48 protein-coding genes (1 of these 48 running past the window's edge) are annotated in these 57671 nt (G+C 66.7%); 36 read left to right on the top strand and 12 right to left on the bottom strand.

Features of this window, described 5'->3' with window-relative positions; all coding sequences use genetic code 11:
• Positions 1–80 precede the first annotated feature (80 nt).
• Positions 81–1778, bottom strand: a complete 1698-nt coding sequence (gene kstD / locus EV191_RS25100; protein ID WP_132879989.1) for a 3-oxosteroid 1-dehydrogenase — start codon at positions 1776–1778, stop codon at positions 81–83.
• 146 nt (positions 1779–1924) lie between these two features.
• Here kstD and EV191_RS25105 point away from each other — a divergent pair, with 146 nt between their 5' ends.
• The 8 genes from EV191_RS25105 to EV191_RS25140 all read left to right on the top strand — a co-directional run bounded on the left by EV191_RS25105 (position 1925) and on the right by EV191_RS25140 (position 11053).
• Positions 1925–3547, top strand: coding sequence for an FAD-binding protein (locus EV191_RS25105; protein ID WP_132879990.1), 1623 nt, complete (start codon positions 1925–1927; stop codon positions 3545–3547).
• A 99-nt stretch (positions 3548–3646) separates the two neighbouring features.
• Positions 3647–4822, top strand: coding sequence for a 3-hydroxy-9,10-secoandrosta-1,3,5(10)-triene-9,17-dione monooxygenase oxygenase subunit (gene hsaA / locus EV191_RS25110; protein WP_132879992.1), 1176 nt, complete (start codon positions 3647–3649; stop codon positions 4820–4822).
• Between the two features lie 54 nt (positions 4823–4876).
• Positions 4877–5737: a 4,5:9,10-diseco-3-hydroxy-5,9,17-trioxoandrosta-1(10),2-diene-4-oate hydrolase gene (gene hsaD / locus EV191_RS25115; protein WP_207894688.1), complete on the top strand. Its 861-nt coding sequence runs from the start codon at positions 4877–4879 to the stop codon at positions 5735–5737.
• Positions 5737–6663, top strand: coding sequence for an iron-dependent extradiol dioxygenase HsaC (gene hsaC / locus EV191_RS25120; RefSeq protein WP_132879995.1), 927 nt, complete (start codon positions 5737–5739; stop codon positions 6661–6663). Before hsaD ends, hsaC begins: the two co-directional genes overlap by 1 nt.
• Complete coding sequence (hsaB, locus tag EV191_RS25125; protein WP_132879997.1) at positions 6660–7217, top strand: 3-hydroxy-9,10-secoandrosta-1,3,5(10)-triene-9,17-dione monooxygenase reductase subunit; 558 nt, start codon at positions 6660–6662, stop codon at positions 7215–7217. Before hsaC ends, hsaB begins: the two co-directional genes overlap by 4 nt.
• Before the next feature lie 250 nt (positions 7218–7467).
• A complete protein-coding gene (locus tag EV191_RS25130; protein WP_207894690.1) occupies positions 7468–8931 on the top strand; it encodes a serine/threonine-protein kinase in 1464 nt (487 codons plus the stop codon).
• A gap of 58 nt (positions 8932–8989) precedes the next feature.
• Entirely contained in the window at positions 8990–9637 is a 648-nt protein-coding gene (locus tag EV191_RS25135; RefSeq protein WP_132879998.1) for a TetR/AcrR family transcriptional regulator, read from the top strand.
• Positions 9638–9826: 189 nt separating this feature from the next.
• Positions 9827–11053, top strand: coding sequence for a cytochrome P450 (locus EV191_RS25140; RefSeq protein WP_132880000.1), 1227 nt, complete (start codon positions 9827–9829; stop codon positions 11051–11053).
• Positions 11054–11104: 51 nt separating this feature from the next.
• Here the strand turns inward: EV191_RS25140 and EV191_RS25145 are convergent, their stop codons facing one another.
• The 5 genes from EV191_RS25145 to EV191_RS25165 are packed head-to-tail and all read right to left on the bottom strand — an operon-like array spanning position 11105 to position 15630.
• Positions 11105–11545 carry a nuclear transport factor 2 family protein gene (locus EV191_RS25145; protein ID WP_165913092.1) on the bottom strand — a complete coding sequence of 147 codons (441 nt, stop codon included), beginning with the start codon at positions 11543–11545 and terminating at the stop codon, positions 11105–11107.
• Between the two features lie 12 nt (positions 11546–11557).
• Positions 11558–12427, bottom strand: a complete 870-nt coding sequence (locus EV191_RS25150; RefSeq protein ID WP_132880002.1) for a TIGR03619 family F420-dependent LLM class oxidoreductase — start codon at positions 12425–12427, stop codon at positions 11558–11560.
• Between the two features lie 2 nt (positions 12428–12429).
• Complete coding sequence (locus EV191_RS25155; RefSeq protein ID WP_132880004.1) at positions 12430–13593, bottom strand: thiolase domain-containing protein; 1164 nt, start codon at positions 13591–13593, stop codon at positions 12430–12432.
• Entirely contained in the window at positions 13590–14657 is a 1068-nt protein-coding gene (locus EV191_RS25160) for a thiolase domain-containing protein (protein ID WP_207894692.1), read from the bottom strand. The genes EV191_RS25155 and EV191_RS25160 overlap by 4 nt, the downstream gene beginning before the upstream one ends.
• Positions 14658–14667: 10 nt before the next feature.
• Positions 14668–15630 (bottom strand): Zn-ribbon domain-containing OB-fold protein, encoded by a 963-nt coding sequence (locus EV191_RS25165; RefSeq protein WP_132880005.1) that lies wholly within the window; start codon positions 15628–15630, stop codon positions 14668–14670.
• Between the two features lie 76 nt (positions 15631–15706).
• Here EV191_RS25165 and EV191_RS25170 point away from each other — a divergent pair, with 76 nt between their 5' ends.
• Positions 15707–16768: an LLM class F420-dependent oxidoreductase gene (locus EV191_RS25170; RefSeq protein ID WP_132880007.1), complete on the top strand. Its 1062-nt coding sequence runs from the start codon at positions 15707–15709 to the stop codon at positions 16766–16768.
• 38 nt (positions 16769–16806) lie between these two features.
• Positions 16807–18381 (top strand): acyl-CoA synthetase, encoded by a 1575-nt coding sequence (locus EV191_RS25175; protein WP_243659224.1) that lies wholly within the window; start codon positions 16807–16809, stop codon positions 18379–18381.
• A 56-nt stretch (positions 18382–18437) separates the two neighbouring features.
• Here the strand turns inward: EV191_RS25175 and EV191_RS25180 are convergent, their stop codons facing one another.
• Positions 18438–19244 (bottom strand): crotonase/enoyl-CoA hydratase family protein, encoded by an 807-nt coding sequence (locus tag EV191_RS25180; RefSeq protein WP_132880010.1) that lies wholly within the window; start codon positions 19242–19244, stop codon positions 18438–18440.
• A gap of 65 nt (positions 19245–19309) precedes the next feature.
• Between EV191_RS25180 and EV191_RS25185 the strand changes: the two genes are divergently transcribed.
• Positions 19310–20944 carry an acyl-CoA synthetase gene (locus tag EV191_RS25185; RefSeq protein ID WP_132880011.1) on the top strand — a complete coding sequence of 545 codons (1635 nt, stop codon included), beginning with the start codon at positions 19310–19312 and terminating at the stop codon, positions 20942–20944.
• Between the two features lie 51 nt (positions 20945–20995).
• Positions 20996–22099 carry an NAD(P)H-dependent flavin oxidoreductase gene (locus EV191_RS25190; RefSeq protein WP_132880013.1) on the top strand — a complete coding sequence of 368 codons (1104 nt, stop codon included), beginning with the start codon at positions 20996–20998 and terminating at the stop codon, positions 22097–22099.
• A gap of 46 nt (positions 22100–22145) precedes the next feature.
• On the opposite strand, the gene EV191_RS25195 is transcribed toward EV191_RS25190, so the two are convergent.
• A complete protein-coding gene (locus tag EV191_RS25195; RefSeq protein WP_132880014.1) occupies positions 22146–23273 on the bottom strand; it encodes an acyl-CoA dehydrogenase family protein in 1128 nt (375 codons plus the stop codon).
• Positions 23274–23282: 9 nt separating this feature from the next.
• A complete protein-coding gene (locus tag EV191_RS25200) occupies positions 23283–24467 on the bottom strand; it encodes an acyl-CoA dehydrogenase family protein (protein WP_132880132.1) in 1185 nt (394 codons plus the stop codon).
• 390 nt (positions 24468–24857) lie between these two features.
• Here EV191_RS25200 and EV191_RS25205 point away from each other — a divergent pair, with 390 nt between their 5' ends.
• The 13 genes from EV191_RS25205 (at position 24858) to EV191_RS25265 (ending at position 38537) form a co-directional block, all read left to right on the top strand.
• The gene (locus EV191_RS25205) at positions 24858–25940 is read left to right on the top strand and encodes a Zn-dependent alcohol dehydrogenase (protein ID WP_132880016.1); all 1083 of its coding nucleotides are present in this window, start codon (positions 24858–24860) and stop codon (positions 25938–25940) included.
• A 10-nt stretch (positions 25941–25950) separates the two neighbouring features.
• Entirely contained in the window at positions 25951–26871 is a 921-nt protein-coding gene (locus EV191_RS25210) for a 3-oxoacyl-ACP reductase (protein WP_132880017.1), read from the top strand.
• Positions 26872–26897: 26 nt separating this feature from the next.
• The gene (locus tag EV191_RS25215) at positions 26898–28409 is read left to right on the top strand and encodes an aldehyde dehydrogenase family protein (RefSeq protein WP_132880019.1); all 1512 of its coding nucleotides are present in this window, start codon (positions 26898–26900) and stop codon (positions 28407–28409) included.
• A gap of 18 nt (positions 28410–28427) precedes the next feature.
• A complete protein-coding gene (locus EV191_RS25220; protein WP_132880020.1) occupies positions 28428–29192 on the top strand; it encodes a glucose 1-dehydrogenase in 765 nt (254 codons plus the stop codon).
• An 89-nt stretch (positions 29193–29281) separates the two neighbouring features.
• Positions 29282–30073 carry an MlaE family ABC transporter permease gene (locus EV191_RS25225; RefSeq protein WP_132880022.1) on the top strand — a complete coding sequence of 264 codons (792 nt, stop codon included), beginning with the start codon at positions 29282–29284 and terminating at the stop codon, positions 30071–30073.
• Positions 30074–30131: 58 nt separating this feature from the next.
• On the top strand, positions 30132–30938 hold the full coding sequence (locus EV191_RS25230) for an MlaE family ABC transporter permease (RefSeq protein ID WP_424565503.1): 807 nt from the start codon (positions 30132–30134) through the stop codon (positions 30936–30938).
• On the top strand, positions 30935–32272 hold the full coding sequence (locus EV191_RS25235) for an MCE family protein (RefSeq protein ID WP_132880025.1): 1338 nt from the start codon (positions 30935–30937) through the stop codon (positions 32270–32272). Before EV191_RS25230 ends, EV191_RS25235 begins: the two co-directional genes overlap by 4 nt.
• The gene (locus tag EV191_RS25240) at positions 32269–33309 is read left to right on the top strand and encodes an MCE family protein (RefSeq protein ID WP_132880027.1); all 1041 of its coding nucleotides are present in this window, start codon (positions 32269–32271) and stop codon (positions 33307–33309) included. The genes EV191_RS25235 and EV191_RS25240 overlap by 4 nt, the downstream gene beginning before the upstream one ends.
• Positions 33306–34328 (top strand): MCE family protein, encoded by a 1023-nt coding sequence (locus EV191_RS25245; RefSeq protein ID WP_207894694.1) that lies wholly within the window; start codon positions 33306–33308, stop codon positions 34326–34328. Before EV191_RS25240 ends, EV191_RS25245 begins: the two co-directional genes overlap by 4 nt.
• Complete coding sequence (locus EV191_RS25250; RefSeq protein WP_132880030.1) at positions 34328–35539, top strand: MCE family protein; 1212 nt, start codon at positions 34328–34330, stop codon at positions 35537–35539. The genes EV191_RS25245 and EV191_RS25250 overlap by 1 nt, the downstream gene beginning before the upstream one ends.
• Positions 35536–36747 (top strand): MCE family protein, encoded by a 1212-nt coding sequence (locus EV191_RS25255; RefSeq protein WP_132880031.1) that lies wholly within the window; start codon positions 35536–35538, stop codon positions 36745–36747. The genes EV191_RS25250 and EV191_RS25255 overlap by 4 nt, the downstream gene beginning before the upstream one ends.
• The gene (locus EV191_RS25260; RefSeq protein WP_132880033.1) at positions 36747–37853 is read left to right on the top strand and encodes an MCE family protein; all 1107 of its coding nucleotides are present in this window, start codon (positions 36747–36749) and stop codon (positions 37851–37853) included. The genes EV191_RS25255 and EV191_RS25260 overlap by 1 nt, the downstream gene beginning before the upstream one ends.
• Before the next feature lie 273 nt (positions 37854–38126).
• Positions 38127–38537 (top strand): DUF3040 domain-containing protein, encoded by a 411-nt coding sequence (locus EV191_RS25265; RefSeq protein WP_132880035.1) that lies wholly within the window; start codon positions 38127–38129, stop codon positions 38535–38537.
• Between the two features lie 126 nt (positions 38538–38663).
• Here the strand turns inward: EV191_RS25265 and EV191_RS25270 are convergent, their stop codons facing one another.
• Genes EV191_RS25270 through EV191_RS25280 form a run of 3 tightly spaced genes read right to left on the bottom strand, consistent with a single transcriptional unit; the run spans position 38664 to position 43472 of the window.
• A complete protein-coding gene (locus EV191_RS25270) occupies positions 38664–41141 on the bottom strand; it encodes a transglutaminaseTgpA domain-containing protein (RefSeq protein ID WP_132880036.1) in 2478 nt (825 codons plus the stop codon).
• On the bottom strand, positions 41138–42457 hold the full coding sequence (locus EV191_RS25275; protein ID WP_132880038.1) for a DUF58 domain-containing protein: 1320 nt from the start codon (positions 42455–42457) through the stop codon (positions 41138–41140). Before EV191_RS25275 ends, EV191_RS25270 begins: the two co-directional genes overlap by 4 nt.
• A 7-nt stretch (positions 42458–42464) precedes the next feature.
• On the bottom strand, positions 42465–43472 hold the full coding sequence (locus tag EV191_RS25280) for an AAA family ATPase (RefSeq protein WP_132880134.1): 1008 nt from the start codon (positions 43470–43472) through the stop codon (positions 42465–42467).
• Between the two features lie 918 nt (positions 43473–44390).
• On the opposite strand from EV191_RS25280, the gene mraZ reads away from it, so the two are divergent.
• The 11 genes from mraZ to murC all read left to right on the top strand — a co-directional run.
• Positions 44391–44822 (top strand): division/cell wall cluster transcriptional repressor MraZ, encoded by a 432-nt coding sequence (gene mraZ / locus EV191_RS25285; protein WP_132880039.1) that lies wholly within the window; start codon positions 44391–44393, stop codon positions 44820–44822.
• A gap of 285 nt (positions 44823–45107) precedes the next feature.
• Entirely contained in the window at positions 45108–46100 is a 993-nt protein-coding gene (gene rsmH / locus EV191_RS25290) for a 16S rRNA (cytosine(1402)-N(4))-methyltransferase RsmH (protein WP_243659230.1), read from the top strand.
• 6 nt (positions 46101–46106) lie between these two features.
• Positions 46107–46787, top strand: coding sequence for a cell division protein FtsL (ftsL, locus tag EV191_RS25295; RefSeq protein ID WP_132880042.1), 681 nt, complete (start codon positions 46107–46109; stop codon positions 46785–46787).
• A 24-nt stretch (positions 46788–46811) separates the two neighbouring features.
• Positions 46812–48734 carry a peptidoglycan D,D-transpeptidase FtsI family protein gene (locus tag EV191_RS25300; RefSeq protein WP_132880044.1) on the top strand — a complete coding sequence of 641 codons (1923 nt, stop codon included), beginning with the start codon at positions 46812–46814 and terminating at the stop codon, positions 48732–48734.
• Between the two features lie 91 nt (positions 48735–48825).
• On the top strand, positions 48826–50427 hold the full coding sequence (locus EV191_RS25305; protein WP_132880046.1) for a UDP-N-acetylmuramoyl-L-alanyl-D-glutamate--2,6-diaminopimelate ligase: 1602 nt from the start codon (positions 48826–48828) through the stop codon (positions 50425–50427).
• The gene (locus EV191_RS25310; protein WP_132880047.1) at positions 50424–51923 is read left to right on the top strand and encodes a UDP-N-acetylmuramoyl-tripeptide--D-alanyl-D-alanine ligase; all 1500 of its coding nucleotides are present in this window, start codon (positions 50424–50426) and stop codon (positions 51921–51923) included. The genes EV191_RS25305 and EV191_RS25310 overlap by 4 nt, the downstream gene beginning before the upstream one ends.
• Positions 51920–53011 (top strand): phospho-N-acetylmuramoyl-pentapeptide-transferase, encoded by a 1092-nt coding sequence (gene mraY, locus EV191_RS25315; RefSeq protein WP_132880049.1) that lies wholly within the window; start codon positions 51920–51922, stop codon positions 53009–53011. The genes EV191_RS25310 and mraY overlap by 4 nt, the downstream gene beginning before the upstream one ends.
• A gap of 2 nt (positions 53012–53013) precedes the next feature.
• Complete coding sequence (gene murD, locus EV191_RS25320) at positions 53014–54471, top strand: UDP-N-acetylmuramoyl-L-alanine--D-glutamate ligase (RefSeq protein ID WP_132880051.1); 1458 nt, start codon at positions 53014–53016, stop codon at positions 54469–54471.
• Positions 54472–54473: 2 nt separating this feature from the next.
• Entirely contained in the window at positions 54474–55898 is a 1425-nt protein-coding gene (gene ftsW / locus EV191_RS25325; RefSeq protein WP_424565504.1) for a putative lipid II flippase FtsW, read from the top strand.
• Positions 55899–55922: 24 nt separating this feature from the next.
• Entirely contained in the window at positions 55923–57038 is a 1116-nt protein-coding gene (gene murG, locus EV191_RS25330) for an undecaprenyldiphospho-muramoylpentapeptide beta-N-acetylglucosaminyltransferase (RefSeq protein WP_132880053.1), read from the top strand.
• Positions 57035–57671, top strand: partial view of a UDP-N-acetylmuramate--L-alanine ligase gene (murC, locus tag EV191_RS25335; protein ID WP_132880054.1) — the 5' portion only. It continues 836 nt past the right edge of the window; only the first 637 of its 1473 coding nucleotides appear in the window; the start codon lies at positions 57035–57037; its stop codon lies beyond the right edge, outside the window. Before murG ends, murC begins: the two co-directional genes overlap by 4 nt.

Here is a 57671-nt window from a genome sequence, read left to right on the forward strand (position 1 = left end):
GTCGACGTCCTCTGGGCACTGCTGCGCGACAACCGTCCCTGGCAAACCAGCACACCCGCAGCCATCAACGCTTGACACGATCATTGAGATCCTCCACTGTGCTCCTCGCTGATCACCCCAGACGTCGTCGCGGCTTGCCCGCCCGCGATATCCAGTGCGGCCAGATAGCCGAAGGCCATGGCTGGCCCGATCGTGGCGCCCGGGCCGGCATAGGTATGTCCCATCACCGCCGCGCTGGCGTTACCCGCCGCGTACAGTCCAGGGATTGCCGTGTCGTCGGCGCGTAGTACGCGGCCACGGGTATCGGTGCGCAGCCCACCCTTCGTACCGAGGTCACCGGGGACGATCCGGACGGCGTAGAACGGAGCGCGCCGCACCTCGGCAAGGCTTGGGTTCGGCTGGCGGCGCGGATCGCCGTAGTAGCGGTCATAGTGCGAGTTTCCGCGACCGAAGTCCTCATCGACGCCGTCCCGTGCGAAGCCGTTGAACCGGGTGACCGTGTTCCGCAACGCTTCCGCGGGTACGTCGATTTGCTCGGCAAGCCCTGCGATGGAGTCGGCCCGCCGCACGACACCAGATGCCAGCCACCGTTTCGGGAACGCTTGGCGAGGGCCGAGCCCGGCGAAGATGTACCGGTTGCGGTAGGTCTTGTCGGCGATCAGCCACGTTGGCATGTTCTGGCCGGGTCCGTTTCCTGTCCCGTACATCGCGTGCACCGCGTCCACATAGGGGGCTGCCTCGTTCACGAACCGCTCGCCGCGCGCGTTCACCAGGAGACAGCCGGGCAGCGTTCGTTCGGCCAGGCAGAAGTAGGGTCGACGCGGCAGTGGGATCGAGGGACCCCACCAGGCATCGTCCATCAGTTCCACAGCCGCGCCCAACCGTTGTCCCGCTTCGATGCCGTCGCCGGTATTCCCGCTCGCGCCAACCGTCCACTCGCTACCGATGGGCTGGCGCTGGTGTTCGTTGCGCATCTGGTCGTTGTGCTCGAAACCGCCGGTGGTCAGGATTACCCCGGCCGGGGCGGTCATGGTGTAGGGCTCGTCATCGCGCTGTACGACGACGCCGGTAACCCTGCCCTCGGTGGTGTGCAGGTCGACGGCGCGGTGGTTGAGCAGGACGGGTACCGAAGCGGCCGCGAGGCCACACCGTAGGCCGGCGGCCAGCGCTTGACCCATGGACACGAGTTCCTTGCCGCGGATCCGGGAGAGCAGATGCCGGATGCCCACTCGCGCCGCCGCGCCGATACCCCGTGGGTGTCGGGCGATCAGGTTCAGCCAGCGGTACTCGGCCTGGGTAATGGCCATCCCCGCTGGCCCCGCCGCATACGGCGGTTCGAGCTCCGACCGCAGGTTGCCGAGCAGTTTGGCATCCAGCGGGCGCGGTTCCACGGATCGTCCCAGCGATGCGCCACCGGGAGCTTCCGGGTAGTAGTCGGGATAACCACGAACCCACTGAAAGTGCAGCGGGGTGTGTTGCGTAACGAAGGCGAGCATCGCGGGACCGGTTGCCAGGAACGCCTCGATCCGTGCCGAGGGGACCACCGGGCCGACGATATGCCGGAGGTATTCGCGAGCTCGTTCGGGCGGTTCCGCGGGAAGCGCGGCGTTGTTCGGTACCCACACGCCACCACCTGAGCGCGCCGTGGAACCACCGAACCGGGCGGTTTTCTCGAGCACGACGGGGCGTAGCCCGTGGTGGGCCGCGGTCAACGCCGCCGTCATTCCAGCGGCGCCACTGCCGACCACGACGACGTCGTAGTCATGGGGGTCGGCCATGGTCGATCTCCTCATCCGGCTGCTCCGATTTGGTTACTGAAACAGGTTATAGTCCGGGCTGCTTCTGGCGCTACAGTGTGGATATCAGAGCGCTGGATTTATTGTAGAACATGTTTCACTATTGCGCCGAGATCCTAGGAGGCCGCATGCGGTCGGATACGGATGAGCTCGATGCGGACCTGGTCGTTGTCGGATTCGGCGCGGCGGGTGCCTGTGCGGCGATCGAAGCGGCCGATGCCGGCGCGGCGGTGCTGGTCCTCGACCGTTTCGGCGGCGGTGGCACCAGCGCGGTCAGCGGGGGAGTGGTCTACGCCGGCGGCGGTACCGCGATCCAGCACGGTGCCGGCGTGCGGGACAGTCCGGAAGCGATGTACCAGTACCTGCGGATGGAGGTTGGCGACGCCGTCAGTTCGGCGACGTTGCGCCGGTTCTGTGCCGAATCGTCAGGGATGATGGACTGGCTGAGTGGACTTGGCGTGCCGTTCGCGAGCAGCCTGTGTCCGGACAAGACGTCCTATCCGAGCAATCGGCATTACCTGTACTACTCGGGCAGTGAACGTAGTGAGCCGTTCGCGAGCGCGGCCGAGCCCGCGCCGCGCGGGCACCGGGCGCACGGTCGGGGGACGTCCGGAGCCACGCTGTTCACCGCGCTGGCCAGGGCCGTGCGCGCTCGCGGAGTGGCTGTGTACCGGCAGACCACGGTGACGAGTCTGACGCGGGACGAGGCGGGGCGGGTGACCGGCGTCCTCGCCCGCACCCTGCGCGATGCGCCAGGCTGGGCGCGACTGGCGCATCGGCTGCTGTCCCGGTACGCGGCCAAGCCGGGGCTCTACGTTCCGGCGCTCGGCAGGGCGTTACGCCGTCGCGCTGCCCGACTCGATCAGCGATTCGGGCGCGCGCTGCGGGTGCGTGCGCGTAGCGGGGTCGTGCTTGCCGCCGGCGGTTTCGTGGCGAACCGGGAGATGATGCGCCAGCATGCTCCCGCCTACCGGGGTTGCCTGCCGTTGGGAACACCCGGCGATGATGGCGGCGGTCTCTGGTTGGGGATTCGCGCGGGCGGTGCTACGGCGAAACTCGATCGGCTGTCCGCATGGCGCTTCGTCACGCCACCGACGGCCCTGGTCGAGGGCCTGCTGGTGGATCGGGCGGGACAACGGATCTGCGACGAGTCCCGGTACGGCGCCGCGATCGGCGCGGCGATCCTGGAACGCACCGATGCGGCCGCCTGGTTGCTGATCGACCGGCGAATCCGTGCGGCCGCGCTGCGCCAGTTGCGCGGACCGATGCTCTGGTTTCAACGGTTGCAGGGCTGGTACCTGCTGCGCGCTGGCGCGCATACCGCCTGGAGTCTCGACGAGCTGGCCGAACGAGTCGGTATCGAGGCTGACGGGCTGCGCGAGACGGTGCGTGGATATCACCGCGCGCTCGCCGATGGCGAACCTGATCCGGCGGGCAAACGCGGCGCCACGCCGCTCGATTCACCGCCGTACACCCTGCTGGACGTGTCCATCCGACCGAATCCCGGCTACCCGTGCCCGGTGCTCACGCTCGGCGGGCTGGTGGTCAACGAGCGTACCGGCGCGGTGCGTGCCGAGGACGGCACCGACATCCCCGGGTTGTACGCCGCGGGCCGGGTAGCGGTGGGACTCTGCGCCAACTCGTACGTGAGTGGACTCTCGCTGGCCGACTGCGTGTTTTCCGGGCGAAGAGCGGGCGTTGCCGCGATCGCCGCCGCACGAGGCGTCGACACAAATAAGAACATGTTCTAGTATTGGTCGGACGATTGAGCCCGGAACGATGCTCACCGGTACGGCGGCTGGTGCCGCGCATGGTCGGTGATCGCCAACCGAGCAGAACGGGAGTCGTTGATGAGCGAGGACGTCGAGCACCGGGTGATCGCCGGAATTCGGGAGATACTGCCGGTAATCGCGGAACGAGCGCAGGAGGCCGAGGAGCAGCGCCGGATACCGCCGGAGTCCATCAAGGCGCTTCAGGAGCTTGGCCTGTTCCGGCTGCTGCAGCCGAAGCGATTCGGCGGTTTCGAGGAAGACCCGAACACGTTCTACTCCGCGATTCGATTGTTGGCGAGTGCCTGCGGGTCAACCGGCTGGGTTGGAGCCGTACTGGGGGTACATCCATGGCAGCTCGGGCTTTTCGATGCCAAGGCACAGGAGGAGGTGTGGGGCGCGGACACCGATACCCGGATCTCGTCGTCCTACGCGCCGATGGGTCGGGCCACTCCGGTGGACGGCGGTTTCCGGTTCACCGGCCGGTGGAGTTTCTCCTCCGGTTGTGACTACGCGAGCTGGGTGTTCCTTGGTGGTCTGGTGCTCGACGAATCCGGCTCACCCACGGATTTCCGTACGTTCCTGTTGCCTGCCACGGACTACGCGATCGATGACGTATGGGACACGATCGGCCTGCGCGGCACCGGAAGCAACGACATCATCGTGGAGGACGTGTTCGTTCCCGACTACCGGACACTGAGCTTTGTGGACACCGGGAAATGCCGTTGTCCGGGCCAGGAAGTGAATCCCGGTCCGCTGTACCGTCTGCCGTTCGCTTCGGTGTTCTCCTGCTCGATCGCGGTACCGGTCGTCGGCATGGCCACCGGCGCCTACCGGGCCTATGTCGAGCACACCAGGGAGCGGGTGCGCGCCTCCACGCGCGGTAAGGCGGCCGACGACACCTTCAACCAGCTGCGCATCGCTGAAGCGGCCAGCGAGATCGATACCGCGATGCACGGGATCGAGCGCGGTATCGGCGAAGAACTCGAGCTGGCGCACCGGGCGGAGAAGATCCCGCTGCCACTGCGCCTGCGGCTACGCAGGGACCAGGTGAACGCCACCGGTGCCGCGATTCGGGCGGTTGACCGGCTGTTCGAAAGCGCCGGCGGCCGAGCTCTGAAAGTAGGCACGCCGATCCAACGGTTCTGGCGGGACGCGCACGCCGGACGGGTGCACGCGATCAACGACCCGGAGAAAGTACTGGCGATGTTCGGCCAGCACGAACTCGGTATGCCGGTACAGGACGCCTGGCTGTAGGGCTACCGCACGCGACCGATGGAGGTGCCGATGTCGGCGACGGCCGGAGCAACCATGGACTTCGCATCCACCAGCAACTACGCGGATGTCGGCGGGTTGCGGCTGCACTATCACGAAGCTGGCCCCGCGCAGGCGTCGCCGGTGGTGTTACTGCACGGCGGCGGCCCCGGTGCCTCCGGGTGGAGTAACTTCGGGCCGAACTTGCCGGTGTTCGCGAACGCCTACCGGACCCTGCTCGTCGACCAGCCGGGTTTCGGGCTCTCGGACAAGCCCGAGTTCACCGAGCAGTTCTTCACTTTCAGTGCCGATGCGTTATGCGCCCTGCTTGACCATCTCGGTATCGAACGCACTGCGCTGGTCGGCAACTCGCTCGGCGGCGGGACCGCGGTGCGCTTCGCGCTGCGGTATCCGGATCGGGCTGGTCGGCTGGTGCTGATGGCGCCCGGCGGGCTCGGTCTCAATGTCTTCGCGCCGGATCCCACCGAAGGCATCAAGAAGCTCTACCAGTTCGCCGCGCCACCGGGACCGAGTAAGGCCAAGCTGGCGGAGTTCCTGCGCACGCTGGTGTACGACCAGAGCCTGGTGACCGAGGAGCTCGTCGAGGAGCGGTTCGCGGCGGCCAGCAACCCGGAGTCCCTGCGGGCGATGAAATCCATGGGTGCCTCGTTCACCGATCCGGCGAAGTACGAGGAGGGGCTGCTCTGGCGGGAGGCCTACCGGTTGCGGCAGCGCGTGCTGCTGGTCTGGGGACGGGAGGACCGCACCAATCCGCTGGATGGCGCACTGGCCGCACTGAAGCTGATTCCCCGCGCGCAGCTGCACGTTTTCGGTCGCTGCGGGCACTGGGCACAACTCGAACGCTTTGCCGAGTTCAATCGGCTGGCGATGAATTTCCTCGACGAAGGGCAAGACTGATGGGTATCCGCTCGTTGGGCTACCTGCGTATCACGGCGACGGATGTCCCGGCATGGCGCGAGTTCGGCCTCAAGGTACTCGGCATGGTCGAAGGGAAGGGCGCTGACCCTGAGGCGCTGTACCTACGGATGGACGAGTTCCCAGCCAGGCTGGTGATCGTGCCGGGGGAGACCGATCAGCTGGCCGTCGCAGGCTGGGAGGTGGCCAATGCCGCGGAGCTGGACGAGATCCGGGCGAGGCTGGACGAGGAGGAGGTGGCCTACAAAGCCGCGACCGCCGCCGAACTCGCCGAGCGCAGGGTGCAGGACCTGATCCGGTTCGACGATCCCTCCGGCAATTCGCTCGAGGTGTTCCACGGCGCCGCGCTGGAACACCGCCGCGTGGTGAGCCCGTACGGACACACCTTCGTTACCGAGGAGCAGGGCCTCGGGCATGTGGTGCTGTCCACCCACGATGATGCCGCCGCGCTACGGTTCTACCGCGATGTACTCGGCTTCCGGCTGCGTGATTCGATGCGCCTTGCTCCGCAGCTGGTCGGCAGGTCCGCCGAGGAACCGCCAGCCTGGCTGCGCTTTTTCGGCTGCAACCCTCGGCATCACAGCCTTGCCTTTCTGCCCATGCCGACACCGAGCGGAATCGTGCACCTGATGATCGAGGTGGCCAATACCGACGACGTCGGTTTGTGCCTGGACCGCGCCTACCGACGCAAGGTCCCGATGTCGGCAACGCTCGGCCGGCACGTGAACGACCTGATGCTGTCCTTCTACATGCGCACGCCCGGTGGTTTCGACGTCGAGTTCGGCTGTGAGGGCCGGCAGGTGGACGACGAGGACTGGATCGCGCGGGAAAGCACCGCGGTGAGCCTGTGGGGGCACGACTTCAGCGTCGGCGCCCAGCAGCGGACCGAGCGCGGAGACCAGCGGTGAGCTCGGCCGTGACCGCCGTCGACACGGCGGACTTTCGTGCCGTGCTTGGGCACTTCTGCACTGGCGTGACCGTCGTGACCGGGCACGACGAGCAGCCCTTCGGCTTCGCCTGCCAGGCATTCGCCGCGCTGTCCCTCGCGCCACCGCTGGTGCTGTGTTGTCCACGGCGGAACTCCCGTAGCTGGCAGGCGATCGCCGAGACGGGCCGGTTCGGCGTGAACGTGCTCACCGAGGACCAGCGGTCGGTGTCCGAAGCCTTCGGCAGTCCCGATGGTGATCGGTTCGCCAGCGTTGACTGGCACCTTTCGCCAGGCGGTTCGCCGATCCTGCGGGATGCGCTCACCTGGGTGGACTGCGCCATCCGCACGGTGCTGGACGGGGGTGATCACCTGGTGGTGGTCGGTACGGTCACGCAACTGGGACCGGTGCGGGACGCGAAACCCCTGCTGTTCTACCGAGGCGGATACACCGGCATGGATGCCTCAGCCGAGTCCGTGCCCGCCGCCTGGTTGGCCGATCTGCTCACCTGGCAGGGCAGTGGCGACTGGTTGTAGTTTATCCACTACGTTCTGCCATGTTCGACCAGGTACGTTATCCTGGCGTAATGTCCGTACCGGCTGGTAACCCGCGTTGTCAGCCGCACCGTACGGAGAACGGTTTCACCACGTCATCGCCTGAATATTCAGCGCGCTAAGGTTGTCCCTGGGGTTCGCGCGTAGTCAGGTCAGTTCAGGAAACCGTTACACGTCCGAGGAGCGTGCCGTCATCGACACAGGTCAGCTGATCGCGGAGCGTTACCGCCTGATGGAGACCATCGGCACCGGCTCGATGGGCGTCGTCTGGCAGGCACGCGACGAGCGACTTGGCCGCGTGGTCGCCGTCAAGCAGCTGCTCATCCAGCCGGGGCGCAGTCCAGAGCAGGCCGAGGAGGCCAGGCGAAGGGCGATGCGCGAGGCGCGGATCGCGGCACGGCTGCAGCACAACAACGCGATCTCGGTCTATGACGTCGTCGAGCACCACGGCGAGCCGTGCATGGTGATGGAGTACCTGCCCTCACGCAGCCTTGCGACGATGCTCACCGAGCGTGGCGCGTTACCGCCGCGCGAGGTCGCCGAGATCGGTAGTCAGGTGGCCACCGCGCTCGCCGCGGCGCATGCCGCGGGAATCGTGCACCGGGACATCAAGCCGGCCAATATCCTGATCGATTACTCGGGCACGGTGAAGCTCACCGATTTCGGGATCTCGCGAGCCACCGATGACGGCACGCTGACACAGACCGCCGGGATGGTCGCCGGCACGCCGGCCTACCTCGCCCCGGAGGTGGCCCAGGGCAAGGACCACACGCAGTCCTCCGATGTCTTCTCGCTCGGCTCGACGTTGTTTCACGCGGTGGAAGGCGAACCGCCGTACGGCTTCAAGGACAATCCGCTCGCCCAGTTGTACGCCGTCGCGATGGGCGGCGAACCCGAGCTGCGTTTCGCGGGAGCCTTGCGTCCGGTGCTGAGCCGGCTACTGAGCAGGGACCCGCAGGTACGGCCGAGCGTGCAGCAGGTCCGGCATGAGCTGAACACCATCGCCTCGGTTGGCGACGGAGCCCGGCTCGCCGAAGTCGTGCAGTCCGGGCAGGCGGCGGCGCCAGGCCCGGCGCCGACCGCGGTGCAACCAGCCGTCGGCGGCGGCACCATGGTGGGTGCCCAGGCGCAGGGCCCGCCACCCACACCGCCGCCGGCCAAGGCCACGCAGCGGACGTCCGGCCGGTCGCGGCGCAAGGTCTGGCTGGCGCTGCTCGCCGCGGTGTTGCTGCTCGCCGCCGGTACCGCGACGCTGATCCTGGTCAACTCCTCAGGCGACCCCGCTTCGCCAACACCGCCAGCCGCCTCCGAGCCCGCGGAGCCCGAACCGAGCGAGTCCAGCGCGCCGCCGAGCGAACCGGAAACGCCACCCGAGGGGGAACCGGTGAACGACTGGGGGGCCGCTGGACGGTTGGTGATCGCCTATTACGGGGGCGACGCGGCCGCTGCTTGGGGAATGCTGACGCCGAACGCGCAGCAGGCCTTTGGCGGCCGACAGGCGTTCAACGAGTACTGGGCGCAGTACGACGCCGTGTGGTCCTGTTGCGCCGATGGGGTGTCGAACAACCCCGATGGTTCGGCGAACGTGCCGGTGCGGGTGACCTACCAGTCCGACTCGGGTACCGACGAGCAGGCCCGCCAGGTGCGAGTGACCAGGCTGAACGGTGAGTTGCGGATCGATTCGGCGGCCAAGTAGCGCATAATGCGCGCGGTAACGAAGCGTTTCCGAGGACTACCGAAAGGACAGTTGGTCGATGAGCCCCCGAGGTCGTAAGCAGGCCGCTGAGCTCGGCGCGTCGAGCCGGCGCGCGGAGCTACTCGCGCACGCCGCCGAGATGTTCGCCGAGCGGGGCTTTCGGGCAACCACCGTGCGGGATATCGCCGATGCCGCCGGCATGCTCTCCGGCAGCCTCTACCACCACTTCGACTCCAAAGAGTCCATGGTGGACGAGATCCTGCGCGGCTTCCTCGACGAGTTGTTCGGTCGCTACCAGGAGATTCTGGCCCGTGAACTCGGTCCTCGACAGAGCCTTGAAGCGATCGTGATCGCCTCCTTCGAATGCATCGAAGCGCGTAGGGCCGAGGTCGCGGTGTATCAGAGCGAGGCCAAGTACCTGATGCGGTTCGAGCGCTTCAGCTACCTCGGTGAGCGCAACGTCGAGTTCCGCAAGATGTGGATCGGGTTGTTCGAGGACGGCGTTCGGCAGGGCGTGTTCCGCCAGGGGATGGATCTCGAACTGGTGTACCGGTTCGTCCGGGACACCGTGTGGGTGGCCGTGCACTGGTACCGGCCGGAAGGCGGCGAGCTGTCCGCGCGGGCCATCGCCGAGCAGTACCTGGAGATCCTGCTGGACGGGATCGGGGTCGGCCGGCGCAATACCGTGGCCAAATCGAACGGCTGAGCGTCTCGCCAGGAATAACCTGGCCACTTTTCTAGAACGCGTTACAGGTGTTCTGTCGCGCGCGTTGTCGCCTGCCATTGTAGGTGATCATGGGCTAAATCTTCTCTTAGTTAACACCGTATGCTTCAATGTTAGGTAGAACGTGTTGCAAGTTTCTTGGTAGCAACGAGCTCCCCGCAGGAGGCAGTCGTGACCGTGCCCAAGATCCCCGAAGGTTTCGACTTCACGGACCCTGAGCTGTACGCCAACCGGTTGCCCATCGAGGAGTGGGCCGAACTCCGTCGAACCGCGCCCGTGTGGTGGAACGCCCAGCGGCGCGGGATCTCGGGCTTCGATGACGAGGGCTTCTGGGTGGTCAGCAAGCACGAACACGTCAAGGAGGTCTCCCGCAACACGGATGTGTACTCGACCTGGGAGAACACCGCGATCATCCGGTTCGCCGAGGGAATGCCGCGAGAGAACGTGGAGCTACAGCGCTTCATTCTGATCAATATCGACCCACCGCAGCACACCAAGCTGCGCGGCATCATCTCCCGTGGGTTCACCCCCAAGGCGATCAACGGCTTGCGTGATGCCCTCGCCGAGCGAGCCGATCGCATCGCCCGCACCGCCCTCGAGTCCGGAACCGGGGACTTCGTCACCGATATCGCGTGTGAACTGCCCCTACAGGCGATCGCCGAACTGCTCGGGGTACCGCAGGAGGACCGGCACAAGATCTTCGACTGGTCCAACGAGATGATTGGTTACGACGATCCGGAATACGATATCGACCCCGCGGCTTCGGCCGCGGAACTGCTTGGCTACTCGATGAACATGGCCGAGAAGCGTAAGAGCTGCCCTGCCGACGATATCGTGACCAAACTGGTTACCGCCGATGTGGACGGCTCCGAGCTGACGCCAGACGAGTTCGGGTTCTTTGTCGTCCTGCTTGCCGTGGCTGGCAACGAGACCACGCGCAATGCCATCACGCACGGCATGCGCGCGTTCCTGGATCACCCGGAGCAGTGGGAGCGGTATCGCGCGGAGCGCCCCGCGACGGCGCCGGACGAGATCATCCGCTGGGCGACCCCGGTGACGGTTTTTCAACGCACCGCGACGGCGGACACCGAACTCGGCGGTGTGCCGATCCAGAAAGGACAGCGAGTCGGCCTGTTCTACGGCTCGGCCAACTTCGACACCGATGTGTTCGACGCGCCGGAACGGTTCGACATCACCCGGGACCCGAACCCGCATCTCGCCTTCGGTGGTACCGGCGCGCACTACTGTGTTGGCGCGAACCTTGCCCGGTTGGAGATTGATCTGATCTTCAACGCGATCGCCGACCATATCCCCAATATCCGCCAAGCTGGCGAACCGCGCAGGTTGCGTTCTGGCTGGCTGAACGGGATCAAGGAATTCCCCGTGCGTTATCAGTGACTGGAGGCCAGGTGCCCCGCGCGCCGTGTAGGGGCACCCGCGTCGAACCAGTCAGCTGGGACGGGCGGTCGCCATGGCGCGCTCGAACTCCCAGAATGCGCGAAGCGAGCGGATCTTTCCCGCGTCGTTCACCCGGTAGACGAACACGCCTTCGGCGTCCATCCGCATATCGCCGGGGAGAAAGGTGACGATCGTCCCGACGTTGGCGACCTCGTCGCCGGCGGCGAAGGAATCGGTGATGTGGAACTCGAGCCGTTCGGCATTGGCCACCGTCTTGTCCCAGAAGGCCGCGATCTCCTCGGTGCCATGTTGCCCGCGTCCATCCGGGTCGAGCGGCGAGCAGCCGACCGGATCTTCCACGATGGCATCCTCGGCGAACAGTGCGAGCCAGTCCTGTCTGGCCTTGCGGGTGACCGCGTCCATGGACCGGCGCGCGGCATCCCGAGCTGGGTGGGCATCCTCGGCGGCCCTCCAGGTAATTGCCTGTGCCACGGTGATCCTTTCTCAGAGCTTCGTGATTACCTCGTCCGCGAATCGCTTGATCCCATCCTTTTTGGACTCAATATCGGCGTCGAAACCGGCGCCGTAGTTGAGCCATGGGACGACGATGGCATCGGTCACGCCGATCTCCGCTTGCTCCCGGTAGCCAGCCAGGCCGAACCGGTCGATACATACGGCCTGTATCTCGAACGGCTCGCTGTCCCTGCCGTGCTCCGCGCGCAGGGTGTGCAGCGCCTCGATGGCCTCGCGGAGCTCATCGAAGCGCATCATCGCCGAGCTCCAGCCGTCGCCGAGGCGTGCCGCCCTGCGCAGGCCGGGCGTACTGTGCCCCCCGACATAGATCGGAACCGGTTCGGTTGGCGCCGGACTCATCCGCAACTGGTCGAAGCCGTAGTGCTTTCCGTGGTACTCGACCATCCCGCCACCGAGAATGCGCCGCAGAATCTCGATGGTCTCATCGGCACGCGCGCCACGGTGTTCGAAGAAACCACCGCACCACTCGCTTTCCTCGCGGTTCCAACCGAGTCCGACACCAAGGCCGAAGCGGTTTCCGGTCAGCGTGGCCAGCGTGCCTACCTGCCTGGCGAGTAGTACCGGATTGCGCGGGTTGAGTTTGAGCACCTGCGTGTAGAAGCGCAGCCGACTGGTGACCGCGCCCATCGTGGCGGCGGCGATCAGTGGATCGGGCCATGGGGTGTGTTCATCCCAGAACCGTGCCCCATTGGGAGTGTACGGGTAGGAATCGGAGACCTGCTCGGAGTAGAAGATCGAGTCAGGCAGTGCGATCGAGGCGAAGCCGTGTTCCTCGGCCGTGGTGGCCAACTCGGTTAATTGATCAAGCGGACTCATCGCGATACCCAGGGTGAAGCGCATCCCTACCACTCCTTAGTGGCGCTGGTGACCCACATTGCGAAATACTGCGAACCGCCGCCATAAGCGTGCCCGAGCGCGGTGCGCGCACCGTCCACTTGGCAGTCGCCGGCCCTGCCCATGACCTGACTGGCCGCTTCGGCGAAACGAAGCAACCCGGAGGCGCCGATCGGATTCGAGGAGAGCACCCCGCCGCTGGGGTTGACCGGAAGCCGGCCGCCGAGCTCGGTATCGCCGGACTCGGTGATCCGCCAGCCGTTACCCTGTTCCGTGAAGCCCAGGTTCTCCAGCCACATCGGTTCGAACCAGGAGAACGGAACGTAGATCTCCGCGACATCGACCTCCGCGAGTGGGTCGCGGATTCCGGCGCTCGTCCAGAGTGCGGCCGCGGCGTCGCGCCCGGCTTGCGGGTTGACCTGATCACGACCGGCGAAAGTGGTTGGTTCGGTACGCATCGCCGTCGCCCTGAGCCAGGCCACCGGTTGCCGCGCCGCGTCCGCCGCGGCCTCGTCGGCGAGAACCAGTGCGGCGGCGCCGTCCGAGGATGGGCAGGTCTCGTCGTAGCGGATCGGGTCCCACAGCATGGTCGACGAGAGCACGGAGTCGACGGTGATGTCCGGCTGATGCAGGTGCGCGTACGGATTCCGGGCACCGTTGCGCCGATCCTTCACCGCGACGAGCGCGCCGATATGGTCCGGGGCGCCACTGCGCCGGATATAGGAGCGAACATGTGGTGCGAAGTAGCCACCCGCGCCCGCGCCGACCGGCATGGTGAACGGGGGTGCGATGGACAGTGCCCACATCGCGTTGGACTCGGACTGTTTCTCGAACGCCACTGCGAGCACCCTGCGGTGCACTCCGGCCTGAACCAGGCTTGCCGCCACGTTGGCCGTGGAACCGCCGACCGAACCGGCGGTGTGCACGCGTAGCAGCGGTTTACCCGGAGCGCCAAGCGCGTCGGCCAGTGCCAGTTCGGGCATCATCACGCCCTCGAACAGGTCGGGAGCCTTGCCCAGTACCACCGCGTCGATGTCCGGCCAGTCCACACCGGCGTCGGCGAGCGCGCGATCGATCGCTTCCCGGCATAACCCTGCCATGGACACGTCGAGCCGTTTGGTGGTGTGCTTGGTCTGACCGGTGCCGATCACGGCCGCGCGCTGCTTGCTCACGAGTCTCTGCCTTCCATCACGCACACCAGGTTCTGCTGCAGCACCGGACCGCTGGTGGCATGCGCGAGCACCCGGTCAGCCGCGCCGGAATGCACCCTGGCTGCCGCCTGGCCGATCCGTTCCAGACCGGCGGAGAACATCGGATTACCGCATAACGCCCCGCCTGAGGGATTCACCGTGACCCGTTCGGACAACCCGATTGCTTGGCGGAGCAGCAGTTCCTGATGGCTGAACGGTGCGTGCAGTTCGGCCATGTCCACTCCGGAGCGGCCGCCGAGCGCCACCTCGGCCGCCGTGGCGGTACTCGGCGAGCGGGCTAGCTCGCGGGCTCCCAGCTGGCCCGATTCCACCCGGTGAGCCATTCCGGTGATCCATGCTGGCCTGGCACACAGCTCCGGTGCCCTGGATGCGGAGGCAAGGACGATCGCGGCGGCGCCATCGGTGATCGGGGCACAGTCGTGTTTACGCAACGGGTCCGCGAGATGAGGCTCAGCGAGCAGTTCCGCGACGGTGTACTCGCCGGCGAGCTGGGCATAGGGGTTGTGCTTGGCCGCGGCTCTGCCTCTGGCGACAACCGAGGCCATCTCGGCCTGGCTCCACGCCCCGGATTCGATACCCAACCGTGCCTGTAGCCCGGCGATACTGACCGAATCCGGCCACAGTGGAGCGACGGTGTACGGGTCGAGTTGCAGCGAAAGTATCCGGCGAAGCTCACTTGCCGATGACTTACCGAACCCGTAAACCAGTGCGGTGTCGACCTCGCCGGTGCGGATCTTCACCCAGGCCTCGTACAGTGCCCACGCCGCATCGGCTTCCACATGCGACTCGTTGATCGGCGGGAAAGCGCCGATGGCGTCGACCGCCGCGATGAACGAGAACGCCCTGCCGGCCAGATAGTCCGAGGACCCAGAGCACCAGAAGCCGATATCCGCCACGGATAACCCAGTCCCATCGAGGAGTTCCTTGAAGACCGGCACGAGCATCTCGACACCGTTCGTCGTGCCGTGCGTGCGCCGCACGTTCGGTGCCTGCGCGAAGCCAACCACGGCGATGTCGTCGGTCACGATGGTCCCCTCACAGATGCCGGGCGTAGGACTCGAACGGCGCGTCCGCCTCGCCGGTCGGTTCGAAGTGGTCGATGTTGTGCAAGGTGGTTCCCCACTGTTCGCGGGGTTGCCAGACCGCTCTGACCCGCATGCCCATCCGTACCTGCTCGGCCCGACAGCCGAGCACCAGGTGTAGGAACGGGATGTCCGCGCCATCAAGCAGTACATATGCGGCGACGTACGGCGGGGTGATCCGCTGGCCGAGGAACGGCACGTTCACGATGCAGAATGTGGTGATCACGCCGTGGTCGGGGAGTTCGACCTCGCCGACCGTCGGGACACCGTCGGTGGGACAGGCGCCGCGTGGCGGGATGTACACCTTGCCGCAGCGCGGGCAGCGCCCACCGAGCAGTCGCCCTTCGGCGAGCCCACGCAGATAGTGACTTTCCTCAGGGGACACGGTATGCGTGTAGCGCAGCTGTACCGGCGCGGTCATCATCGTCACCGGTTCGCCGATCTCGCCTGGAGCCGGCGAGCCGCCAGGCTTATCGATGGCTTCGAAGCATTCGATGTCGGTGATCCGGCCAGCGGGTTCCGGAGCCCACCTCGCCCGCACCCGCATTCCCGTGGATACTCGGTCTTCCGGGCCGGCGTCGACAGCGTGCAGCATCGGGGTATCCGCGCCGTCCAGCCGGATCAGTGCCCAGGCAAAGGGGCGTGCCAGTGGCTGATCAGCCAGTGGCTCGGACACCCAGGTCCACGAGACCACCGTCCCCTCGTTGGCCACCTCGACGAGCTCGGTCAGTGGGGCGGCCGTGCTGGGGTCGTACTCCACGGGTGGAACCAGTACGCGACCGTCGGAACCGCGCACACCGTGGATGCGGCGTGCGGCCAAGCCTGCCATGAACCGCCCGAGGACTGGACCGAGTGATCGGGTGTAGTCGAAGCCGATGTCGAGCGGTGCCTGCAACGGTGCTGGACCAGCGGTCATAATTGTGAGTGAAACATGTTCTCGATTTTCCGGCAAGATGATGGCAGGTTTGAGGTGTGCTGATGGAGGTGCCGGAATGAGACTGGGACTGCAGCTCGGCTACTGGGGTGCCGGTCCGCCGACGAACGCCGCCGAACTGGTCAGCGCGGCCGAACGGCACGGGTTCGCGGCGGTGTTCGCCGCGGAATCCTGGGGATCGGACGCGTTCACCCCGCTTGCCTGGTGGGGCTCGGCCACACGCCGGGTCGCGCTCGGCACGTCGGTGGCGCAGCTGTCCGCGCGTTCCCCGACGGCCTGCGCGATGCACGCCCTCACCTTGGATCACCTCAGTGGCGGCCGCGCGATTCTCGGCCTTGGCGTGTCCGGGCCGCAGGTGGTGGAAGGCTGGTACGGGGCGCCGTTCACCCGTCCGTTGGCGCGTACCAGGGAGTACATCTCGATCGTGCGCCAGGTGCTGGCTCGCCAGGAGCCGGTGCGCGCGGATGGTCCGCACTATCCGCTGCCATATCGGGGTCCTGGTGCGGAAGGGCTGGGCAAGTCGCTCCGATCGATCACCCATCCACTGCGCGCTGATCTACCGATCTGGCTAGGCGCGGAGGGGCCGCGCAACGTGGCCCTTGCCGCGGAACTCGCGGATGGCTGGTTGGCGGTGTACTTCTCGGCGTCGCTGGCGCGGCAGTACAACGAATGGCTGGACGAGGGATTCGCGCGGCCATCCGCGCGGCGGGATCGGGCTGATTTCGAGATCGCGGCTGGCTGTCAGGTGGTGATCACCGAGGACGCCGAGGAGATCGCTGCCGCCTACACCGCGATGAAACCGATCCTCGCCCTCTACATCGGTGGGATGGGTGCTCCGGAGAAGAACTTCCATGCGAGCTTGTTCAGCCGGATGGGCTTCGCCGCGGAGGTTGCCGATGTCTCCCGCTATTTCCTGGCTGGCAAGCGAGCGGAGGCGGCCGCGGCCGTGCCCGACGAGTTGGTACGAGAGGTGGCCTTCATCGGCTCGGCCAACTATGTGCGCGAGCGCGCGGTCGAATGGGCTGCCTACGGGGTCACCATGCTGCAGATCGGCTGCCGGGATATCGCGCAGGTGGCGCGCGTAGCTGAGGTGCTTGGCGAGGTGCCAACCCTTGCTTGATGTGTGAAACACGTTCTAAATTCGAGGTGCTTGGTCCGGTGACGAAGGACGGGAGCGATGTGGTGAGTGAGCCTGGGCTGTGGAACATCGCGCGAGACGAGCCAGACCGGATCGCGATCGTCGATCCCGCTGAGCGGCAGGTGAGCTACGGCGAGCTCGCCGCCGCCGCGGACCGGTATGCGCGCGGACTGCGGTCCATCGGGCTACGGCAGGGCGATGTGCTCGTGGTGATGCTGCCCAACGGCGCGGATCTGCTCGCGACGTACTTCGCGGCGCTGCAAACGGGTTTGTACGTCGTTCTGGTCAACTGGCACCTGGTCGGCGCGGAGGTGGCGTACCTGATCACCGACAGCGAAGCCAAGGCCTTCGTGGCCGGGGAGCGTTTCGCCGAGGCGGCGACCGTGGCTGCGACGGAGGCCGGTCTCGCGGGCGAGGCCTGTTTCGCGGTCGGCGAGATTCCCGGGTTCCGCCCGCTGGCGGAGCTGGGTGCCGATCAGCCAGCCGGCCGCCCGGAGCAGCGCAGCCAGGGCTCACCGATGCTCTACACCTCCGGTACGACGGGGCGCCCGAAAGGGGTGCGGCGCCCGTTGACCGGCGCCGATCCAGACACCGTACCGGCGGCATCCACCTGGTTCTTCGGCATATTCGGCATTGCGCCGTTCGCGGACCATGTCCACCTGTGTGGTTCCCCGCTTTACCACACGGCGGTACTGAACTTCGCCACCATATCAATCCAATTAGGACACACTGCGGTGCTGATGGATGGCTGGGACGCCGCGGAGATGCTTCGGCTGATCGAGCGGTACCGGGTGACGCACAGCCATATGGTGCCGACCCAGTTCCATCGACTCCTGGCGTTGCCGGAGCGGGTACGTGCGACCTATGACGTGTCCTCGCTACGCGCGATGGTGCACGGCGCCGCGCCCTGCCCGCTGGAGACCAAGCGGCAGATGCTCGATTGGTGGGGGCCCGTGGTCATCGAGTACTACGCGGCCACCGAGGGCGGTGGCACCGCGATCAATGGCCGGGACTGGCCGGACAAACCTGGCTCGGTTGGCTTGCCGTGGCCGGGTTCCGAAGTTCGAGTCCTCGATGAGGACGGTCAGGAGCTGCCTGCCGGCGAGGTCGGCACCGTGTATATGCGGATGGCCGGGTCCACGTTCGAGTATCACCGGGACCCGGACAAAACCCAGAGCTCGCGGATCGGCGAGCTGTTCACCCTTGGCGATATGGGATATCTGGACGAGGACGGTTACCTGTTCCTTCGCGACCGGCGCAACGACATGATCATCTCCGGTGGGGTGAACATCTATCCAGCCGAGATCGAGGCCGCACTGGTCGTCCATCCCAAGGTGGCTGACGTGGCGGTGTTCGGCATCCCGCACCCCGACTGGGGTGAGGAGGTCAAGGCGGTGGTACAACCCATGGTTGGCGTGGTACCGGATAGCGAGCTCAGCGGGGAACTGATCGAGTTCGCGCGCGGTCGGCTCGCGAAGTTCAAACTGCCGCGCAGTATCGACTACACGACCGAACTGCCACGGGACCCGAACGGCAAGTTGTACAAGCGGCGGCTGCGGGACCCGTACTGGGCTGGGCAGGAACGCGCGATCTGATCGCGCGCCACATGCCCAGTGCCCGCGATCTCTAGGGGTTCGAGTCGAGGTGGATATCAGGCGTCGCGGAACTGGGGGCTGCGTTTCTCCGCGAAGGCGCGTGGGCCCTCCTTCGCATCGTCGCTGCGGAACACGGCGCTGCCGAGCTTGGCTTCCAGCGTGAATGCCTCGGCTTCCGGCATCCCTTCGGTCTCGCGGATGGTTCGCAGGATCGCGCGCACCGCGACGGGGCCGTTCGCCGCGACACGCTCCGCGAGCTCCATGGCCCGTGGCAGGGCTTCGCCGTCTGGCACCACGTGCCCGATCAGCCCGTACCGTTCGGCTTCGGTCGCGGACAGATGCCGGCCGGTGAGCAGGATATCCGCGGCGAGTGTGTACGGGATCTGCCGAGGCAGCCGTACGGCGGAGCCGCCGAGGGGAAACAGGCCCCACCGTGCCTCGGACACGCCAAACCTCGCGCTCTCGCCGGCGACCCGAATATCGGTTGCCTGCAGGATCTCGGTACCGCCGGCGATCGCTGGGCCTTCGACCGCGGCGATCAGTGGTTTACTGAGCCGGCGCCCTTTGAGCAGCGGCTCGATTACCGACATATCCGAGTTCTCCGCGCGGAACGAGTCACCAGGATGGCTCGTGGTCATCGCCTTGAGATCCGCGCCGGCGCAGAAGGCGCCGCCCGCGCCAGTCAACACGCAGGCACGGATATCCGGATCAGTGTCGACCCTGTCCCACGCCTCGCGCATGATCGCCATCATCGGACCGGACAAGGCATTGCGTGCTTTTGGCCGGTTCATCGTGACGACGAGTACCTGCCCATGCCGCTCGACAAGGCAGTGCGCCTCCGCCGGCTGCTCGGCGTGGTTCATCGATCGCCTCCCGCGCGTCGGATTGGGGGATTGTCTCGAATAGTAACATGTTCTAGTTTCTTCATGTGGCACTCAATATCGCGGATCTTGTGGAGCATGCCGTTGATCTCATGCCGGATCGTCTCGCCACACGCTGTGGTGAGGCCAGCACTACCTTCGCCGAATTCGACGAGCGCGCCAATCGACTAGCGCATTACCTTGCCGCGCAGGGAGTCGGCCCGGGCGAGCATGTCGGCGTCTACGCGCGCAACCGGATCGAGGCGGTTGAAGCGATGCTCGCCGCGTACAAACTGCGTGCGGTCGCGATCAATATCAACTACCGGTACACCGCGAACGAGTTACGGTATATCTTCGACAACGCCGATCTGGTCGCGCTGGTACATGAGCGGCGCTATGCCGACAAGGTCGCCGCGGTGTTACCCGAGGTGCCCCGGCTGCGCACGGTGCTGGTGTTGGACGATGACGCAGAACCCGAGTATGCGCGGTACGGCGCGGTGGACTACGAAACCGCGCTTGCCGACAGCCGGCCGGACCGAGATTTCCCGGAGCGTAGTGCCGACGACCGCTACATCCTCTACACCGGAGGAACCACTGGATATCCCAAAGGGGTGGTGTGGCGGCACGAGGACGTATGGCGAGTACTCGGCGGCGGTATTGACTTCGTTACCGGGGAGAAGGTCGTCGACGAATGGCAGCAGTCCCAGAGTGGGGCACAGGCGCCAGGTCTGGTGCGGTTTCCGGTCCCGCCACTCATCCACGGTGCCGCGCAGTGGGCGGCACTGCAAAGCCTGTTTACCGGGGGTACGGTCGTTTTCCTGCCGCGGTTCGACGCGCATGAGGTATGGCGGACGGTTCAGCGGTATCGCGTACAGGTGATGCTCATCGTCGGGGACGCGATGGCTCGACCGATGATCGAGGCGCTCGCCGAGGGTGGCTATGACGCCTCCTCGTTGCTCGCGATCGCCAGCAGCGCCGCGCTCTTCTCGCCTTCAGTGAAGGAACAGTATCTGTCTACATTGGAAAATGTGGTGCTCACCGATTCCATCGGGTCCTCGGAGACAGGGTTCTCCGGGCTCGGAATGGCGCAGCGTGGTGCCGCCTTCACCGGTGGTCCCCGGGTGCGGATCGATCCGGACAACATCGTGATCGACGAGCGGAACCGGCCGATCGCCGCTGGCTCGGACACGATCGGCCGGATCGCCCGCGGTGGGAATATCCCACTCGGCTACTACAAGGATCCGGCGAAGACCGCCGAGTTGTTCACCGAGATCGAGGGTAAGCGTTACGCGGTGCCCGGCGACTTCGCCAAAGTGGAGGACGACGGCACGGTGACCATGCTCGGCAGGGGCAGTACCTGTGTGAACACCGGCGGCGAGAAGGTGTTCGTGGAAGAAGTGGAGAGCGCGTTGAAGGCACACCCCGATGTGTTCGACGCGCTGGTGATCGGGATTTCCGACGAGCTACTCGGCCAGCGGGTAGCCGCCGTCGTGCAGCCGCGCCCCGGCGCGCGTCCCGCATTGGACACGCTGGACACGCATACCCGCTCGCGGATCGCCGGCTACAAGGTGCCCAGGACGTACTGGTTCACCGATGCGGTCTCTCGATCGCCCAGTGGCAAGCCGGACTATGCCTGGGCACAGGAATACGCGCGGAACAACCCCGAGGTGTCCTGGACCGAGCAGGCTGGAACCACGGGCTGAGAGCGGCGGCTTCAGCCGAGAAAAAGCAGGAACGCGGCAGGAAGGAGCGTCGTGCGGACCGGACTGTGTGACACGCTGGGAATTGACTACCCGATTGTTGGCTTCACGCCATCCGAGCATGCCGCGGCCGCGATCAGCAGGGCGGGCGGCTTGGGTGTGCTCGGCTGCGTGCGGTTCAATGACGCCGCCGAACTGGAGACCGTGCTTGACTGGATGGACCACAACACGGACGGTAAACCGTACGGTGTGGACATCGTCATGCCGGCGAAGGTGCCCACCGAAGGCATACCGGACGACCTCAACTCGCTGGTGCCCCCGGAACATCGGGCTTTCGTGGAACGAACGCTCAGCGAGCTCGGCGTACCACCACTCGCGGAGGACGTCGAGACAGGTGTGGGCGTCCTCGGCTGGCTGCATTCCGTGGCGCGCTCGCACGTCGAGGTTGCCCTGCGCCACCCCATTCGGCTGATCGCCAACGCACTTGGCTCGCCACCTACGGACGTGTTGACCACGGCACACGAGCACGGCGTGCTGGTTGCTGCCCTTGCTGGCAAAGCCGAGCATGCCCGGCGGCATGTGGACTCCGGTGTGGACATCGTCGTCGCGCAGGGTTACGAGGCGGGCGGACATACCGGGGAGATCGCGAGTATGGTGCTGATCCCGGAGATCGTCGCGGCGCTCGGTGGCCGTGCGCCGGTGCTCGCGGCTGGCGGGATTGGTAGTGGGCGACAGGCGGCCGCGGCGCTCGCGCTCGGCGCGCAGGGGGTGTGGACCGGCTCGTGCTGGTTGACCACCCGCGAGTACGCCGAAACGATGGGGGAGTCCGCGATGCAGCGCGCGTTGCTCGGCGCGAGTTCCAGCGATACCGTGCGCAGTCGGATCTACACAGGGAAACCGGCGCGGCTACTCAAAACGCGGTGGACCGAAGCGTGGGAGCAACCAGGCGCGCCTGAGCCGCTACCTATGCCGTTGCAGAACTTGCTGGTGAGCCCGGCGCACCAGCGAATGCACGCCGCCGACGACCCAAGCGCCGTGGCGATGCCGGTCGGCCAGATCGTTGGCAGTCTCACCGAGATCCGACCGGTAGCCGACGTGCTGGACGAGTTCGTTCGTGGCTACGCCGATACGGTACGCGGCCTTGCGGAGACCAGCTAACCAGCGGTCCGGGCACCGTTGCTACCCGTAGCTGTCGGTGCGATCGCTAGCAGTCCAGTGGAGGTTCGGCGAGGATCCGGCCGAGTGCCCGCAGCTGCGCGGTGGCCGCGCCGAGGGTGAACTCATTGCGCTTGCCGGCGACGAAGTAGCCGCTCAGTGGGTAGTCGAGGTCGATACCGACACCACCGTGGATATGTACCGCGGTATGCAGGACGCGATGGCCACCCTCGGCAGCCCAGAACTTGGCGGTGGCGATCTCGCCGCCGTCCGGTAGCTCTTCGGCAAGCCGCCAGGCGGCCTGCCACATGGTCAGCCGGATCGCCTCGACATCGATGTAGGCATCCGCCAGTCGCTGGGTTACGGCCTGGAACGTTCCGATTGGACGGTCAAACTGGACCCGGTTGGTGGCGTACTCGGCGGTGTAGGCAAGCGCACGCTCGGTGACGCCGAGTTGGTGGGCGCATACCCCGACCGTTCCGCGAGCGAGCAGCCAGGCGATGATTCGCTCGGCCTCGCCCGGATCACCGAGCACCCGTTCGGTACCGAGCGGCACTCCCGCGAAGCTTACCGTTGGTTCGTCATCGCCGTCCACGATCCGCTGTTCCGTGCGCGTGACGCCGGGGTCATCCGCGCTGACCAGGAACACCGTAGGTCCGTGCGGTGTGCTGGCGGCCAGCAGCAGGTAGTCCGCGATCGCGCCAGCGGGCACCAACGCGACGCTGCCGTCCAGTCGCCAACCATCCGCGAGGCGTTCGGCGTCGAGCGGTGGCGCGGTTCGGTCCGGATCGGCGTCGGCGGCGAGCGCGGCGGTGCCGATCAGTTGCCCGCTGGCGGTCGGTCGACCCCAGTGTCGCCACTGCTCAGCGGTCCCGAACTGGCCCAGTGCCGATGCGGCGAGCACGATCGAGGACAGATACGGTGCCGGCGCGATCGCGCGACCAAGCTCGATGAGCACCGAACAGGTTTCGAGGAAGCCACAGCCAGAACCGCCCAGCTCGGTTGGGAACGCTGCGTCGAGGACACCGCTCGAACCGAGAAGCGTCCAGAGTTCCCGGTCGAATCGGGTCGGCGGTGTGTCCGGTTCTCGCCGCCGGTGCGGCTCGCGACGCTTGGTCAACAGCTGATTGGTCAGCTCGCCGAGGTCGCGTTGCTCCTGGGTGAGTAGGAAATCCATGAGGTCCCTTCAACGCTTCGTGGCGGGGATACCGAGTCCGGTGGTGGCGATGATGTCGCGCTGAACCTCGTTCGTGCCGCCGCCGAAGGTCAGGATCAGCGCGGAACGGTGCATCCGCTCGATCCGACCGTGCAACAGTGCCGAGGGCGCTCCCGCCCGCACATAGCCGGGCTGGCCAAGTACCTCCATCAGCAGCCGGTAGGCCTCGATCGCGAACTCCGTGCCGAAAACCTTGTTGGCTGAAGCGTCCGCGGGGCTCGGTGCCTGCTCGGCGGTACAGGCGACCCGCCAGTTGAGTAGTTTGAGAAACTCCGCCTTGGCATGCACCCGAGCGAGGTGCGTGCGAACCCATTCCTGGTCGATCACCCTGCTGCCGTCGGCAAGTGGCGTGCGCTGGGCCCATGCACGCACTTGGCGCAGTGCCAGCAGAACTGGTGCGCTCGAGGTCAGTGCGACCCGCTCGTGGTTCAGCTGGTTGGTAATCAGCGGCCAGCCGCGGTCCTCGGTACCGACCAGCTCGGTCGCGGGCACCCGTACGTCCTCGAAGTAGGTCGCACTGGTCGTGGTTCCGGACACGGTGTGCACCGGTGTCCAGGAGAATCCGGGTGCCTCCGTCGGCACGATGAGCACGCTCAGTCCTTTGTGCTTTGGCGCCTCGGGATTGGTCCGGCAGGCCAACCATACGTAATCGGCGTACTGGATCAGACTCGTCCACATCTTCTGGCCGTTCACCACGAACTCGTCGCCGGATTCGGTGCGGGTCGCCGTGGTGCGCAAGGCGGCGAGGTCGGTTCCCGCCTCTGGCTCGGAGTAGCCAATGGCGAAGTGGATCTCGCCTGCCGCGATCCTCGGCAGGTAGTAGGCACGCTGTTCCGGAGTGCCGAACCGCATGATGGTCGGACCGATCGAGTTCAGGGTCAGAAACGGCACCGGTACCCCAGCGATCGCCGCTTCATCGGTGAAGATCAGTTGCTCGAGCATGGGCCTGTTCGACCCGCCGTACTCTTCGGGCCACCCGAGGGTCAACCAGCCGTCCTTGCCGAGCTGGCGGACGATGTCCCGGTATACGGTGCCGTCGCCGTAATCCGCACCGGTGGTGAGCGCGGCCTGGCGTTCCGGAGTCAGCAGGGTCGCGAAGTAGTCGCGAAGCCGCTGCCGTAGTGCCTGATGTTCGTCGGAGTAGGCGAGGCGCATGGGATGCCTTTCCTGGCCCATCGTGAACCGTTAGTGAAACACGTTCTAGTTGGAAGCTACTACGCGAGTCGCGTGCCCGTCGAGAGGGCTTGCCCGGTCGGGTGGGCGTTACTTGAGCGCCATCCGCTCGTTGTGTCGGTATCGCGTCCGGCTGGCTGGGTTTCGCGAGACACCGGACGACACGGGCTTGCTCTTATGTGAAACATGTTATCGATGTATATGGCCCAGATTCGGATAACACCTGGTTATAACCGTATCGTTCGAACTGTCTAGGGTTGTGAATAACAAGAACAGATTCTAGTCTGTAGCTGAAGCGAGCCGACGCGGCGCGTTGTCGCCGCGGTCCAGCGCGATGGCCGACACCGGGTGTGCTCAGTGAGGAGACGACACGTGCAGGCAGCCGTACTGAACCAGGTCGGCGATTCCGATCTCGAACTACGCGAGGACGTTGGCACCACCCGGCCGGGCCCCGATGAGGTCCGGGTACGCATCCGGGCGGCCGGCATCTGCCATAGCGATCTGTCCGCGATGGACGGTACGCTGCCGGCCCTGGCACCGGGCATCATCGGCCACGAGGGGTCCGGAGACGTCGTGGAGATTGGCGCGGCGGTCACCGATCTCGCCGTGGGTGACCAGGTGATCATCTCCTTCGTGCCGCCCTGCGGAAAATGCGCGAGCTGCCTTCGCGGTGAGGCGAACCTATGTTCGGTGCACGCGATCGCGGCGTTCAGCTCGCCCCGCTTCGTGGTTGGCGACCAGCCGGTCTTCGGCTTCGCGGGTTGTGGCACCTTCGCCGAGGAACTCGTCGTGCCCAGTGCCGGCGCGGTGCGGGTAGACGGCGACGTGCCATACGAGATCGCCGCGCTGATCGGCTGCGGAGTGCTCACCGGAGTTGGCGCGGTGCTGAATACGGCCAAGGTCGAGCCTGGGGCGAGTGTCGTCATCATCGGAGCTGGCGGCGTCGGGATAGCCGCCATCCAGGGCGCGCGGCTCTCCGGTGCGACCCAGATCGTGGCCGTCGATCCGGTCACCGACAAACATGACCTCGCCCGCGGTTTCGGCGCTACACACGCCTGTACGCCAGAAGCCCTGCCTGAGCTCATCGAGAAACTGACCGGGAACCAGGGGTTCGACTATGCCTTCGAAGTCGTCGGGCAACCGGCGACGATCCGCGCGGCATGGGACGCCACCCGCCGCGGCGGCACCACGGTCGTCGTGGGTGCGGGTCGTGCCGACGCAACCGTCGAGTTCAGCGCCCAAGAGCTGTTCCTGCACGAGAAAAAGCTCCTCGGTTCATTCTATGGTTCGGCTGACGTACGCCGGGATTATCGCCGCATGATCGAGCTGTGGCAGGCCGGCCTGCTCGATCTTGCCGGCATGATCAGCAGACGGATCACCCTTTCCGAGATCAACGATGGTCTCGCTGGGATCCGTTCCGGCAAGTTCATCCGCCAGATCGTGACCGTGGACTAGGGGGACAGTGGTGCCAGCAGCGCGTGCCACGGAGGAGAACCTCGTGGACAAGGTCGCCATCGTGACCGGCGCGGGTGCGGGATTGGGTAGGGCCGAAGCGCTCGCGCTCGCCGGCGCGGGAGCGAACGTGGTACTTGGCGATATCGATCCCGACGCGTTGGACGCGGTCGTCGCCGAGGCATCCGCGCTCGGGGTCGAGGCGATCGGCCGTCCCGGCGATGTCGCACTCCGGGAAACGGCCGACGCGTTGACGGCCGCCGCGGTCGAGACGTTCGGTGGGCTGCACGTGCTGGTGAACAACGCGGGCATGGTGCGCGATCGGATGTTGTTCAACATGTCCGATGCGGAATGGGACGACGTCGTCCGGGTACATCTGCGCGGCCATTTTCTGCTGTCCCGAAACGCCGCCGGGCACTGGCGGAGCGCGGCAAAGGATCGTGGCGAGCCGGTCTATGGCCGGATCGTGAACACGGCCTCGGAGGCGTTTCTGCTCGGTTCGGAGGGACAACCGAACTACGCGGCCGCCAAAGCCGGCATCGTGGCCCTCACGTTGTCCAGCGCACGCGGGCTGGCCCGCTATGGCGTACGGGCCAACGCGATCTGCCCGCGCGCCAGGACCGCGATGACCGAGCACGTGTTCGGACCAGCGCCGGGTACGGATGATGATGCGCTCGATCCGGAGAATGTCGCGCGGTTCGTCAGCTATCTCGCCGCGCCGGCGGCCGAAGTGATCAACGGTCAGGTGTTCGTGATCTACGGCGGCATGGTCGCGCTGCTCGCGGCCCCCTCGGTCGAGCAACGCTTCGATGCCGCCGACGGCCGCTGGAACACGGAGACTCTGGCCGCGGCACTCGGTCCATACTTCGCCCGGCGCGACCCCGAGCGTACGTTCGCCTGCACCGAGGTGATGTCGCTTTCCGAACCGCCATAACCGTTCTGCCCGAGAAAGGGACCAGTATGACGCTCACACTGCAGCCACACCGGGACGTGGTTGGCCTTTCCGACGGTTCGCTGCTCGTGGACGGCCAATGGCGAGCGGCAAGCTCCGGTCGCAGCTGGACGCACCAGCACCCGGCAAGCGGTGAGTCGCTCGCCAGCTTCCCGATCGCCGAACAGGTCGATGTGGACGCCGCGGTTGGCGCGGCACGCAAGGCTTTCGATGACGGTTCCTGGCCACATATGCGCGCGGGAGAGCGGATCCGGCTGCTGCACAGGTACGGCCAGCTGTTGCGGGACAACGCCGATCAGTTACGTGGCCTTCAGGCAATGGACAATGGCGTGCCGCTTTCCTTTGCCGGCGTGTATGCCACCTCGGTAGGCGCGGCGGCCGACGTCTTCGATCACCACGCCGGATGGGTGGACAAGCTGGGCGGCCAGACACTGCCCGGCTACCAGGGCGGCGAGCATCTGGCGATGACGCTTCGCGAGCCGATCGGCGTGGTCGCGGCGATCCTGCCGTGGAACGCGCCCTTCCTGCTCTTCGCGCAGAAACTGGCTCCGGCGCTCGCCGCCGGCTGCACGGTCGTGGTGAAACCCTCCGAGTTCGCGACCTTCAGCGTGCTACGGATGGTGGAACTGCTCGGCGAGGCCGGGGTTCCGGACGGCGTGGTGAACGTCGTGACGGGCCCAGGCGAACCAACCGGGGAAGCCCTGATCAACCACCCGCAGGTGGACAAGGTCAGCTTTACCGGGAGCAGGGAGATCGGCAAGCATATCGTCCGGGCATCCGCGGGGACACTGAAACGCGTATCGCTCGAGCTTGGCGGAAAGAGCCCCACGATCGTCTTTCCGGACGCGCCGGATGTCGGCCTCGCCGCGATGACCACGATGGGCACCGTGACCATGGGCGTCTCCGGGCAGGCCTGTGTGGCGCACACCAGGGCACTCGTCCACCGGGATGTCTATGACCAGTTCATCGCCGCGGCACAGGGCATGGCCGCGGCGGTCACCTACGGTGACCCGTTCGATGCCGGCGTACTCGCCAGTCCGCTGATCAACGAGAAGCAGCTGAACAAGGTACTCGGCTACATCGACAAGGGACGTGCGGAAGGCGCCCGGCTGGTGTGTGGAGGTGAACGCCCGGATGGTGAGCTCAGTGCCGGCAACTTCGTGCGACCAGCGATCTTCGCCGAGGTGGACAACTCGATGACCATCGCACGCGAGGAGATCTTTGGCCCGGTCCTCTCCGTCATCGCCTTCGACGACGAGGATGAGGCGGTACGGCTGGCGAACGACACCGAGTACGGCCTCGGCGCTGGTCTGTACACATCGGACGTCAAGCGGGTGTTCCGGCTGTCCCGCGCGCTGCGTGCCGGCACGATCGGGGTGAACGGGTTTCAGATCGAACCGCATGTCCCGTTCGGCGGGTACAAGCAATCCGGCATCGGCAGGGAAGGTGGCCAGAGCGCCTTCGAGTCCTATACCGAGTTGAAAACGGTCATGCTGCCGGTCACCGATGAGCTCATGTAGCGGAGGGAAAGCGGCCAGATGGGCAAGCTAGATGGCAAGGTCGTACTGATCACCGGCGCGGCACGCGGGCAGGGCGCCGCGGCGGCACGCCAGTGTGTCGCGGATGGCGCCCGGGTGGTGATCGCCGACATCCTTGACGCGGAAGGCAAGCAGCTCGCGACCGAACTGGGCGAGCGGGCCTGGTACCACCGGCTTGACGTGTCCGTCGAGGACGATTGGACCGCCGCGATAGCCGATATCGAGACCAGGCATGGTGGTCTGGATGTGCTGGTGAACAACGCGGGAATCCTGCACTTCAGCACGATCGAAGAAACCACACTCGCCGATTACGAACGCGTGCTGCGCGTGAATCAGCTCGGCACCTTCCTCGGGATCCGATCGGTAGTGGCGCCGATGTCGGCACGAGGCGGTGGTTCCATCGTGAATATCTCATCGATCGAGGGCATCGGAGGGATGCCGTATCTGGTTGCCTACTCATCAACCAAGTTCGCGATCCGCGGTATGACCAAAGTCGCGGCGATGGAGCTGGGCAACCGCAATATCCGGGTCAACTCGGTACATCCCGGCATGATCGACACCGATATGATCCGCACCGCGGCGGGCACCGGTTCGGTGGATCTCAGCCCGGTAGGGAAGAAGGTGGCGCTCGGTCGGGTGGGCACCCCGGCGGATGTGGCGAACCTGGTCGCGTTTCTGGCCAGCGCGGAGAGCGCGTACTGCACCGGTGCCGAGTTCGTCGTGGACGGTGGCGCCACCGCGACACATGCGCTGGCGATCGAGTAGGCAGCGATGGCCAGCATGCGGGCGATAGCGATGCGGGAGCACCCGCGATACCCGCCGGACACGGGCCGCGCTCGCGGAGGGTGAGCGATATGGCGATCGGCGGGCGAGACGAGTTCATCGGAACCTCCGGGCTACGGCATGTGGGCCGGATGGCCTCGCTTGCCTGGGATGTGGCGCGATACCTGCCCCGCAAGCCGTTCCAGTTCCGCGAGTTCATCCAGCAGGCGTGGATGTTCGCCAGTGTCACCATCCTGCCGACCGCGTTGATCTCCATCCCGTTCGGCGCGGTGATCGCGCTGCAACTGGGCTCGCTCACCCAGCAGATTGGCGCGCAGTCCTTTGTCGGTGCGGCGAGCGCACTGGCGATCGTGCAGCAGGCCAGTCCACTGATCACCGCGCTACTGGTGGCCGGTGCCGGCGGCTCGGCCATGTGCGCCGATCTGGGAGCCCGCACCATTCGCGACGAGATCGATGCGATGCGGGTGCTCGGCATCTCCCCGGTACACCGGCTGATCGTGCCGAGGGTACTCGCCGCGATGCTGGTCGCGGTGTTGCTCAACGGGCTGGTGAGCGTCGTGGGCGTCGCCGGCGGATACTTCTTCAACATCGTGCTGCAGGGCGGAACTCCCGGTGCCTACCTGGCCAGTTTCAACGCACTGGCACAGTTACCGGACCTGTGGGTCAGCGAGTTCAAGGCGTTGCTCTACGGATTCGTCGCCGGGATCGTCGCCGCCTACCGGGGATTGCACCCGCCGCCCGGCCCGAAAGGGGTCGGCGATGCGGTGAACCAGACCGTGGTCATCACCTTCCTGTTGCTGTTCCTGATCAATGTGGTGATCACCGGGATATACCTGCAACTCGTGCCGCCGAAGGGAACCTGAGATGGCGGCAACCGAGCGTGCTTCCGGGACACCGCGAATTCGGACCACATTGGACACAGTGAGCAAACCACTGGACGGGCTCGGCGGGCTCGGCTATCAGCTTGCGTTCTACGGGCGTGCGCTTGCCTGGCTGCCGCGGGCGATCGTGCGATACCCGAGGGAAATACTGCGCCTGCTGAGCGAGGTCTTCTTCGGTAGCGGCGCGCTCGCGGTGATCGGCGGCACGCTCGGGGTGATGGTCGGGATGACCATCTTCACTGGGCTGATCGTTGGCTTGCAAGGGTACTCCGCGCTGGATCAGATCGGTACCTCGGCGTTGACCGGGTTCATCGCGGCCTACTTCAACACGAGGGAAGTCGCGCCGCTCGCCGCGGGGCTCGCCCTTTCCGCGACCGTCGGCTGTGGATTCACCGCGCAACTGGGTGCGATGCGGATCTCCGAGGAGATCGACGCGCTCGAGGTGATGGCGGTGCCGAGTGTGCCGTACCTGGTTACCACCCGGATCATCGCCGGGATCGGTGCGGTGATCCCGCTGTACGTGGTGGGGTTGCTGTGCTCCTACCTTGCCTCGCGCCAGGTGACGGTGTGGCTCTACGGGCAGTCGGCAGGCACCTACGACCACTACTTCTATCTGTTCTTACCGCCAGAGGACGTGTTGTGGTCGTTCCTGAAGGTCATGGTGTTCAGCCTGGTGGTGATCATGGTGCATTGCTACTACGGATTCACCGCCAGCGGTGGTCCCGCCGGTGTCGGGGTCGCCGTGGGTCGGGCGGTACGTGCCGCGCTCGTGTTGCAGATCCTGCTCGACTTCTTCCTCAGCTTGGCGATCTGGGGCGCGAGCACGACCGTTCGGATCGCCGGATGACTCAGCGACCCGTGGTCAAACGCCTCCGTTACCGCTTGTACGGGCTTGTCTTCCTGATGGTGGCATCCCTGTTCGTCGCGCTGTGTGTTGGTTTCTACAACAAGGCCTTCACCCCGGTCACCACCGTGGACCTACGCACCGACCACATTGGCAACCAGCTCTCCGCGGGCGCGGATGTCAAGGTGCGCGGCATGATCGTGGGCGATGTGCGAGCGATCAGCGCCGAGCGGGACGGCGCGGTACTCCAGCTCGCGCTTGACCCCGAGCAAGCCGAAACCTTGCCCGCCAACGTCTCCGCGCGGCTGCTGCCAAAGACGTTGTTCGGCGAACGGTATGTCGAGCTGCGCCTGCCGGAAACCGGAACCGGCGAGACGCTCAGCGCGGGCGCGGTGATCGAGCAGGATCGCAGTAGCGCGGCGATCGAAGTGCAGCGCGTGCTCGACAATCTGATGCCCGTGCTGCGGGCCGTACAACCGGAGAAGCTGTCCACCACGTTGCACGCGATCTCCAGTTCGCTGGCTGGCCGAGGCGAACAGCTTGGCGACACGCTTGTCGAGCTGAACACGTACCTGGAAGGGGTGCTGCCGGCCATGCCGGACCTGCGCGCCAATATCGACCAGCTCGCCGAGGTGTCTGATGTGTACACCGAAGCCGCGCCTGATCTGTTGCGTGCCATGCGGGATCTGTCCACGACGACGCGTACGGTCGAGGAACGACAGGACCAGCTACGTGGTCTGTTCGATACGCTCACCACGGCATCGGGCAACCTTGATGCGTTCCTGCGCGCGAACAAGGACAACCTCATCGCGCTGTCCGCGAACGTCCAGTCGACGCTGGGCGTGCTGGCGAAGTACGCGCCACAGTATCCCTGCCTGCTGGAGTCCATCGTGAACCAGATTCCCGCGGCCGATCGCGCGTTTGGTAAAGGTACGGCCCATCCCGAGGTCGGCCAGGTGACCCTGAAGATCACCTCATCGCGCGGAAAGTACCGGCCTGGGGTCGACGAACCGGAGAACCTGGACAAGCGGGGGCCACGCTGCTACCCGAGCGGTGAACGACCAGACCGGATGCCGCAGTATCCGGCCGAGGGGCCGATCCAGGACGGGGCAAGCAAACCGCCGCCCGGCCGTACGGAGAACCCAGAGAGGTTCCAACCGACCATTCCGCAGTCTGCGACTGGTTCAGGATCGAGCGTGGCGAACACACCAGCGGAGCGCGAACTGATCTCCGCGCTGGTCGCGCCGGAACTCGAGGTCATGCCGGACGAGGCACCGACATGGGCGAGCTTGCTCGTGGGACCGGTCTACCGGGGCACGGAGGTGTCCTTGCGATGAGACAGTTGGTCGCGCCGCTGACGAAACTCAGCATCTTCATCGTCGTCACCGTGCTGTTGACCGGTGTGCTTGGCTTCACCATCGCCAATACACACTCCGGTGACTCGAGCAACTACGTCGCCCAGTTCACGGATGTGACCGGGCTGAACGCCGGCGATGACATCCGGATGTCCGGTGTCCGGATCGGTCGGGTATCGACGATCGAGACGGCGCGCGATCAGTACGCCGAAGTGCGCTTCGAGGTCGAGGCGAACCGGGAACTGCCGGCCAACGTCACGGCTCGGATCAAGTACCGCGATCTGGTTGGCAACCGGTACATCGCGCTGGCCACAGGCGACCGCGACGTCGCAGAGGTGCTGCGCCCAGGGGAGCGTATCCCGCTCGAACGCACCCGGCCAGCCCTGAACCTGACCGCGCTGTTCAACGGATTCAAACCGTTGTTCCAGGCGATTGAGCCGGCCGAGGTGAACAAGCTGTCCGCGCAGTTGATCCAGTTGCTACAGGGCGAAGGCAGCACCATGCAAGGCGTCCTTGGTCATATCGGCTCGCTGACATCGACACTCGCCAACCGGGACGCGGTGATCGGCGAGGTCATCACGAACCTCAATGAGGTACTTGGCACCCTGCACGGCCGCCGCACCGAGGTCGGTGAGCTGATCAATCAGGTCGAGCAACTCAGCACTGGACTCGCGGAACAACGGGAACCCATCGGTACAGCCATCGAATCGCTCGGTGAGCTCACGGACAGCACGGCGGGCTTGTTGACCGAAGCCCGACCGCCGTTGACATCGAATATCGAGCAGCTTGGCAGATTGACCGAAACACTCGTCGCGCATGAAGGCGAGGTGGAGAAGTTCGTTTCCGGGCTTTCCGACAAGGTCAGCACGATCGCGCGGGTGGCCAGCCACGGCGGCTGGTTCAACTACTACATGTGCAGCATGTCGGGAAAGGTGGGCATCTCCGATCTGGGGATCGAGGTCGAACTACCGCTGCTGCCCCTTCCGGGGACGAACCGCCCGGAGAGGTGCGGACCGTGAAGCCGCTCAGCCAGTACAACCAGGCCAGGGTCGGGGCGGTGACCCTGGTGCTGATCGCGCTGTGCGCGGTAGCCGCCTTCTACGCGAAGGATCTGCCGATCATCGGCGGTGGAACGACCTTTACCGCGAAGTTCGCCGAGTCCGCCGGGCTGCGGTCCGGAAACGAGGTTCGGCTCGCGGGCGTGAAGGTGGGCGAGGTGACCGCGGTCGAGCTCGACGGCGCTCAGGTCAGCGTTGACTTCCGGGTCAGCGACATGCGGATGGGCGACCAAAGCAGACTGTCCATAGAGATCAAAACCCTGCTGGGGGACAAGTATCTCGCGGTCGAATCGACCGGCGCCGGAGAGCAGAACCCGAACGAACCGATACCGAAGGCGCGCACCGTCACGCCCTTCGACATCGTGGACGCGTTCAGCGAGACCTCCCGGCTGGTCGGCGAGGTGGACACCGAGCAGCTCGCGGGCAGCTTCCGGACACTTTCCGAAACCTTCGAGAACACGCCCGGCGAGATGAGCAACGCGTTCAACGGTCTCTCCGCGTTGTCCCGAACCATCTCAGCACGGGACAAGGAGCTCGCCACACTGCTCCGCAACGCCTCCTCGGTCAGCGAGATTGTCGCTGATCGGGACGAACAGTTGCGGGCGATCATCACGAACGGTGGTGAGCTGCTGGGAGAGCTTGAGCGACGCAGGGAAGCCGTCGGTCGCTTGCTTACCGGTACGCGCGAGCTCGCGGAACAGCTGTCCGGACTTGTCGCGGACAGCCAGCGGGAGCTGCAACCGGCGTTGCGGCAGCTGGAGCAGGTCACCGCCGTGCTGGAACGCAACCAGCAGAACCTCAGCAACGGCATTCGGGACCTTGCCCCGTTCGCCCGACTGTTCAACAACGTGGTCGGCAACGGCAGATGGTTCGAGGGCTATATCTGTGGGCTGATTCCGCCGCGGGTGAGCACCGGAATACTGGACATCAACCCAGAGGGCTGCGACGGAGCACGGCCGCCAGAACGGGGGAACAACTGATGCCCGCCGCGTATCCCGGTAGCCGCCTCGCCACGATAGTCTCCACCTGCTGTGTTCTGGTGCTGCTGCTCACCGGTGCGCTGTGGTGGGTCACATTGGACAGGACGGGCACCGTCCTCATCGCACACTTCAGTCGTACGGTCGGGGTTTACCCCGGATCGGACGTGCGGATACTCGGCATCAAGGTCGGCTCGGTGGAATCGGTGCGGCCGCATGGATCCGAGGTCGTGGTCGAACTCTCCGTGCAGCGCACCGTGCCGGTGCCGGATGATGTCCGCGCCGCCGTGGTCAGTCCCACCATGGTCAGTGATCGGTACGTCCAGCTCACCCCGGCTTATGAATCGGGACCGAAAGTGGCCAGCGGCACGGTGCTGCGCGGCGATCGCACCGCGGTGCCGATGGAACTGGATGATCTGTACGACAGTGTGGACCAGCTGTCGACCACACTTGGTCCGGAGGGCGCCAATGCCGATGGCGCGCTCGCCGACGCGATCGATACGGCCGCGCGGAACCTGTCTGGCAACGGCGAACAACTCGGTACGACGATCCGGGAGCTTGGTAAGGCGGCGAACACCCTGTCCAACTCGCGGGGTGACCTGTTCGCCACCGTGGAGAACCTGAATGAGTTCGCGGAAACCCTGGTGCGCAGTGACGGGGAACTACGCACCTTCAGCAACCGGTTGGACAGCGTCAGCGGATATCTCGCCGAGGACTCCGGAAAACTCGGCGCCGCGCTGCGTTCGCTCGGCGTGGCGATGAGCGATGTGCAGGGCTTCCTGGCGGACAACAAGGATCTGATCAAGTCCAATATCGACAAGCTTGCGCCGGTTACCGAGGTGCTCGTCGAGCAACGTGCGGCGATCGCCGAGATCCTCGAGGTGGCACCGGTCGGTGCGACCAACTTCCTGAATACCTACGATGCGGCTTCTGGCTCGTTCTCGGTGCGCGGTGCGCTGAACGATCTCGCCTACCCGCCGGTGCTGATGGTGTGCCGGCTGATCAAGGCAGGAACCCCGAGGCAGCTGCCGCAGGTTCTCGGCGATATCTGCGAACAGCTGGCGCCCCTTGTCGATGACCTCACTGGGTTGCCCTCGGCCGCGGAGGTTCTCGGCGCGATCCAGCAGGGCGAGCTTCCGCCGCTGCCGCTGCCGCTGGCGGACCAGCTGCTTGGCGGCCTGCCGATGCCCACTGGACAGGGTGGTGGCGGATGATTCGACGGACGCGACGTGGGCCGCTGGCCAGTGTCGGGCTGGCACTGGTCGCCTTGCTGCTCGCCGGTTGTGGCTTCACCGGGCTCTACCAGGTTCCGCTGCCCGGTGGTGCCGATCTTGGCGATCGGCCGTTTCGGGTAACGGCGAACTTCGCGGATGTACTCGATCTGGTGCCGCAGGCGGCGGTCAAGGTGAACGATGTGGCAGTCGGCAAGGTGGAGCGGATCGAGCTCGCCGAGGACAACGAGACCGCCGTGGTCAACATGGTGGTCAATGGTGAGGTACGGCTCCCGGGCAACGCCGGTGCGGCGCTGCGCCAGTCCAGCCTGCTCGGCGAGAAGTACGTGCTGCTCACCGCGCCGCCCACGGGACAGGAACGCGGTCGACTGACCGAGGGCGCGCGGATCCCCGTCGAACGGACGAATCGCAGTCCGGAGATAGAGGAGGTGCTCGGTGCGCTGTCCCTGCTGCTCAACGGCGGCGGTATCGAGCAGGTGCGGACGATCGTCCGCGAGGTCAATGCCGGGCTGGACGGTAATGTGCCGGAGCTGCGCGCATTGTTGTCCAATGTGCACACCCTGGTCGGTGACTTGGACAGCCAACGCGGCAACATCGTGCGGGCGATCGAATCGTTGAACCGGTTCGCCGGCACCGTGCGTGCGCAGACGGCCGACCTCACGACCGCGTTGGATGACCTGGCGCCGGGATTGCGCGTGGTCAACCAGCAGCGGGACCAGCTGGTTGGCATGCTCACGGCGCTGAACCGGCTGTCCGAGACGGCCGTCGACACCGTGCACAGGACGAGGGAAGATCTGGTAACTGACCTGCGGCTGCTGGAACCGACCCTGCGCAAGCTCGCGGACGCCGGAAGCGATCTGCCGAAATCCCTGCAGATGCTGGTGACCTTCCCGTTTACCGACTACTTCGTGAACACGGTGAAGGGCGATTTCACCAATGTCCACGTGAACTTCGACCTGGATCTCAGTGAGACGCTACGCAGTATTACCAATCAGCGGACGCCGCTGATCGAGCTGCCGGATTCGCTACGGCAGGACGGGGCGAGCACCGGTGAACCCGCCGCGCCACCGGCCCTTCCGCTGCCCGGAACGGCGGAACCGAGGCCCGCGCCAGCTACCGCCGGTGAGCCAGCGCCGGCGGTGCCGGGCTCACTCGGCGAACTGGTGGGCAACCTGCTGGGAGGTGGCTGATGCTGCTGCGCCGGGTGAAGGTGCAACTCGTGGTGTTCGTGGTGATCGCCGTGGTTGGGGTGGGTTATGTCGGTGGCCAGTACGCCGGGCTCGATCGGCTGTTCGGCAGCCGCGGTTATGTGGTCAGCGTGCAACTGTCCGAATCGGGCGGAATATTCACCAATGCCGAGGTGACCTACCGGGGCGTGCCGGTAGGGCGGGTCGGCGAGTTGGCGCTGACCGATACGGGACTCGAGGTCGAACTCGAGATCGAGGATTCCGCCCCGCCGATTCCCGCGGATACCCGCGCGGTGGTCGCGAATCGTTCGGCGATCGGCGAGCAGTACGTTGACCTGCAGCCGGAACACCAGCGTGGCCCGTATCTCGCGGACGGTTCGGAGGTACCCGCGCAGCGCACCAGCACCCCGATCCGGCCGGACGATCTGCTGGCGAACCTCAACTCACTTGTCGCCAGCGTGCCTACCGAGTCACTGCGAGTGAGTGTGGACGAGTTGGACAAGGCATTTCGGGACAGCGGTCCGGCGCTGCAGAACCTGTTGGACAGCTCGAGCGAGCTGACCGCCACGGCGACCAGCTATCTCCCGCAGACCACCGCGCTGCTCAGTAACGGGCGCGACGTGCTGCGTACCCAGCGCGACCTCGCGGAGCAGATCACCTCGTACAGTTCCGGCCTACGGGAGATCAGCGCACAGCTGAAGAAATCCGACCCGGATCTGCGGGCGCTACTGGACACCGCGCCAGGCGTCGCCGGTCAGGTGGATGAGGTCGTCCGGGAGTCCGGTGGAGATCTCGGTGTGGTTTTCGCCAACCTGCTGACCACCGCGAAGATCACCGAGTCCCGTACCGACTCGCTCGAGACACTGTTGGTCGCGTTGCCGCTGGCCAGCGCGACCGCGCCGAGTGCCAACCCGGACGGAACCGGACATCTCGGTCTGGTGCTGAACTTCTTCAATCCGATGCCCTGCACCAAGGGCTATGAGGGCACCGTCCAGCGCCCCGGTAACGACACCACGCCCGGCGAGCTGAACCGGAACGCCTACTGTGCGGAGCCGCCGGGCAGTGAGATCGGTGTGCGTGGCTCACAGAATGCCCCGCACGGAAAGTGATCTGGTCGACACGTAGTGGGTAGAATGGTCCTGCCGATCGCCCGATCGGCGGCTGGTGGCGAATCTTGTTGGGCCTCGTATGGGGATCGGGTAGTCGCACGCGCGAAGGCCTCGTATCCTGGACATGACAGACTCGTACCAGCCGACAGAATCAGCCAAGACACCAGTAGCCAGCCAGGTAAACACAGGCAAGTAAACAGGGTGCCCGCCGGGTTTCGGCGGCAGCCATGAGTGACCCGGCGCCCGTGACCGAGCTGTGCCGGAGGAGGAACGATGCCACTCTCCGAGCACGAGCAGCGAATGCTCGAGCAGATCGAGCGCGCGCTCTACGCAGAGGACCCCAAATTCGCCTCAAACGTGCGCGGGGCGCGGATGCGCCGCCCGGCACGCCGGCGACGTATGCAAGGCGCCATCGTGTTCGTCGTCGGTATCGCGCTGCTGGTGGTGGGCGTGATCATCGACTTCAAGCCGGCGGACATCCCGGTAGTGAGCGTGCTCGGCTTTTTGATCATGTTCGGCGGTGCGTTGCTCGCGGTATCCGCCATCCGCCAGGGTGGGGAACCGGAGCAGGAAGAGGGCACCGATGATGGCGGCGGTGGTAAACGCAAGTCGAGCCCGCCGCGTAAGAGCTCGTTCTCGCAGCGGATGGAAGAGCGGTTCCGCCGCCGGTTCGACGGCCCGTAACACCCGAGATGGCAACTGACGAGAAACGTTGGTGAGGGGTGCGGTAGCCGGCGTCGGTTGAGCCGCGCGATCGCGCTCTTTAAGGCCAGCGCCTCTTCGGGGCTGTGCCTTTCGGGGCTGGGTAGGTTACGAGCTGGGGGTGGGCGCGTACTCGCCAGCATCCTTCGTGCGGTTCGCCCTCAGCATCGATAGCACCGATTTGGGCAGCAGCCGAGCCGACAGCGGCAGCGGTTCGGCCCGGTGCAAGGCGGCCAGCACACCCGTCAGTGTCTCGGCAAGGTCCGGCCCGGGTTGCCGATCTGCCGCGTACCACGCGCGCTCCACCGAGGTCACGAGCTGGCGCAGGCTTTCCTTGCCAGCGTCATCGAGGTGATAACGCGTGCTCAGCCGGCGAGCCGCGGTGCGTACGGATACCCCGTCCGCGATTGGTGTCCCGCGATCCATGCATTCCGCGAGCAGTTCGGACCACGCTGCCGCTGCCGCCTGCTCGGATGCTGGCCGCGCGGTCAGCGCCACGAGCCTGCGTTGCCGGATAAACCGGCGAATCGCCCACGGTGCCGCGGCGATGCCAAGCAACACCAGCGGGACCGTGAGCCACCAGGAGATCAGCGCGCTGCCGAGTAGGGCGAGCACGATCCAGGCGAGGCCAGCGAGTAGCGGCAGGTACCCGCGCAGCCCGGCGCGCCCTGCCTCGGGGTTGCGTCGCCAGAACCACCAGGCTGCCGCCGTAGTCACGATAGCGAGCAGGCCAGCGGCCGCGAACGTCCACGGCAGCCACGGAGTAGGGCTCGCCGCCGCCCGCTGATCCTGACCCTGACTCGGGTCCTGCGGCGCGGCGGCCGCCTCCTCCGGTGGCTCAGAGGTGGGTGCTGGGCTGGATTCCTCGGGCGAATCCGGCGATTCCTCGGTTTGCGGGTCCTGGTTCTCGCGGAGGTATTCCGGCACGTAGCCGCGCCCGTCGGACAGCGGGGTGGGGTCGAAGGTCACCCAGCCATGCCCCTCGAAGAAGACCTCCACCCACGCATGCGCGTCCTGCGAACCGATCGAACGGTAACTGCCGGTGCCGTAGCCGGCGGTGAATCCGATGGCCACCCGGCTCGGAATCCCGGCCGCGCGCAGCATCACCGCCATCGACGAGGCGTACTGCTCGCAGTAGCCCCGCTTGCCGTTCAGCAGAAAGTCCGCAAGCGCGTCCGAATCGGCGCGCGGCGCCGTCGTGGTGTCGTAGGTGAATCCGTTGGCCGGGGCGAAGTACCGCCAGATCGCCGTGACCTTGTCGAAGCTGGTCGGCGCGTTGGCGGTGAGGCGTCGGGTCAGGTCAGTCACCCGCTGATCGATGCCGTCCGCCTCGGTGTACACGGGATCGACCATCGCGCCATCGGTTTCCGAGCGGCGCAGCTCCTCGGCGGTGGGTTCGGCCAACTGTGTTTCGAGTCGATAGGGCCGAGTCCGCTGTTCCCGTTCGGCGAAAACCGTGCCGCTGGTGACGTCGTAGCGCCAGTTGTCGTTGACCCCGGACAGTTCGCGGGGCTGACCGTAGACCGGAAGCCAGTAGTCCAGCCAGTTCACCGGTTCGATCGCGATGGTCCTGGACTCGCCGCGGTCGGAAACGCCATTGCCGATCGGCAGCTGCCCGTTCGCGGGGGATCCGCTGGCCATCGTCTGGTTCCGGATTTCCCAGCCTTCGTTGGCCGCGTAGCTGTTCAACGTCAGCGTACGCAGGTAGTGATTCTCATCGGCGAGCCCGCGAACCCGAAAGAGCTCGGTATCCCCATTGTCCTCGAGCAGGCCACGTAGCGAGGTGAACGGCTTGATGCCGAGCCCGCCGTCGCCACCGCCGTTCCCGCCACCGGTGCCGGGAAGCCTGCCTTCGGTGCCGATCGCGGTGATCTGGCTGCCGGCGGCCAAGCCGAGCAAGATCGACACACACGCGATCAGCGCGGGCGTCGTGCTCGCCTTGATCCGCGCGCCCGCGGTTCGCGTGCCATGAGGTCGTGTGAACCGGTACCGATGGTTTCCCTCGACCGCGAGTAGCAGCGCGAAGCTTGCCGCGCCACACAGGAATGTCCACCACGGAAGCATGTCGCTGGCCAGCGAGGCGGGCACGGCGTACACACACAGCAGCACCAGGCCGGTGGCCGCCGGTGCCATCGCCGCCACCGCGAGCGCGTCCACCAGGATCGCGACCAAGCCGATCGCGATGACCACCAGGCACAGGATCGGGGTTTCCGCCTGTACGGGTGGCAGCCCCGTCCGGATCTCCTCGGCGGCGGCGCCCAACACCGAGCCGAGTTCGGCAAGGGCTCCTGGCCCAGGCAGGAATCCGAGTATCCCGCTGTCCGTAAACAGCGTGACCACCAGGACCAGCAGGCCGACCAGCTGAGCGCATCCCACGAGCAGCTGGGGCACCCGAAGTCCACGGAGCACGATCCCGGTCGCGGTGATCAGCAGCACCGCGAGAAGTACGAAGCCGAACCACCGAACGCCGTCGACCACGCCGGTCAGCGAGCTCGCCGCGCTCACCGTGGCCAGCGCGGCGACCACCGGGGTCAGCAACGTGCGCTGCCAGTCGTCGGCGAGCCTGGGTGTCGTCTGTTCGCTCATCCGGTCACTCCACCCTGGTGGGGCAGGCGTTGTCCGGGGTTGTGCTGGCCTGGATTGTGCTGGCCTGGGCCGGATCGCGCCGCGCTCGTCTGGCACAGCTCCGCCCACACTTGCGGCATCGCGCTCCGCGGGCCAGCGGTGACCACGGTCCAGCCGCTGCCGGTGAGCAGTTCGGCCGATTGGCGGGTCTGCGCGCTTGGCTGCGCGCCAGCTGGCCGCTGCCACCCCGGGGTGTCGAGCAGCACCGCGAGGCAGCGCACGCCGCGCGGGCGGTGCTGGTTGAGCTCGCGCACGGCCTCGGCGCTGACCGTGCCGAGGATGGCGATCAGCTCCTGCCCGTCGGTGAGTTCCCTGCCGCAGACCACATCGCGCTGGTGGTTGGCTTGCAGCGCGGCCAGCGTATCCAGGATCTCCTCGTCGACCGCGACGCCCGCGCCGCCGGAATGCTCGGTCAGTATCTGGCCGGTTTCGCTGACCAGCCGTACCTCGTGCCCCTGCTTGCGCAGGTGCAGGCAGATGCTGGCGGCAAACGAGATCGCCCACTCCAGGCTGGCCGCCGGCCCTTCGCCCCGGTGCGCGGCCGCGCGATGATCGAGCAGGACGGTACTGCCGCCGCGCCATGGGCGTTCCTCGAGGCGCACCATGACCTCGTCGCGGCGCGCGGTCGAGCGCCAGTGCACTTTGCGTAGGTCATCGCCGTGCCGGTAGGGGCGCACGATGACGTCATCCTCGCCTTGTCCGCTGCGCGTGCGCAGATCGCCCGCGTATCCGGTGCCGAGGCCGGCACCGGCCGGGGTGCGGGTGAGCGGCACGACCCTCGGCACCACGGTCAGCTGGGAATGCGCGGCGAGTTCGCGGTGGAACTCGGCGAGCCCGAAGGGATCGGTGATCGTCAGCCGAAGTGGGCCGAGCGAGTGAATCCCCCGAATACTGGGTTGTACCTGGTAGCGCAGCGCTACGCCACCGCGATGCGGCAGCCGATGCACGACGAAACGTGGACGCGTGCCCAGCGCTGGCGCCACGCCGTCCTCCAGGGTCAGCACGCCAGTGGGGACCCTGCCACGACGGGAAACGTCCAGCTGGACCTGACCACTCGCGCCGATGGAGATCCTGCTCGGCAGTAACTGCCGGCGCGCCGCGATCCGTATCCTGGCGCGGGCGGTGAGCACCGCGACCAGCAGCGGGAGCACGATGACGAACACGGCGATCCGCAGCAGATCCCGCTCGTTGAGGATGACCGCGCACAGCGCGGCCGCGAGACCGGCGGCGGTAAGGCACCGGCCCCTGGTGGTGAGCCCGGACAGCGAGCTCCGCATAACAGGGCTACCTCGGGCCTGGTCGCGGCGTGGCCGGTGCTGGACCCTGGCTGCCGTTGTCTCGGGCGCCATCGCGGTTGCCATGCGGTACCGGCACCCGCTGCAGCAGCGCGCGGATCACGTCCGCCGGGGTGCGCCGGGCCGCATGCGCCTCCGGCGCGAGCACGAGACGGTGCGCGAGAACGGGCTGGGCGATCTGCTGGATATCGTCCGGCACCACGTATTCCCGTCCGGCGAGCGCGGCTTGCGCGCGGGCGGCCCTGATCAGGTGCAGTGTCGCTCGAGGTGAGGCGCCGAGGCGCACCTCGGCCAGCTGCCTGGTCGCCGCGACGAGATCCACGGCGTATCGGCGTACCTCGGGCGAGACATGTACCTGACGGACCGCGTACATCAGGCCGCGGACGTGCTCCGCATCGGATACGGGTCGCAATTCGGCAAGCGGCTCGTGTCCGGAGTGCTCGTCGACCATCGCGAGTTCGGCCTGCGGGTCGGGATAGCCGATCGAGATCCGGGCGGTGAAGCGGTCGCGCTGAGCTTCGGGCAGCGCATAGGTGCCGTCCATCTCGATCGGGTTCTGGGTGGCGATCACCATGAATGGTGGGTGTAGCTGATAGGTCTCGGTGTCCACCGTGACCTGGTGCTCTTCCATGCACTCGAGCAGCGCGGACTGGGTCTTCGGGGAGGCCCGGTTGATCTCGTCACCCACGACGATATTGGCGAAAACCGGCCCGGCGCGAAATTCGAACTCGCCGGTGCGCCGGTTGTAGATCGACACGCCGGTGACATCGCTCGGCAGTAGATCCGGGGTGAACTGAACCCGGCTCACCGTGCAGTCGATGGACCGGGCCAGTGCCTTCGCCAGCAAGGTCTTGCCGACGCCCGGTACGTCCTCGAGTAGCAGATGGCCCTCGGAAAGCAAGGTGACCAGTGCGATCCGGACCACTTCTGGTTTGCCAACAACGACGCGCTCCACATTGCCGGCGATCCGGCGGGCGATCTCGTGTAGCTCGGCCATGCTCGCCGGGGAGACGTGCCGATCCTGGGTGTGGCCAGTCTGGGTATGGCCGGTCGGATTGTGATTGGTCGGATTGTGATTGGTCGGGGAGTAGCCGTCCGCCGGGACATGCTCGGTGGGGTAGCCGGGCTGCCCGATGCCGGCGTGCTGCGGGTCTACCCGCCCGCTCGTCGAGTGTGTCGGTGCGGGTCCGTGCAGCGGCACCGCTGCCTCGTAGGCATAGCCGCCCGCTGCGGCGGAAGTGCTATGCGACGTCACTCGACCTCCTGGGGTTCGCGCGGAACCGCGTGGTCATTATCGACCTGGCGGTCTGGTATTCGCTCGGACTGCACTGGTACTTGCTCGGATGACGTAGCGCCGTACTGGTCTCGGGGGACACCTGTTGGACACCGGGTGTCGGACAAACCGGAATCAGCTCGCGAACCTCCCACCGCAACACCGGAACGCCGGTCACATCTTCGCACCAAGTGTGTCAAACCTGAGCGAACCATCCGATAGCCGCCTGGGAGGTGTCTCACGGCGAGGGATGGTGCCGGCGCCCACGGTGCGCCGCTATCGGGTCCGCGCGGGCGTCCCACGTTGGCCCACACGTCGCCAGTCGGCTCCCCACCGCTCCCCACCAGCGTCGTCGATTCCGGTGTTTGTCGAGGTCAGTTCGCTCGTTCGGCGGCGAGTAGGCGGCCGTCCGGCGGCTTCGTGCCACCTACGCGAGTGATCTGGCGGACTTTCCGGTTCATTCCCCCCACCGTCCCCCACCTGCGGATCAACCAGCGTGACCTGCGTTGATGGTGTCGAACCCAGTTAAGAAACTCCTTCATGATGATTGACTGTGGACCGAAGTGGGGTACTGTGGCGGCAAGTGGGGCAGAAGGGGGTCCCATGGGCCGGTAGGTGGAGCCGGTGGGGAGGTGGATACCGATGTTCCTCGGTACGCACACCCCCAAGCTCGACGACAAGGGGCGGTTGACCTTGCCGGCGAAGTTTCGAGAGCCGCTCGCGGGGGGGCTGATGGTGACCAAAGGTCAGGATCACTGTCTGTATGTCTTTCCCCGGGCGGAGTTCGAGCAGATGGCCAGAAAGGTGGCGGAGGCACCGTTCACCAATGAGGCGGTCCGGGCCTACCAGCGGTACCTGTTCGCCGGCACGGATGAACAGCGGCCAGACGGGCAGGGACGGATCTCGATTGCCGCCGAATTGCGGAAGTACGCGGGACTGAACAAGGACTGCGTCGTGATCGGGGCGATCACCAGGTTGGAAATCTGGGATGCCGAACGGTGGCAGACGTACCTGGATGACCACGAGGAGGGGTACGCGCAGGCACAAGAGGAGGTACTTCCCGGCGTGTTCTGACGACGGCGGTGCCTACCCGCGCCGTCGGGGGGTGCGGGTGGCTCCGTACTCGACGGTCATCGGCACGCCGGAATGGGTGGATACCTCGGGTGGATATGGAGTGGGTGGATGCGGTGAGGCCTCGGTCCGCAAGTCCAGCCCTGGCGCACCTTCCCCGGCGCCAGGTTTGGCAGGCGGGCTGAGACCTGATCGCATCCGCGATCGAGTTACCGGCCGAGCGGTGGTCGGCCGGAGATGAATTGGATACGTGATGCGCGTCAGGAACCGAACGACACGGAAGGGGGGTTGGTCGTGCCCGAAGAAACGCACTCAGGGTCGCCACACCACGTTCCGGTGTTGGTCGACCGGATCCTCGCGCTGTTCGCGCCGGCGCTGACCGCGAGCGCGGAAGATGCCGCCGGCGCGACCCTCGTGGACGCGACGGTCGGCCTCGGCGGGCATGCCGACGCGTTGCTTACCGCGCACCCCGCGCTTCGCCTGATCGCGCTTGACCGGGACGCGGAGGCGTTGGAGTTCTCCCGGCACCGGTTGGCCAAGTATGGCGACCGGGTACATCTGGCGCATGCGGTCTACGACGAGCTTCCCGAGGTGCTCGCCGGTCTAGGACTGTCCCGAGTGGATGGTGTGTTGTTCGACCTCGGCGTGTCGTCCATGCAGTTGGACAGCACGGCCCGTGGTTTCGCCTACGCGTCGGATGCGCCGCTGGACATGCGGATGGATCCGAGTCGCGGGCAGACCGCCGCGGACGTGCTGAACGATTACTCCGCGGGTGAACTGACCCGGATTCTCCGGGACTTCGGCGAGGAGCGGTTCGCGGCGAAGATCGCGCGGGCGGTGGTGCGGGAACGCGAGCGCGCCCCGTTCGAGACCAGCGCGCGGCTCGTGCAACTGCTCTATGACACCGTTCCGGCGGCCAGCCGGCGCACCGGCGGACACCCGGCGAAGCGGACATTCCAAGCGTTGCGCGTCGAAGTCAACGGCGAGCTGGCGACTTTGCGCGCGGCGCTGCCAGCGGCGCTGGGGGCGTTGGCCGTAGGCGGCAGGGTGGTGATCGAGTCGTATCACTCACTCGAGGACCGGATGGTCAAGCGTGCCCTCGCGGAGCTCGCGACGTCGAGCGCGCCGCTGGACCTGCCGGTCGAACTGCCCGAGCACGCACCCCAACTGAAGTTGCTGACCAGGGGTGCCGAACAGGCGGGCGCGGACGAGGTCCAGCACAACCCGAGGGCGGCTTCGGTGCGCTTACGAGCGGCCGAACGAATTCGAGAGGCGGCGTGAGGTGAAATGACCGCTCCCACAAAGAGCCCGCGGCGGAGTACCCGGACTCGCTCGGCGCCCCGCGCGCCCGAGCGCCGTAAGCAGGAAACCGCGCCCGCGCGTACACCGCAGCGCGGTAACCGGTCCCGTTCCGCTGCGGCCGAGCGTGCGTACGCGCGCAGGGAACAGCGGATCGGTCGCTCGTCGACGGCGCGGCAGAAGGCGGCGGTACGTACCGGCAACGCCTCCCGTGCCTACTTCGTCGTGTTGATCATCGGTCTACTCGCAACCGGTGTGGCCGCGACGTTGTACTTCACCACGCAGGCGATCGCGGACTCCTACCGGTTGGAAACCGCGACCCAGGAGGCGAACGACCTGGCCGAGCGTGCCGAGATCCTGCAGCGGGACGTGACCCGCAAGGAGTCGCCGGCCGCGCTCGCCGAGCAGGCCCGCGAACTCGGCATGGTGCAGGGCGGTAACCCGGCGCGCATCGTGGTGGGGCCGGACGGCAAGGCGAAGGTGGTTGGCAAGCCGGAGCCCGCCTCCTCGGCATCCGCCAGCCAGGACAGCGGGGGCGGGGGTGGCACCGCGCTGGACCCTGAGCTCGCGCCGGAGCAGGCAGCAGGGCAGCAACAGTCCGAACACGCCCCACCGGGTACCGACAACGAACCCGATCAGCGGGGTGCCGAGGACACACGGCAGGAGTAGCGGCAGGGAGCAGGAGGGGACCTGATGGCACGAGCGCCGCAATCACCGGGCGGAAGGGCGAGACCCGGGTCCGCCGCGGGCGGCACCGGAGCGGTAGCCGCTAAGCGCGTCGGCGCGCAGAGCAAGCGCAATCCGCGGGTACGCTACGTGGTCACGCGAATCCTCCTGGTTTCCGCTCTGGTCGCGGCCGGGATCAAGCTGATCGAGGTCCAGGGGTTTCAGGCCGAAGCGCTGTCCGAACGCGCCGAGCGGCAGCGAACCACCGAAGTGGACATTCCAGCCGAGCGCGGGTCCATCATGGACAGAAACGGCGTCAAACTGGCCTTCAGTATGGAGGTCGTCACGCTGGCGTGGCGCCCCCAAGCGATGCGCGAACAGTGGGACAAGGAGGCGCGCACCGACCCGGAGGCGCCGGACTTCAACGAGCGCACCACCGAGATCGCCGATTACCTTGCCGAGGTACTCGGCGAGGCGATCGATCGGGACGAGATACTCGGAAAACTCCGCGAGGACACCACTTTCGTGTATCTCGTGGACAATGTCGAACCGACGAAGGCGCGCAAGATCACCGACCGGTTCCCCGAAATGGACACCGAGCAGCGCGCGCTGCGGGAGTACCCGGGTGGGCCGTTGGCGGCACATATCGTTGGTGCCGCGAACTGGCGCATGGACGACAAGGACGTTCGTAAGCACAATCTGCGCGGGCTCAGCGGGCTGGAAAGCGCCAGGGACAACGAGCTGTCCGGAACGCCTGGGCGCAAGTTGGTGGATACCGCCGAGGGGAACAGCAGCGTGGTGATTCCCGGTACCGAGCGGGATCTCCAGCCGGCCACCCCCGGCTCCGATATGGAGCTGACGATCGATTCGGACCTGCAGTACACCCTGCAGGATCAGCTCACCAGCTATGCGGAGAAGGCGCGGGCACGCAGTGCCAGCGCCGTGGTGATGGATGCCAAGACCGGCGAGGTCTACGCGCTCGCCAACGACAAGACCTTCGACCCGAACAACCTGGAAACCACGAACACGGACAACATGAACAATGTCGCCGTGACCACACCGTTCGAACCGGGTTCGGTAAACAAGGTCATTACGGCCGCGGCGGCGCTCGAGCACGACATCACGACCCCGGAAGACGTGCATCAGGTTCCCGGCTCGATGCGTATCGCCGACCATGTGGTGAGCGACGCGTGGAGTCACGGCACGCTGCCGATGACGACGACCGGAATCTTCGCCAAATCCTCGAATATTGGCACCTTGCAGCTTGCCCAGCAGGTCGGCGAGCAACGCTTCGCCGACCTGCTCGACAAGTTCGGCCTCGGCGAACGGACCGGTATCGGTCTGCCAGCCGAGAGCCCTGGATCGGTCCCGGCACAGAGTCAGTGGTCGGGCACTACCTTCGGCAACCTGCCCATCGGTCAGGGGCTGTCCATGACCGTGCTGCAGATGGCCGGGATGTACCAGGCGATCGCCAACGACGGGGTGCGTGTACCGCCGCGAATCGTGAAATCGACGATAGGCCCCGGTGGTGACCGGGAGGAGACCCCGGAACCCAAGGGCACTCGGGTCGTCAGCCCGGATACCGCGAAGACCGTACGCGATATGTTGCGCGCGGTAGTACAGGACGAACCCACGCCGAACAACGGAACCGCTCCGGCGGCATCGGTAGAGGGTTACCAGATCTCCGGGAAGACCGGCACGGCACAGCAGGTCGACCCGGCGACCGGAGCCTACAGCTCGGACAAGTACTGGATCACCTTCACCGGAATCCTGCCAGCGGATGACCCGCGGTTCGTCGTGGCGATCATGCTGGACCAGCCGGAAACCACCCTGCCGGAAGGCAGCTCGGCGGCGCCGCTTTTCCACGACATCGCGTCATATATGGCGCAGCGCTACCAGATTCCACTGTCCAAGAAGCCGAGCCCGACCGTGCCATTGGTACAGCAGTAGACCGTTCTTTGGCGCTTAGCAAAGCCGGTCACCGGGCGAAAGCGGTGCCCTACTCCAACCGGGTTTAGCCACGCCGGTAGCCTTGCCAGCCGTGCGAGCCAAGCTTGAGGGCAAGGCCGTCTCCGCCCCGCCCCGTCCAACCCGGATTGAACCGGTGCCCATCGGCACCCTGGTAGCTCGCGCGGATGCTCGGTTGGTGCCACCGGGGAACTCCGGCCAGGAAGCCAACTTCGGCCTGGAGGCCGTCGAGGAGCGCGTGACCGGCGCGACCCTGCGCGCTCAGCACGTACTGCCCGGAGATCTGTTCGCCGCCCTACCTGGCGCCAGGGCGCATGGCGCCGATTTCGCGGTGGATGCGCTTGCCGCGGGCGCGGCCGCGGTGCTGACCGATGAGGCGGGCGCCGCGCGCCCCGCTCTGCGGGACGCCGGCGTGCCCGTCCTGGTGCACCCCGACCCGCGCGGAGTACTCGGCGAGATCGCGGCGTGGATCTACGGTGAGCCCTCCTTGCGGCTCGCCGTGCTCGGAATCACCGGCACATCCGGTAAAACCACCACGACCTATCTGCTCGAGGCAGGGCTGCGGGCGGCCGGATATCCCACCGGGTTGATCGGCACCGTGGAGACGCTGATCGCCGGACAGCGACTGAACAGCGCGTTCACCACCCCCGAGGCGCCCGACCTGCAGGCCCTGTTCGCGGTCATGGTCGAGCAGGGCGTGAGCCACGTGCCGATGGAGGTATCCAGCCACGCGCTTGCCCTCGGCAGGGTCAACGGCACCCGGTTCGCGGTCGGTGGGTTCACCAACCTTTCGCAGGACCACCTGGATTTCCACGCCGATATGGCGGACTATTTCGGCGCCAAGGCGCTGCTCTTCGACGGCAGGTCCACCACCGAGGTGGTGTGCACCGATCAGGAATGGGGCACCCGACTCGTCCGGCCGCACACCATCACGGTGGCCACGACGCACGCGGCGGACTGGACGGCGAGCGATATCCGCAGCACCCCGAGCGGCAGCCAGCACTTCGTACTACATGGTCCGGATGGCTTCCGGCAGCCCGCCGAGCTGCCGCTGCCTGGCTCGTTCAACATCGCCAACGCGCTACTGGCCGCCGCGGCGCTGCACGAGGTTGCCGTGCCGGCCGAGGCGATCGTCGCCGGACTGGCCAGCGTCGCGGTGCCTGGCCGGATGGAACGAATCGACCTGGGCCAGGATTTCACCGCCGTGGTCGACTACGCGCATAAACCAGCCGCGGTCTCCGGTGGCTTGGACGCGATCAGGGCCCGCAGTTCCGGCCGGTTGATCGTCGTGCTCGGCTGTGGCGGGGACCGGGACACCGCGAAACGGCCGCAGATGGGCGAAGCCGCGGCGCGTCGCAGTGATCTGCTGATCGTCACCGACGACAATCCTCGCAGCGAGGACCCCGCCGAGATCCGGGCCGCGATGCTGGCCGGCGCCGAGTCGGTGCCGGCGGGTCAACGCGGTGAGGTGCTCGATATCGGGGACCGCAGAAGCGCGATTGCCATGGCGGTACGGCAGGCCGCGCAGGGCGATGTGGTGATCATCGCGGGGAAGGGGCACGAGACCGGTCAGGAGATCGCCGGCGTCGTGCACCCGTTCTCCGATCGGGACGAGTTGGAGGCCGTCATTAGGGCGCGGTTGGAACTGGACACTCCGGGTGAGGTGCGGGCATGAAGACGATGAGCCTCGCGGAGATCGCCCGCGCGGTCGGTGGCCGGCTGCATCGCGCGGATGGTACCGAGCTGGTCAGCGGCGGTGTCGAATTCGACTCCCGGGCGATCGGTGCCGGTGATCTGTTCGTCGCCATCCCGGGCGAACGGGTGGACGGACACGATTACGCGGCCGGCGCCGTTGCCGCCGGCGCCGTTGGGGTACTTGCCGCGCGCGAGGTGGACGCCCCAGCCGTGATCGTGCCGCCGCGGACGGGAGAGCACTCCAGCGCCTACGCGCTGGCCGGCGACAGCGATGGATCTGGCGCCGCGGTACTCGCTGCCTTCGGCGCGCTGGCCAGGCATGTGGTCGACGAACTGGGCGCCCACGAATCGCCGGGGCTCACCGTGGTCGGGCTCACCGGCTCGGCGGGCAAAACCACGACCAAGGACCTGCTCGCCCAGCTGCTCGGGCGGATCGGCCCCACCGTCGCGCCGCCGGGGTCGTTCAACAACGAACTCGGCCACCCGTGGACCGTGCTGCGTGCCGATGAACACACCAGGAACCTGGTGCTCGAGCTGTCCGCGCGCGGCTCGGGGCATATCGCGGAACTCTGCCGGATCGCCCCACCCCGGATCGGGGTGGTACTCAACGTCGGCACGTCGCACCTGGGCGAGTTCGGTTCCCGCGAGGGTATCGCCGCGGCAAAAGGTGAGCTGGTCGAGTCGCTTCCGGCCGCCGAGGACGGTGGTGTCGCGGTGCTGAACGCGGACGATCCGCTGGTCGCGGAGATGGCCGCGCGTACCGCCGCAAGGGTCGTGCTCTTCGGAGAGCATCCGGACGCGCGGGTACGGGCGACGGAACTCGAACTCGACGACGCGGCCCGACCCAGCTTTCTGCTGCATGCCGCCGGTGTCCACGCGCCGGTTCAGCTGCCGCTGCACGGCGCGCATCAGGTGGCCAACGCGCTCGCCGCCGCCGCCGTGGCACTCGAACTCGGGATGAGCGTGCCGGACACCGCGGCCGCGCTGTCCGCGGCGGCCCCGGTGTCCGGCAAGAGAATGCAGGTCAGCACCAGGGCGGATGGGGTCACGCTGATCAATGACGCGTACAACGCGAGCCCGGAGGCGGTGCGTTCGGCGTTGAAATCGCTTGCCACGATGTCGCGTGCGGGCGAGGGCCGACGTTCCTGGGCCGTGCTCGGCCCGATGAGCGAGCTCGGTGACCAGGCGGCGGAGGTACACGACGAGATCGGCCGGCTCGCCGTGCGGTTGGACATCAATCGCCTGGTAGTGGTCGGCGAGCAGGCAAAGCCACTGCATCAAGGGGCCTGTCTGGAAGGTTCATGGGGAGAGGAGTCGGTGCTGGTGCCGGACGTGGACGCGGCCGTGCGGCTGCTCGCCGAGCAGCTGCGGCCGGGGGACGTGGTGCTGGTCAAGGGCGCGAACGCGTTCGCGCTGTGGCGGATCGCCGATGCGCTGCTCGCCGAGCCGACGTCGATCGGTGGTGCGGCTAGATGAAGAACATCATGTTCGCCGCCGCGGCGGCACTAGTGGTGTCCATCCTGTTCACGCCGTATCTGATTCGGCTGTTCTCTCGCCAGGGCTTCGGGCAGGAGATCAGGGAAGAGGGACCACAGGGGCATGCCTCCAAGCGCGGCACCCCCACCATGGGCGGCGTCGCGATCATCGTCGCGATGTGGGTCGGGTACCTCACCGCGCATCTGATCGGCGGTCTCACCTCGGAGGATTCGCAGCCACCCACCGCATCCGGCTTGCTGGTGCTGTTCCTGACCACCGGGCTGGGCATCGTCGGGTTCCTCGATGACTTCATCAAGATCCGTCGGCAGCGCAACCTGGGGCTGAACAAGACCGCGAAGATGGTCGGCCAGCTCGTGGTCGCCGTGACCTTCGCGATTCTGGCGCTGCAGTTTAAGAATGACCGCGGGCTGGCGCCGGCCTCGGTGAACCTGTCCTTCGTCCGGGATATCTCACTGATCTCGTTCGGCACCATCGGGTTCATCGTGGTCTGCTACGTCATCGTGTCCGGCTGGTCGAACGCGGTGAACTTCACTGACGGCCTGGACGGACTGGCCGGTGGCGCGGCCGCGATGGTGCTCGGTTCGTATGTGGTGATCAGCTTCTGGCAGTTCCGCTACGACTGCGCCAACCCCAATCCGCAGCTCGGCTGCTACGACGTGCGAGATCCGCTGGACCTGGCGTTGGTCGCCGCCGCGGCCATGGGCGCCTGTATCGGGTTCCTCTGGTGGAACGCGGCGCCCGCGAAGATCTTCATGGGGGACACCGGTTCGCTCGCGCTCGGTGGCCTGGTCGCCGGCCTGTCGATGCTGACCCGGACCGAACTGCTGATGATCGTGATCGCCGGTCTGTTCATGGTCGAGATGATGTCGGTGGTGCTGCAGATCGGGGTGTTCCGGACGACCCGCCGACGATTGTTCCGGATGGCGCCGTTCCATCATCATTTCGAACTGGCCGGCTGGGCGGAAACCACGGTGATCATCCGGTTCTGGCTGCTTTCGGCGATCTGTTGTGGCTTCGGCCTCGTGCTGTTCTATAGCGAGTGGCTCGCCGCGGTAGGTGGCGCGTGACGATGCGCGCTGGCCTGGGGCTGGCCGGTAGACGGGTACTGGTGGCCGGGGCCGGGGTATCCGGGCGCTCGGCAGCCGCGGCGCTGCACCAACTCGGCGCCGTGGTGACGGTGACCGACGCCAGCGCCGAGCGCCTCGACGAGCTGGCTGAACTGGCGGCTGGCGGCGTCGAGTTGTGTCCCGGGTTGACCGCGCCGCCGAGCGATACCGACCTGGTGGTGACCAGTCCTGGGTGGCGCCCCGATTCGCCCGTGCTGGTTGCGGCGGCGCGGGCGGGTATCGAGGTGATCGGCGAGGTCGAGCTGGCACTACGGCTGGCCGCCGCATCGCCGACACCGCCGAGCTGGCTGGCGGTGACCGGGACGAACGGCAAAACCACCACCGTCGGCATGCTGGCCGCCATCCTGCGCGCCGCCGGCGTGGACGCCGCGGCCTGCGGCAATATCGGCCTGCCGGTGATCGACGCGGTACTCGGTGGGCATGCCGTGCTTGCCGTCGAGCTGTCCAGCTTCCAGTTGCACTGGCAGCGTTCGCTGCGGGCGCACGCGGCGGTCGTGTTGAACGTGGCTGAGGATCACCTGGACTGGCACGGCACCCTCGAGGCCTACGCGGCCGATAAGGGTGCCATCTACGCGGGCGCGCGCTACCGGCTGATCAACCTGGACGAGCCCTACTCGGTGCGGCTGGCCGAGCTGGCGGACGGCGAACCGGTCGGCTACACGGTTGGTGTGCCCGCGGCGGGACAGTTGGGCGTCCAGGACGATCAGCTGCTCGATCGCGCCTTCCGCGACGGTGCGGACACCGAAGGCGCGGGCACCGTACTGGCCGAAGTGGCCGACGTGCGCCCCGTTGGGCCGCACAACCTGTCCAACGCGCTGGCCGCCGCGGCTCTCGCGCGTGCCTACGGTGTCCAACCGAGCGCCGTCAGGGACGGCCTCCGCGCCTACCAGCCGGAGGCGCACCGGGCGGTGTTGATCGCCGAGCGGGACGGGGTCCGCTACATCGACGACTCGAAAGCCACCAATCCACACGCGGCCGCGAGTTCACTCAGCGCGCATGACGGGGTGGTCTGGATCGCTGGCGGGCAACTCAAGGGTGCCTCGGTCGACGCGCTTGTCGCCGAAGTCGCCAGTCGGCTACACGGTGTAGTCGTGTTGGGTGTGGATCGCGGCACGATTGCCGCAGCCGTTGCGCGACACGCGCCCGATGTGCCGGTCCACACGGTCGATCCGGGTGACGATGAGGCCATGACTGCGGCAGTAGGCGCGGCCCGCGCTATGACCCGTCCTGGTGACGTGGTACTGCTCGCGCCAGCGGGAGCCTCCTTCGACATGTTTCGTAGCTACGGCGACCGGGGCGCGAAGTTCGTTGCGGCGGTACACGCGCAGCTGGGGATATCCGAACACGGGGATGAGCACGCCCCGGACGAGCCAGTACGGGGTGGAAGGGCAGGGTCGTGACCATCACGTCCCGAGCGGACGGGCGTGACCAGAGCGGCGAGGACGAGTCGGGTGGCCGGAAGGCGCGGCGTTCGAAGGCGAAGCGCGACCGCTCCAAGAGGTCCTGGCTGATCGCGATACGTACCGCGCTGACCGCGTGGCTCGGCCGCCCGCTGGCCTCGTTTCACCTGATCATGGCGATCTGTGGGTTGCTGGCCGGGCTCGGCCTGATCATGGTGCTTTCCGCCTCGTCGGTCTCCTCGTATGACGGGGACGGTTCCTCGGTGTACGCGCTGTTCGGCAAGCAGGCGATGTTCGTCGGTATCGGTGCCGTGCTGTTCTGGTTCGGCGTGCGGATCCCGTTGCCCCGCATCCGGCGGCTCAGCGGCCCGGGCATGCTTGTCGTCGTCGTGCTGCTGATCGCGGTGCTCACACCGCTCGGCACCTTCGTCTACGGGGCGCGGCGCCAACTGGACCTGGGGCCGTTGTCCGTTCAGCCGGTGGAGCTGGCCAAGCTCGGCCTGGCGCTGTGGGGCGCGCATGTGCTGATCTCCAAACAGGCGATGTTGCACCGGTGGCGCCATCTGCTCGTCCCGGTCGTCCCGGTCGCGCTGCTGCTGTTCGGTCTGGTGATGATGCAACCCGACCTAGGCAGTACGGTCAGCCTCGGCGTGGTACTGATCGCGCTGCTCTGGTTCGTCGGCGCGGCCGGTCGACTATTCGCCACGATCTTCCTCGCCGCGCTGGGCGGCATCGTGGTGCTCGCGTTGGGTGAGCAGTACCGACTGGCCAGGATCGTCAGCTTCCTGAATCCGGATACCGCGGACCCCGCGGCGCGTTATCAGGCCGATCAGGCACAGTTCGCGCTCGCCGACGGTGGACTGTTCGGCCAGGGCCTCGGGCAGGGCGGTTCCAAGTGGAACTACCTGCCGAACGTGCATCACGACTTCATCTTCGCCCTGATCGGCGAGGAGCTGGGCTTTGTCGGTTCGATGGTGGTGCTCGGGCTGTACGCGGCACTGGCGATCGTCGGGCTGCGGATCGCGCTGCGCAACGTGGACCCATGGATCCGGGTGGTCGCCGGTACGCTGACCGTCTGGCTGGTCTCGCAGGCCGCGATCAACATCGGCTACGTGGTCGGCCTACTGCCGGTCACTGGTATCCCGCTGCCACTGATTTCGTATGGTGGCACCTCGGTAGCGGTCACCATGCTGGTGTTCGGGATCCTGGCGAACTGCGCGCGACATGAGCCGGAATCGGTCGCCGCGCTGCGCTCGCAGGGCCCCGGTCGGTTCGGCAAGCTCCTGCGGCTGCCCGCGCCGGAGCCGTACCGACCGCCACCCGAGCGCCGCAAGGCACCCCGGCGGTCGCCCGCGCCCGCCGGTAACCGCACACCGCCGGCCAGGTCGAAGACCGGGGGAGGGCACGGCCGGCGGCCGCGTCGATGAGGACAGGCAACGCACAACAGGAGGATCGCGGTGAGTAACCACTCCGACGCCCCCGCGCGCCAGGGGCCCTGCGTCGTGGTGGCAGGAGGTGGTACGGCTGGGCATATCGAGCCCGCGCTCGCGCTCGCGGACGCGGTTCGCCGGCAGCGTCCCGACGCCAGGGTGATCGCGCTCGGTACCGAGCGCGGACTGGAGAGCCAGCTGGTACCCACCAGGGGTTATCCGCTCGAGCTGATCCCGCCTGTGCCGATGCCCCGCAAGCCCACCCCAGAGCTACTGCGCCTGCCGCTGCGGGTGCGCGATTCGGTCCGGCGCACCCGTGAGGTGCTCGACCGGGTCGGCGCCGATGTGGTCGTCGGATTCGGCGGGTACGTATCGCTGCCCGCCTACCTTGCCGCGCGGGGCCGGACGCCGATCGTGGTGCACGAGGCGAACGCGAAGGCGGGGCTGGCCAACAAGATCGGCGCGCGGTTCGCCAGTAAGGTGGCCGCCGCGACGCCCGACAGCGGACTGCCCGGCGCACAGGTGATCGGCATCCCACTGCGCGAGTCAATCACCACATTGGACCGCGCGGCGCTGCGCGCCGAAGCGCGTGAACACTTTGGACTCGATCCGCAAGCGCCGACCTTGCTGGTATTTGGTGGTTCGCAGGGAGCTCGCTCGCTGAACACCGCGGTATCCGGCGCGGCCAAGGAGCTGGCCGCGGCCGGGATCGGTGTACTGCACGCGCATGGCCCCAAGAACACGCTGGCGGTGCAGGAGTTCGCCGGGCCGGCTTATGTACCTGTGCCCTACCTGGAGCGGATGGATCTCGCCTACGCCGCCGCCGACGCCGTGGTGTGCCGCAGCGGCGCGATGACGGTGGCCGAGATCGCCGCCGTCGGGTTGCCCGCGGTATTCGTACCGCTGCCGCACGGCAATGGTGAACAGGAACTCAACGCGCGTCCGGTGGTGGACGCGGGAGGTGCGCTGCTGGTCGCCGACGCACAGTTGAGTACGGACTATGTGGCGGACCGGGTGGTGCGGCTGCTGACCGACGAGGCGGCGCGGCTGGCGATGTCCGAGGCCGCGCAGGGCATTGGTCATCGGGAAGCGGACAGCGTGTTGGCCGAGATGGTGCTGGATGTGGCGGGAAAATGAGCGACGCGGATGACCGGTCCGGGCCGGCGGCTGGAGGAGCGATAGTGCCTGGTTCGCTGGAACGGGTGCACCTGATTGGTATTGGCGGCGCCGGGATGAGCGGTATCGCGCGGATCCTGCTTGCCAGGGGCCATGCCGTTTCGGGTTCGGATGCCAAGGACTCCAGGGCGTTTCTGACGTTGCGCGCGCAGGGGGCGCGGATCGAAGTCGGCCAGCGTGCGGAAAACCTCGAACTGCTGGACGCCGAACCAACCGCGGTCGTGGTCTCCACCGCGATCAAGGAAAGTAACCCGGAGCTGCTTGCCGCGCGCGCCAAGGGATTGCCGGTGCTGCACCGGGCGCAGGCGTTGGCTGAACTGATGATCGGACACCGGGTCGCCTGCATCGCGGGCACGCACGGCAAAACCTCCACCACCTCGATGCTGACCGTGGCGCTGCAGCACTGCGGTATGGATCCGTCGTTCGCGATCGGCGGCGATCTCAACGAATCGGGTGCCAACGCGCACCATGGCACGGGTGGGGTGTTCGTCGCCGAAGCCGATGAGAGTGACGGCTCGTTCCTGGCTTTCCAGCCTTCGGTGGCGGTGGTGACCAATGTGGAGGCCGACCATCTCGACCACCATGGCACCAGCG

Origin of the sequence: Tamaricihabitans halophyticus (assembly GCF_004340875.1) — a bacterium.
Lineage (GTDB): Bacteria > Actinomycetota > Actinomycetes > Mycobacteriales > Pseudonocardiaceae > Tamaricihabitans > Tamaricihabitans halophyticus.

Bases quoted from the DNA above. Each gene is read 5' to 3' on its own strand.
- hsaD (WP_207894688.1), top strand. From the start codon at position 4,877: ATGGACTTCGCATCCACCAGCAACTACGCGGATGTCGGCGGGTTGCGG.
- mraZ (WP_132880039.1), top strand. From the start codon at position 44,391: ATGTTCCTCGGTACGCACACCCCCAAGCTCGACGACAAGGGGCGGTTG.
- EV191_RS25150 (WP_132880002.1), bottom strand. From the start codon at position 12,427: ATGCGCTTCACCCTGGGTATCGCGATGAGTCCGCTTGATCAATTAACC.
- EV191_RS25250 (WP_132880030.1), top strand. From the start codon at position 34,328: ATGCCCGCCGCGTATCCCGGTAGCCGCCTCGCCACGATAGTCTCCACC.
- EV191_RS25310 (WP_132880047.1), top strand. From the start codon at position 50,424: ATGAAGACGATGAGCCTCGCGGAGATCGCCCGCGCGGTCGGTGGCCGG.
- EV191_RS25165 (WP_132880005.1), bottom strand. From the start codon at position 15,630: ATGACCGCTGGTCCAGCACCGTTGCAGGCACCGCTCGACATCGGCTTC.
- EV191_RS25275 (WP_132880038.1), bottom strand. From the start codon at position 42,457: ATGCGGAGCTCGCTGTCCGGGCTCACCACCAGGGGCCGGTGCCTTACC.
- ftsL (WP_132880042.1), top strand. From the start codon at position 46,107: ATGACCGCTCCCACAAAGAGCCCGCGGCGGAGTACCCGGACTCGCTCG.
- EV191_RS25180 (WP_132880010.1), bottom strand. From the start codon at position 19,244: ATGAACCACGCCGAGCAGCCGGCGGAGGCGCACTGCCTTGTCGAGCGG.
- EV191_RS25130 (WP_207894690.1), top strand. From the start codon at position 7,468: ATGGAGACCATCGGCACCGGCTCGATGGGCGTCGTCTGGCAGGCACGC.
- EV191_RS25265 (WP_132880035.1), top strand. From the start codon at position 38,127: ATGCCACTCTCCGAGCACGAGCAGCGAATGCTCGAGCAGATCGAGCGC.
- EV191_RS25240 (WP_132880027.1), top strand. From the start codon at position 32,269: ATGAGACAGTTGGTCGCGCCGCTGACGAAACTCAGCATCTTCATCGTC.
- EV191_RS25235 (WP_132880025.1), top strand. From the start codon at position 30,935: ATGACTCAGCGACCCGTGGTCAAACGCCTCCGTTACCGCTTGTACGGG.
- EV191_RS25280 (WP_132880134.1), bottom strand. From the start codon at position 43,472: ATGGCCGAGCTACACGAGATCGCCCGCCGGATCGCCGGCAATGTGGAG.
- EV191_RS25255 (WP_132880031.1), top strand. From the start codon at position 35,536: ATGATTCGACGGACGCGACGTGGGCCGCTGGCCAGTGTCGGGCTGGCA.
- EV191_RS25300 (WP_132880044.1), top strand. From the start codon at position 46,812: ATGGCACGAGCGCCGCAATCACCGGGCGGAAGGGCGAGACCCGGGTCC.
- EV191_RS25170 (WP_132880007.1), top strand. From the start codon at position 15,707: ATGAGACTGGGACTGCAGCTCGGCTACTGGGGTGCCGGTCCGCCGACG.
- EV191_RS25225 (WP_132880022.1), top strand. From the start codon at position 29,282: ATGGCGATCGGCGGGCGAGACGAGTTCATCGGAACCTCCGGGCTACGG.
- murD (WP_132880051.1), top strand. From the start codon at position 53,014: ATGCGCGCTGGCCTGGGGCTGGCCGGTAGACGGGTACTGGTGGCCGGG.
- EV191_RS25220 (WP_132880020.1), top strand. From the start codon at position 28,428: ATGGGCAAGCTAGATGGCAAGGTCGTACTGATCACCGGCGCGGCACGC.
- EV191_RS25200 (WP_132880132.1), bottom strand. From the start codon at position 24,467: ATGCGCCTCGCCTACTCCGACGAACATCAGGCACTACGGCAGCGGCTT.
- EV191_RS25270 (WP_132880036.1), bottom strand. From the start codon at position 41,141: ATGAGCGAACAGACGACACCCAGGCTCGCCGACGACTGGCAGCGCACG.
- EV191_RS25135 (WP_132879998.1), top strand. From the start codon at position 8,990: ATGAGCCCCCGAGGTCGTAAGCAGGCCGCTGAGCTCGGCGCGTCGAGC.
- hsaA (WP_132879992.1), top strand. From the start codon at position 3,647: ATGAGCGAGGACGTCGAGCACCGGGTGATCGCCGGAATTCGGGAGATA.
- EV191_RS25215 (WP_132880019.1), top strand. From the start codon at position 26,898: ATGACGCTCACACTGCAGCCACACCGGGACGTGGTTGGCCTTTCCGAC.
- EV191_RS25195 (WP_132880014.1), bottom strand. From the start codon at position 23,273: ATGGATTTCCTACTCACCCAGGAGCAACGCGACCTCGGCGAGCTGACC.
- mraY (WP_132880049.1), top strand. From the start codon at position 51,920: ATGAAGAACATCATGTTCGCCGCCGCGGCGGCACTAGTGGTGTCCATC.
- kstD (WP_132879989.1), bottom strand. From the start codon at position 1,778: ATGGCCGACCCCCATGACTACGACGTCGTCGTGGTCGGCAGTGGCGCC.
- hsaC (WP_132879995.1), top strand. From the start codon at position 5,737: ATGGGTATCCGCTCGTTGGGCTACCTGCGTATCACGGCGACGGATGTC.
- EV191_RS25260 (WP_132880033.1), top strand. From the start codon at position 36,747: ATGCTGCTGCGCCGGGTGAAGGTGCAACTCGTGGTGTTCGTGGTGATC.
- EV191_RS25105 (WP_132879990.1), top strand. From the start codon at position 1,925: ATGCGGTCGGATACGGATGAGCTCGATGCGGACCTGGTCGTTGTCGGA.